The organism is Streptomyces sp. Act143 (assembly GCF_003143935.1).
Classification (GTDB): domain Bacteria; phylum Actinomycetota; class Actinomycetes; order Streptomycetales; family Streptomycetaceae; genus Streptomyces.
Genome location: NZ_QFRX01000001.1, coordinates 1,483,379 through 1,539,643 on the forward strand (window position 1 = coordinate 1,483,379; position 56,265 = coordinate 1,539,643).

Here is a 56,265-nt window from a genome sequence, read left to right on the forward strand (position 1 = left end):
GCGAGATGCGGGGCCCGGCTCTGCGGCACGGCGGCCCACAGCGACACCGAGACCGGCCAGCCGGACAGCGTACGGGCGACCTCGCACCGGTAGACGAGGGCGTGCTCGGCGTCGAGCCGGTCGAGGCGGCGCCGGACGGTGGTGGGGCTGAGTCCGGTGCGCTCGGCGAGCCGGGCGGCAGACTGCCGGGGGTCGTCGCTGAGTGCCTGGACGAGCTCCAGGTCGCGCCCCTCCAGCAGCTTGCCCGCCTGCGGCCGGACCCCGGCGGCCGTCACCGGCGCGAGCCGTCGGCGCTGCTCCTCGGTGAGCCGGTCCAGGCGCCAGCGGCTGCCCTCGGTGTGGAGCGTGGTGGCGACCTGGGTCCGGGAGGCGGCCACGCCGTCGAGGGCCCCGAGCCGGAAGCCCACGTACCGGGCGAGCTCGGCCTGATCGCTGAAGACGGCGGTGACCAGCAGGTCGCGGCCCCCGCTGACGTGCTCCAGGTTGAACACGTGCGGGTCCTCGGCGATCGCGGCGGCGACCGTGTGGAGCCGCCCGGCCGCGCAGTCGACCTCGATGAAGGCGACGACCGAGGGCGCGTGCGCGTGCGCCGCCGGATGCACGCTGATCCAGGCGTGACCGGCCCGGGTCAGCCGGGCCCACCGGCGGGCGACGGTCGAGGCGTCGAGGCCGAGGACGTCGCCGATCGTCTGCCAGTCCGCGCGCGGCGCGATCTGGAGGGCGGTGACGGGAGGTAGTCGAGTTCGTCGAGCACGGGTCACTCCTCGACCTGGATGATGCGGCTGTTTCCTGCAAATGATCTGCGGACCACGGTGGATTCCTGCACACGTGCGACGTTGATCGGAGGCATCGGCACTATACCGGCCATGTTCAAGCACAGCGACGCCCTCGTCCTCGAAGACTCCCTGATCCGGCTCCGCCATGCGCTGCACCGCGAGCCCGAGCTGGGGCTCGACCTGCCGCTGACCCAGCGCAAGGTCCTCGACGCGCTCGCCGGTCTGCCGCTGGAGATCACCCTGGGCAAGCGGCTCACTTCGGTCACCGCGGTGCTGCGCGGCGGCCGTCCCGGTCCCGCGGTCCTGCTGCGCGGCGACATGGACGCCCTGCCCGTCCAGGAGGACAGCGGCGTCCCGTACGCCTCGCAGGTGCCCGGCCGGATGCACGCGTGCGGGCACGATCTGCACACCGCGGGACTGGTCGGGGCGGCGCGGCTGCTGGCGGCCCGGCGGGAGGAACTCGCGGGCGACGTCGTGTTCATGTTCCAGCCGGGCGAGGAAGGCATGCGGGGCGCCGCCCTGATGATCGAGGAGGGGGTCCTCGACGCGGCCGGCAGCCGGGTGGTGGCAGCGTACGCGCTGCACGTCACCTCGACGCTGCTGCCCACCGGCTTCGCGGCCGTCCGGCCGGGCCCGATGCTGGCGGCCTCCGACACGGTCACGGTCCGGGTCGCCGGCGCGGGCGGCCACGGCTCGACCCCGCACTCCGCGAAGGACCCGGTCCCGGCCGTGTGCGAGATGGTCACGGCCCTGCAGACGATGGTCACCCGCACCGTCGACGTCTTCGACCCCGCGGTGGTGACGGTCGGCTCGCTGCACGCCGGTTCCGCGGGCAACGTGATCCCCGAGCACGCCGAGTTCGAGGCGACCGTACGGTCCTTCTCCGCGGCGACACAGGCCAAGGTCAGGGCCGGGATCGAGCAGACGGTCCGCGGGGTCGCCGCCGCGCACGGCGTGGCCGCCGACGTCGACTACCGGGAGAACTACCCGGTTACCGTCAACGACCCCGAAGAGGCGGCGTTCGCGCTGCGCACCGCCCAAGACCTCCTCGGCGCGGACCACGCCTTCGAGGCGCCGCGCCCGCTGACCGGCTCGGAGGACTTCTCCTTCGTGCTGCGCGAGGTGCCGGGGGCGTACGTCGGACTCGGCGCCTGCCCGCCGGACCGCGACCCGGCGACCGCCGCCATGAACCACTCGCCCCGTGCCGTCTTCGACGACCGCGCCGTCCTCGACGCGGCCGTGTTGCTCGCCGAACTCGCCGCCCGCCGCCTCGGGCGCACCGCCGAGGAGGCCGTGTGAGATCCCCCGATGCGACCCCCTCCCCCGCCGCCGCCCCCGGCGTGGCGGCGGAGCGGCCCGCGTCCGTGCGTGCCGTCGTCGGCCTGCTGGTCCTCTTCGAGCTGACGAGCGGTTTCCTCCAGGGCGGCATCACACCGCTGCTCCCGGAGATCGGCAGCGAGCTCGGCATCCCCGACGCCGAGCTGGCCTGGGTGATCTCCGCCCAGCTCCTCGCCGCCGCGGTGTCCGTGCCGGTCCTCGGCCGGCTGGGCGACCTGTACGGTCACCGGCGGCTGCTGCGCATCGCCCTCGGCTGCGTCGCCGTCGGCACGCTGCTCGTGGCGTTCGCCGATTCCTGGCCGGTGCTGCTCGCGGGCCGGGTGCTGATGGGTCCGCTGGCCGCGCTGCTGCCCCTGGAGATCGCGCTGGTCCGCGACCGGCTCCCGGTGGACCTGGCCCGCTCCGCGATCGCCCGCCTGGTCGGGGCGCTGGCCCTCGGCACCCTGCTCGGCGGGGTCGTCCTGGGCGCCGCCCAGGAGGCCACCGGAGACGTACGGACCACGCTCCTCGTCCCCGCGGTCCTCGCCGTGGCCTGTGTGCCCGTGTCCTTCCTGGCCGTGCCGGAGTCCCGGCGGGCCAGCGGCGGCAGACTCGACTGGCCGGGCGCGGTGCTGCTGAGCGCGGCCATGGTGCTGCTCCTGTCCGGGGTGTCCGCCGCGCAGGACGAGGGGCTGCTGTCCGGCACGGTGCTCGGCCGGCTGCTGCTCGCGGTGCTGCTCGGCGGGGTGTGGGCGGCGGTAGAACTGCGCACCGCGGAGCCGCTGGTGGACCTGCGGGCCCTGGCCGACCGCAGGGTGGCCCCCTTCTTCGTGGGCGCGTTCGCCTTCGGCGTCGTGTACTTCGGCAGTCAGACGCCGGAGGCCACGTTCCTCGCCGCCGACCCGGAGCGGACGGGGTACGGCTTCGGGCTCTCGGCCCTGTCGATCTCCCTGGTGGCCCTGCCGGCGGCGGTGACGGCGGTCGTCACCTCCTCGCTCACCGCCCGCATCGCGGGCCGTGTCGGCTACGTCCCGGCGGTGACCGGCGCGTTCGTCCTGATCGGCGCGAGTTTCATGGTCACGGCCGTCCTGCACACGGCGGTCTGGCAGCTGGTGGCGGCGAAGGTGCTCGCCGGGCTGGGTACGGGGGTGGCGCTCGGCGCGATCCCGACGGTGATCGCGGAGGGCAGCGACCCGTCCCGTACCGGCGTGACGACCGCCCTGTACAACAACGTCAAGACGCTCGGCGGAGCGATGGCGGGCGGCGTGACGGTCTCCCTGCTGGCCGCGGCCACGAGCCGGGGGCCCGGCGACGCCACTCCCGCCGAGTCGGGTTACGTGGCGGTCTGGCTGCTGTGCGCGCTCCTCGCCCTCGGCGCGGCGGCGGTGACGGCGACGGCCCGGCGGGCGGGACGCGACGGCGGTTAGGAAACCGTCTCCTCCGGCTCTCCCTCCCCCCGCTTCTTTTCCTTCCGCCCCTTCGAGGCGCGCAGGCTGGTGAGGGTGGTGACCGCGAGGACGAGCACGATGAAGCCGAGCGAGAAGGGGATGCTGATCTCGGGGACGTGCACGCCGGACTCGTGCAGCGCGTGCAGCAGCAGCTTGACGCCGATGAAGCCGAGGATGATCGACAGGCCGTAGCTGAGGTGGACGAGCCGCTTGAGGAGGCCGCCGATGAGGAAATACAGCTGGCGCAGGCCCATCAGGGCGAAGGCGTTGGCCGTGAAGACGATGTACGGCTCCTCGGTGAGCCCGTAGATGGCGGGGATGGAGTCGAGGGCGAAGAGGAGGTCCGTGGAGCCGATCGCCAGCATCACCACCAGCATCGGGGTCATGACCCGCTTGCCGTTCTCCTCGATCCACAGCTTGGTGCCGTGGTAGCGGTCGGCCACGCCGAAGCGCTCCTCGACCGTCCTCAGCAGCTTGTTCTCCTCGTACTCCTCCTCGTGGCCCCCCTTGCGGGCGTCCTGGACGAGCTTCCAGGCGGTCCAGATCAGGAAGGCGCCGAACAGGTAGAACACCCAGGAGAACGCGGAGATGATGGCCGCGCCGGCCGCGATGAACCCGGCGCGCAGCACCAGGGCGATCAGGACGCCGACCATGAGCACCCGCTGCTGGTACTGCGAGGGCACCGCGAACCTGGACATGATCAGCACGAAGACGAAGAGGTTGTCGACGCTCAGCGACTTCTCGGTGATGAAGCCCGCGAAGAACTCCCCGGCCGGTTCGCCGCCACTGAACACGAGCAGACCGATCCCGAAGAGACAGGCGAGCGCGACCCACACGGCCGTCCAGACGCCGGCTTCCTTGAGGGACACGTCGTGCGGCTTGCGGCCGATGAAGAAGTCGACGGCGATGAGCGCGCACAGGGCGGCGACGGTCACCAGCCAGGCGGTGAGGGAGACGTTCACGTGCTTACTCCTGGTGCGGGTGGGGCCGCGGGGTGGGGCCTTGACAGCGTTGTCTCAGGTTCCGATCCCTTCCACCACCGGAAGGTGAACAACGGGTCACGACCCGGCAAGGCCGGTGTTCACACCGGTGCCACCCGCCGTTCGGCGGGCAGGTTCCACCGGACGGGGCATCCGGGTGGCGAACGCGGGGCGAAGGGGCACTCGTGCCGCCGCAGCCCCGTATGACGTCCCGCCCCGTGTGAGGAGAAGCCATGAGTCTGGTCCCGCCACCGTTCGATCCCGAGCTGGCCGCCGCCCTGGAGCCGCTCCAGGACGTGATCGCCTCCGGCCTCACGCTCGACCGGATCGACGAGATTCGGCAGGGGCCGTGGATCGCGCTGCTGGACGAGCTGGACCTCACCCTCGACGGCTTCTTCCAGACCGAGGACCGTACGGTGCCGGGGCCCGCGGGCGCCCCGGAGATCTCGCTCCTGATCTGCCGCCCCGCCGCTGCGCCGGCCAAGGGTGCGCGGCCCGTCGTCTACCACGTGCACGGCGGCGGCATGGTCGTCGGCAACAACCGGGTCGGCGTGGACGCTCCGCTGGCGTGGGCGAGGGAGGTGGACGCGGTCGTGGTGTCGGTCGAGTACCGGCTGGCGCCCGAGCATCCGTATCCCGCGCCGGTGGAGGACGTGTACGCCGGGCTGGTCTGGACGGCGGAGCACGCGGCGGAACTGGGCGCCGATCCGGAGCGGATCGTCATCGCGGGCGCCAGCGCGGGCGGCGGCCTGTGCGCCGCGCTGGCCCTGCTCGCCCGGGACCGCAGGGGGCCGCAGGTGATCGGGCAGATCCTGATGGGCCCGATGCTGGACGACCGCGGCGACACCCCGTCCGCGCACCAGATGGCGGGCGTCGGCCTCTGGGACCGTACGGCCAACGAGACCGGCTGGACGGCTCTGCTGGGCGAGCTGCCAGGCGGCCCGGACGTCCCGGCCTATGCCGCGCCGGCCCGCGCCGAGGACCTGTCCGGCCTGCCCCCGGCCTTCCTCGACGTGGGCTCCGCGGAGACCTTCCGGGACGAGGTCGTCGCCTACGCCTCCCGCATCTGGCAGGCGGGCGGGGTGGCGGAGCTGCACGTGTGGCCGGGCGGCTTCCACGGCTTCGACGCCTTCGCCCCGCAGGCGGCCCTGTCCCAGGGGGCGCGGTCGGCTCGACTGCGCTGGCTGCGCCGGTTGTTGGCGGAGCCGAAGGGTACTGCGTGACACGGCCCGTGGCCGCACGTCCAGGATCGGTCAGCGGAACTCGTGGACGACCTCGATCTCGCCCACGATGTGGGCGTTGAACGCGTCGAGCTCCTCCGCCGGCACCCACAGCTCCAGGATCGTCCGTCCGCCCGCCTGCTGGACGGGGTATCTGCGCAGGAAGTCCGAGTCGACCTCGAAGCGGGTCACGAACCCGGCGCCGCTGTGCTTGACGTTCCAGTCCCGGGCGATCTTCACGGCGTAGTCCTCGTTCAGGACGGGATAGAAGATCGGCTGCTCGGGCAGCCGGGGCGGCCAGGCCCGCCAGTTCAGCTCGCGCACCAGCTCCAGCTCCTCAGGGCCGGTGGGACGCCAGAGGGTCGTCGTGGGGCGGGGGCTGGTCATGGGGTCACTTCCCGGTCGGATCGGATGGGCGCCTGTCGGCGTGGAGACGGTATCCGCTGCTCAGGACCCGGCACACAGCATTTTCACCGCCCTATACCCGCGTTTGCAATTAACCCGCGCCTGCAACTACAGTCGCCCGCATGAGTACGACCTTCCCCACCGTGACCCTCAACAACGGCATCGAGATCCCGCAGCTCGGCTTCGGCGTCTTCCAGGTCCCCGACCCGGAGACGGCCGCGGCGGTCACCTCGGCCCTGGAGGCCGGCTACCGGAGCATTGACACAGCGGCGATCTACGGCAACGAGGCCGGCGTCGGCCAGGCGATCGCCGCGTCCGGCATCGCCCGGGACGAACTGTTCGTCACCACCAAGCTGTGGAACGCGGACCAGGGCTACGACGCCACCCTCAAGGCCTTCGACGCGAGCCTCGCGAAGCTCGGCCTGGACTTCGTCGACCTGTACCTGATCCACTGGCCCGTCCCGGACCGTGACCTGTACCGCGAGTCGTGGCGGGCCATCGAGAAGCTGGCCGGCGAGGGGCGGGTCCGCGCCGCGGGCGTCTCCAACTTCCAGCCCGCACATCTGCGCCGGCTGCTCGACGACAGCCCGCTCGTCCCGGCCGTCAACCAGATCGAACTCCATCCCGGCCTCCAGCAACGCGAACTGCGCTCACTGCACTCCGAGTCGGGGATCGCCACGGAGGCGTGGAGCCCGCTGGCGCAGGGAGCGGTGCTGGCGGAGCCGGTGCTGACCGCCATCGCGGAGCGGTACGGCAAGTCGCCCGCCCAGGTGGTGCTGCGCTGGCACCTCCAGCTCGGGAACATCGTGATCCCGAAGTCCGTCACCCCGGCCCGTGTCCGCGAGAACGCCGCCGTGTTCGACTTCGCCCTCACCGACGAGGAGATGACGTCGATCGCCGGACTGGACCGGGGCCTGCGCACCGGCCCGGACCCCGACACCTTCGCCTGAGGTCCCCGGCGAGGCGGCCGATCCGGGCGGCCGACCGTGAGCCGTGTGGTGCGTGCCTCACCGGGGACGGGTTGGCAGGGGCGGAAACCGGGCCGTACAAAGGGGCCTCATGAGCGCTCCGAAGCTTCCCCTCGACGGGATCACGGTCGTCAGCCTGGAGCAGGCGGTGGCCGCCCCCTACGCCACCCGGCAACTGGCCGACCTCGGCGCCCGGGTCATCAAGGTGGAGCGCCCGGGCGACGGTGACTTCGCCCGCCGGTACGACACGACGGTGCACGGCCACTCCAGCTATTTCGTCTGGCTCAACCGCTCCAAGGAATCCCTCACCCTGAACCTCAAGGACCCCCGGGGACTGGAGATCCTGCACCGGCTCCTCGACGGCGCCGACGTCCTCGTACAGAATCTCGCACCCGGCGCGGCCGACCGGCTCGGCCTCGGTACCGACGCGCTCGCCGAGCGGTACCCACGGCTGATCCCGTGCACCATCTCCGGTTACGGCACCGACGGCCCCTGGGCGGACCGCAAGTCGTACGACCTGCTGGTGCAGTGCCAGACCGGGCTGGTGTCGCTGACCGGGACGCCCGAGGAGTCAGCGCGGGTCGGCATCTCCGTCGCCGACATCGCCGCCGGGATGTACGCCTACACCGGGGTCCTCACCGCCCTCTACACCCGCGCCACCACCGGGAAGGCGCACGCGGTGGAGGTGTCCCTCTTCGAGGCACTGGCCGAGTGGATGGGCCAGCCGGCCAACTACACCCGCTACGGCGGCTTCCAGCCCCCGCGCCTGGGCACCCAGCACGCCACCATCGCCCCGTACGGCACCTTCACCGCCGCCGACGGCAGGGACGTGCTGTTCTCCATCCAGAACGAGCGCGAATGGGCCGTCCTCTGTGCGGAGTTCCTCGGCGACCCCGCGCTGACCGAGGACCCCCGCTTCGCCACCGGTTCCGACCGGGTCGCCCACCGCGACGAGATCAACGCCGTCGTCGCCGCACGCTGTGCGCGGTCCGGCGCCGAGGAGATCCTCAAGGACCTGGAGGACCTCGGGATCGCGTGCGCCGGCGTCAACGACGTGGCGGCGTTCCTCGACCACCCGGTGCTGGCGGCCCGCGGCCGCTGGCACGAGGTGGGTGTCCCGGGCGCCACCGTCCAGGCACTGCTGCCGCCGGCCGACCTGGCGGGACTGCCGGCCCGCATGGACCCCGTACCGGCCGTGGGCGAGCACACGGAGGCGATCCTCAGCGGCTTGGGCCTCCCCCACGACACCGTCGAGGCGCTGCGCGCCGACGGCGTGGTCTGAGGGCGGGGCCGGGCCGGTGCGGGGGAAGTGAGGTCCTGGCTCACGGGCAGAAGTGCCCCGCGTTCTCCACCCCGACGCTGTGGAGGATGCTGTTCAGGTCGCCCCCTTCATACTTGCCGTCGAGGGAGGTGCACAGTGCCGTCACCAGGTCCGCACCGTGCAGCGGGACACGCACCGTCTCGTAGCCGACCATGTAGTCCATGGTGTCGCCGTGCACGACGACGTCGCCGGGCTCGGCGATTGGCACGATCCTCCCGGGGGCTGTGTCACTCACCTTCAGCGGGCGGTACTTCACCGTCTCCGTCGCTCTCAGGTAGAACACACCGGAATCCACGAACGCGCCCCGCAGATCGGCGTCCTGGACGGAGACGGACCACTCGGGTCGGTCGCTGTCGAACTTCCACAGGGAGATCCAGCCGAAGGACATGACCACCAGTCCGTCGCCGTGCTCCGTGAACGCCACCGGGAACCCCGAATACATGTACCCGACAAGGCTGTTGACGTCGACGGCTGCCTCGACAGTGCCCAGCCGGCGTGTGCCGCCCTCGCGCAGCGTCCACAGTTCCACCCGCCCGTCGCCGAACAGCACCGCCACCTGGCCCGGATGGTCCGGGCGCGCCACCAGCCCCACGCAGGTCTCGCTCGCGCGCGAGGTCCGTCCCCGGGCGACACACGGCGCCCCGGCGACGCGTTCGGGCGGCCGGGCGGGGGTGGCGAAGGAGTACCGGCTCAGCCCGTCCTGGGTGAGCACCGCGACCTCGGTCCGGTTCAGCGCCGCGGCCCCGTGCACGGCGTGGTCCGGACCCTGAGCCGGCATGGGGCGGAAGGCGGGAGGGGAGTCGTCGAGGCGGAGGTAGCTGAGCCCTTGCTCGTCCCAGTAGCCGAAGAAGGAGTCGTCCGTCGTCAGCGGGTTGTAGCCGTTCCACCCCCACGGCCCACCGGAGGGGGTCAGCCTGACGGCCTTGCCGCCACCGTGCCTCGGCGCGACCGTGACCGTCGCGTCGTCCGTCTGCTCGTTCAGGTAGACGGCGTGATCCGTCGTCAGCAGCGCGGGGTTGTCGACATATTCCCAGATCCGTTTCCCTGTGGCGGGGGCGACGGCCCGGGCCTCGGAACGGACCAGGTCGTCACCGATGTTCTGGACCACCCAGGGAACCCGGTCGGCGGGCGCCACTACGGAGAGCAGGGCGGTGGTCGTGTAGAACTGGGCGGGTGAACGCACCTGGTAGATCTTGTGCGTACGCAGGTCCAAGAGCATCGTCCAGCCGCCCACGATCGATACCCCCACCGCGAATCGCCCGGTGAGGTCGAAGGTCATCTCGAGGTCCGGGGCGTACACCTCTGCGTCGGAGCCGCCGGTGCCCGTCACGGTGCGCTTCGACAGCCGTCCGGCCCCGTCGATGAGATAGGCGGCGATCATGTAGTAGCGGTCCTCGCGAAAAACGGAGATCCCTCGGCCGCTCGCGGCGAACGCCGCGGACGGGACGTCGGCCAGTGCCCAGTGGGGCGGTGCGGCGGAGTGGGCCTCCACGACCACGGAGGACAGGCCCTTGCGGGGTCCGTCGCGGACGACCGCCACATCGCCGCCGTTCGTCACGATCGCCGCGTCGGTCACGCAGTCGCCGCCCCGGGGACGTCCGACCACGCTGTCGACGCGCTCGGGGTGCCTGGACACCGTCCACACCGCGCGCCAGCCCGTGGTGGTCGGGCACGACCTGCCCGAATTGCCCGTCAGGTGCAGCAACCGGCGCCCGTCGGGCGAGAAGTCGAGACGCAAGGTCGCCAGCCCGTCGGTCTTCCGCACCGGCGTCCAGCGCTTCGCCGACAGCAGGTCCCACCGCCCGTCCGTCATGCCCCAGACAGCGAGACCGCCGTCCGGGCCGGCAACGGCCACCCGCGTGCCCGCGTCGTCGACGTCCACCGCGTCCGCTTCCTGCGGGACCCCGCTCAGCGGTGTCATCCGTGCGGTCCCCGAGTCCAGGGCGGTGACGACCGACGCGGTCTTCCGCCGGCCGCGCTGGGTCAGCAGAATGATCACCCGGCCGTCGGCCGAGGCCGCGTACTGGGTCACCCCGCTCTTGACGGCCCCGACTCTGAGGACCTTGGTGCTGGACAGCGACACGTACTGGTTGAGCAACGCGGCCCGCGCCTGCGCGGTGTGCGACCGCCGCCAGGCCTCCAGCGCCAGGGCGATCGACTGCGACGGCGAGGACCCCAGCCGGGTGTCCGCCTCCGCCGCCAGCACCTGGGAGGCGATCCGGTCGTTGGCCGCCCGCTGCTGTGCCGCCTTTTGGAAGGCGAACACCGCCAGCAGCCCCGCCGCGAGCGCCAGCAGCGCGATGCAGGCCGTCGTCACCCGCAGCACCCGTACGCCCCGCCGACGCCGCCAGTCGCTCTGCTCGATGTAGGCCAGTTCCTCCTTCCCGATGTCCGCGGACCGCCGGGTCCGCCATTCCAGGGCCCGTTCCAGGACCGCTCCCCGCATCAACGCCCCGGGGTCCCGTGCGTTCTGCTGCCATACGGCGGTGGCGGCGCGCACCTGTTCCTGCCAGGCACGGAACTCCCGGCTCTCCTCCAGCCAGGCGTGCGCCCGCGGCCACTGACGGATGAGCGACTCGTGCGCCAGGTCAACGATGTCCTCGCCCTCGGCGGTCTGGTTGAGGATCACCAGCCGGGTCTGGCTCAAGGCGTGGGCGGCGTGCCGGAGTTGGGGGTCCAGGCCGTCGAGGCGGGCCGGGATGCGGACGAAGTCGGCCTTCTCATCGGGGCGGGCCAGCTGGGCGAGCAGCCGGCGCAGGGTGTCCTCGCCGAGGTCCGCCATGGCGGGCGCGACGGAGTGTTCGGCGTAGGCCGTCAGGGCGCCGCCCACGCGGCCGAGGGATTCGTAGGCGGCGTGGGTCAACAGGGTGTGCCGGCGCTTCTCCCACAGGCGGGTCAGGGCGAACTGGACGAGGGGCAGACAGCCGGGCTCGGCCTCCGCGTCGTCCACGATGCGCTCGGCCAGCCCGGGTTCGAAGGCCAGGCCCGGGACCCGGCCCGCCGAGCCGGTGATCGCCCTGAGCAGGGCCGGGCGGTCGAGCGGCGCGATGATCTGCGTGCCGTCGCTCAGCAGCCCCGCCATGCCGGGCTCGACGAGGCCGTCCAGAGAGCCGTGCCGCAGGGTGGCGACGACACGCAGGACGCGTCCGGAGACGGGGCGTACGGCGCGGGTCATGGCGACGGTGAGCGCCAGCAGTCGACGGGCCTCGTCGGGTTCAGTGGCGGCGACCTCCTCGAACTGGTCGAGGAACAGGACGTGTCCGTGGTCGCCGCTGCGTTCGAGGAGTTCCTCCGTGAGCAGGGCGGCGGTCTCGGTCACATCCCCCTCGGCGGCGCCCGGCTCGATCTCCAGGGCCTTCGCCAGGGCGCGCACGGGACGGGCGCCGCGGATGGGCCGGAACACGGTCACCGAGTGGCCGCGGGCGCGCAGTTCGGGCAGGACACCGGCCCGGACGAGGGAGGACTTGCCGCTGCCCGACGCTCCGACCACGGTGACCACCGGATGGCGCAGGACGGCGTCGGTCACCCGGCGGACATCGACCTCCCGGCCGTAGAAGAACTCCGCGTCCTCCTCCCGGAACGGCTCCAGCCCCCGGTAGGGGCAGCGACGCAGTCCGGGCTGCATGTCGACCAGCGCGGCTGAAGGCACGAGATACGCGGTGTCCTCGCGTTCGCCGCGCGCGGTGGCGACCACCATGCCGATGACGCCGCCGAGTTCCTCGTCCCAGACGGGGCTGCCGCTGAAGCCGGGGGAGATGCGCCGCAGCCGGTCGAACTCCTCGGACAGCGCGATCCAGCCGGCGCCGACCCGGTCACGAACCCGGCCCTGGGCCCACTGGCCGTGCTCGCTGCCGGCGGGGAAGCCGAGGGCGCGGAATCGGTGGCCCCACAACTCGGTGCCGCTGACCAGCGGGACGGGGCGGACGACCTCCGGGAGTTCCTCGGGCAGCCGCAGCAGGGCGATGTCGCCTCCGCCGTCCTCGACGACCGGTTCCCAGGCGCTCGTCCGCGTCGGGTAGCCGCGCCGACCGTGCGGGGTGTCGCGGAGCAGCGGGAAGTCGAGGGTGACCGCGCCTTCGGGCACGTCACGGGAGCGCACGACCTCCTCCCTGCCCAGTGCGTGGGCGACGACATGGGCGCAGGTGCACACGGTGTCCGGCGCGATGAGGAATCCGGCGCCGACCACGCCGCCGTCCGGCCCCAGCACTCTGGCGACCGCCGGTGCCAGGCGGTCCGCGGCGCTGGTCATGGCCGTACGGCCCCGCCCTCGGCGCCGTCCCAGGTCGCGGTCACCGTGAAGCTGGCCTCGGTGGCCGCCCTGGCCACCACGACGCCCGCCCCCGCGACGACCTTGATGCCGAACTCCACCGTCACCGACCGCGGCGCCAGCCCCGCCAGCGTGTCGACGACCGATTGCAGGGCCGGCCGCACGCTCGACAGAGCCGCGTCCAGCGACTGTGCGCCCTGACGCACTCCGTCGGCCAGCCTGCCCACCCGGTCGACGCCCGGTGCGGCGTCGCCCTGCACCTCGACCAGCAGCACGCTGCCGTCGGCCAGAGGCAACTCCCCGACGTAGGACATGGGCCCCCCTTGACTTTCCGTCACCCGAGTCCGAGTTTTCATTACAGCGAGTAACGGTCATGAGCGCAAGGGTGAAAGCGCACACGGCTCAGTACGCCAACACGGCGACCCGAAGCGGTACTCGGTGATCTCTCGCGGCGCGGTGCCGGAGAGGTGACAGCGGTTCAGCCGCGGCGGGCGATGGCGGTTCGCTGGTCGAGGCGGGCGAGGACGCCCTCGGCCCACCGGAGGTTCCCGCGCTCGAAGGCCATGCCGCCGAGGAGGGTGAGGTAGGGGCCGATGCGCTCGGCGCCGGCGAAGTACTCGTCCTCGGTACGGCCGCCCAGCATGCGGGCCTGCATGCGCTCGTACCGGGCCAGCTTGGCGGCGGAGCGCTCCTTGCGCTCGGCGACCGCCTCCCGTACCGCACGGATGTCGTCGGCGTCGCCGATGTCGACGCACTGGACCTTGACCATGAGTTCGTCGCGGATGGCCGTCGGCTTGGCCGGCGTGTCGGCGACGTAGGACCGCAGGACGTCGAGCCCGGCCTCGGTGAGCGAGAAGAGGCGCTTGTTGGGGCGGCGTTCCTGCTGCACCACGCGCGCCGAGACCAGTCCTTCGCGCTCCATGCGCTCCAACTCGCGGTAGAGCTGCTGCGGTGTGGCCATCCAGAAGTTGGCGACGGAGGCCTCGAAGCCCTTGGCGAGGTCGTATCCGGAGGCCTCGCCCTCCAAGAGGGCCGCCATCACCGCGTTGCGCAGAGCCATGCGGTCAACCTAACAGCCGGTTCGATCAGTCGACGGCGACGACCGGGAGCAACTGAGGGCGCTTGGCCCGCCGCCCGTCACCGGAGGACCGGCCCCGCACCCGCCGTACCAGCCAGGGCCCCAGGAAGGAACCGAGCCACCGCAGCTCACCGCCGACGGCCCGCAGCCCCGAGACCGCGCGCGGGTCGGCGGGCAGGGCCCGGGTCCAGGTGTCGTCACTGCCCGGCAGGGCGAGCGCGTGCGCGACCGCGGCGGCGATGCGGGCGTGCCCGAGGGGGCTGGCGTGCAGCCGGTCCGGGCTCCACAGACGGGGATCGGTCACCACCGGGTGGTCGGCGGTCTCGGCGACCAGGACGCCGTGCCGGGCCGCCGCCTGCCGGATGCGGGCGTTGAGGGCGACGACCCGGGGGCCGACGGGGCGGGCCAGCGGGGTGATCCGGGAGGCGTCGGGGAAGGTCAGCGTCACCACGCGGGCGCCCCGGCCGGTCAGCGCCGCGAACATCGTCTCCAGGTGTCCGGCCACCTCGTCGGCGTCGAAGCGGGGGCGCAGCAGATCGTTGACCCCCGCGACCACCGTGGCGAGGTCCGGCTCCAAAGCCAGGGCGGGCGCGAGCTGTTGGGCCCGCACCTGTCCGGCGAGGCGTCCGCGGACGGCGAGGTTGGCGTACAGCAGTCCCGGCGAGGAACGTACGAGCTGCTCGGCCAGCCGGTCCGCCCACCCGCGCAGTCCCCGTACGTCGTCGCCGTCGCCGAGCCCTTCGGTCTGGCTGTCGCCGAGGGCGACGTACCGCGCGTACCCGCTGTCCACCATGGCCACCCCGCGTCACCATCGGTCAGTCACTGCATCGCATCGGTCAGTCACTGAACTACGCACCTATTCGTATTGTTGACTATAGCCGCCTGGCCCGCTCACGGAATCACCCCTTCCGGGCGCGGTCGCGTTGCGGGGTGACCTGTGCTGTGCTGGAAGCAGTCGCAGGAGAGCACACCGATGCGTCACAGCCGGACTTCCACCGTCGCGTCCGCCCAGCCGGTCACCCCGACCGGAGCGGGCGGCGGGCTGCTGCCGGCCCGGGATCTCGCGGCCGCCTGGTTCCTCGTCGTGGCGATCGCGGTGCCCGCCTGGGTGCTGACCATCGGGCAGGCCGGGGACATGGGGGTCGAGCCCGGCACGATGGGGCTGGCGCTGCCGCTGTTCCTGGTGCTGTGGCTGACGATGATGGCGGCCATGATGCTGCCGTCCATGGCCCCGGTGGCCCTCACCTGGGTCCGGGGCATCGGGCGGCAGTCCTCCGGGTGGGCCAGGACCGCCCGCACCGCCGAGTTCATCGCCGGGTACCTGCTGGTGTGGACGGCGTTCGGACTGCTCGCCTACGCCGCCCTTGATCTCACCGGCAGCCTCGTCGGCGACCACGCCGACGCCGGCCGCTGGATCGGCTCGGTCGCCTTCCTGCTGGCGGGGCTGTACCAGCTCGGCCCCCTGAAGTACGTCTGCCTGCGGCACTGCCGCGACCCGCTGAGCCACCTGGTCCACTACTCCGGCTTCCAGGGCCGGGTCCGCGACCTGCGGGTCGGCCTGCACCACGGTGCCTACTGCGTCGGCTGCTGCGCCGGGCTGATGTTCGTCCTCGTTCCGCTGGGCGTGATGAACGTGGCGGCGATGGCCGGGCTGGCCGTGGTGATCTTCGTGGAGAAGCTGTCGTCCCTGGGTGTGCTGCTGGGCCGTGTCGTGGGCGTGGCGTTCCTCGTCCTCGCCGTGCTCGCGCCCTTCCAGGACTGGCTGCTGCCGGGCCTCCAGGACTCGATGCCGCCGATGGACGGCATGTGATCTCCGAGTGAGCTCCGCGGAGCTCGGGAGGAGGGAGAGGAGGGAAGCGAGATGACGGAACAAACCACCACCACCGCGACCCGCTGGCATCTGGCCGGCGACTGGTTCGACGTGTGCAAATGCGCCATCCCCTGCCCGTGCACGTTCGCGCAGCCGCCGACCTACGGGGACTGCGAGGGCGTCCTGGTCTGGCACATCCGGGAGGGCCGCTACGGCGACGTCCGGCTGGACGGCCTCAACGTGCTGATGCTCGGCTCGTTCACGGGCAACGTCTGGGCGGGCGAGCACAGCGCCCCGTACGCCGCGGTGTTCCTCGACGAACGCGCCGACGAACAGCAGCGGGGTGCCCTCGGCGCCGTCTTCGGCGGTGAGGCGGGCGGCTGGCCGGCCCGGTTCGGGGAGATGTTCCACCCCGAGATGCGCGGCATGGACGTCGCTCCCGTCCACGTCGAGATCGACGAGGACCTCGCGACCTGGCGGGCCGAGGTGCCCGGCCGGGTGACGGCGGCCGCCGAGGCGCTCACCGGACCGACCACCGCCGAGGGCGGTCGCGTCCAGGTCCACAACGCTCCGGGTGCCGAGGTCGGACCGGGTCAGATCGCGACGTGGGGCCGGGCCACCGTGGACCGCGCCAACGCGTTCGGCTTCTCCTGGGACCGCTCCGGCAAGTCGAGCAAGCACTTCCCCTTCGACTGGAGCGGCCCCGACTGAGTCGCCTGCGCGGTCCCGGGGGCGGGTTCCGCCGAGCCACGCCCTCCCCCCTCCCGCCGTCGCCTCTCCGGGGCCCCGCATGCCCAGCCTGCCCCGTGCGCCCCGTCCTCCCCTCCCCTGAGACCCCGAGGGGCGGGGAGTGGCGGGCGCGGAATGACCACGCGTGCGGGACGGCGGACCGGAGCCGCGGTGCTGGGCCTGGTGGTGGCCCTGGCCACGCCGAGCTGCACGATCTGGTGGCCGAGGTGGTACGCATCTCCCGGAGGCACCCGGACGACTATCTGCGGCGTCGGATCGAGGTCCGGGTCGGGGAGTAGGGAGCATCCCGGTGCAGCCCCCACTCCGTGAGCATCCCGGCGCGACCCCCACTCCGTGAGCATCCCGGTGCAGCCCCCGCTCAGGCCCGGCAGCGCAGCATCACCAGCGGCGGGTGGGCGAGCAGGTCCGCCCAGAACTCCTCGCCGAACTCACTGATGCCGGCCTCCGACACGCTCAGCGGCACCCATTCGATCTCGCCGAACCCGGCCGCCCGCAGCGACTCCTCGTAGACCTCGCGGCGCGGGACCGTGCCAAGGATGCTGATCGGCTGCGGTTCGAGGAGCGCGGTGACCCGGCATCGCGGACCGGCCTCCGCCGCCTCGCCGGTCGGCTCGCAGCGGAAGCCGTACGTGTCGAGGGACTCGCAGTCGAACCGGTAGTCGGGCCGCTGGCAGAGCACGAAGAACTCGCCGCCCGGTACCAGGTGCCGGTGGACGTTGCGGCACATCTGCTCCAACTCCGCAATGCTCTCGGCATAGTTGAGGCATTGGACGCCCAGCGCGACGTCGAACCGCCGCCCCAGGGGCCGTAGTCGGGCCACGTCACCGACCTCGTAGCGCACGCCGAGCGGCTCGCGGCGCTCCCTGTCCTCGGCGACGGCGATCATCTCGCCGGAGATGTCGACACCGAGGACGTCCGTGGCACCGCGCCGCTTGAACTCCCTGCTGTAGAAGCCGGTGCCGCACGCCAGATCCAGAACGGACCTGCCGCGCACGTCCCCGACCAGCCCCAGGAAGCTGGGCACTTCGCCGAACCGGATCAGGGGCAGCGCCTTGAACCCCTCGAACGCCTCGCCGATCACGTCGTACTGCTGAACACCCATGCGTCTCCCCCATCCGTTGCGTTCGTCCGTACGCGGCAGCGAGTCTCCCCTCGCCCGGCTCGGTGTCCGTACTGGCAGATGCCACGAAGAAGTCGACCGGTCACGCTCGTATCAACCAACCCGTCCGGGAACAGAACGCCCCCTGGGCGCAGTTGAAGGCGAGGTCCTGCCCGAACTCCGAAGTGCGGTGGTCAAGCGATGAAGGCGGTACGGTTCCACGAGTACGGCGAGATCGACGTGCTCCGGGTCGAGGACGTGCCGCGCCCGTCACCCGGCCCCGGTCAGGTGCTCGTCGAGGTGCGCGCGGCCGGCATCCAGCCCGGTGAGGTGATGATCCGCAGGGGCGCGCGGCACGGCCGCTGGCCGGCGACGTTCCCTTCCGGGCAGGGCAGCGATCTGGCCGGCGTCGTGGTGGACCTGGGTCCCGAGGTGCGGGGTTTCGCGATCGGTGACGAGGTGCTGGGGTTCACCCACAACCGCGCGAGCCACGCGGAGTTCGTGGTGGTCGACGACGTGAACCTGGTCTCCCGTCCGCAGGGACTGCCCTGGGAGGTCGCCGGTTCGCTGTATGTGGCGGGTACGACCGCGTACGCCACCGTGTTCGCGGTGGACCCCGGCCCCGGGGACACGGTCGTGGTGTCCGGCGCGGCCGGCGGCGTCGGCTCCTTGGCTGTGCAGCTCGCGCGGCGGCGCGGCGCGACGGTGATCGGACTCGCGAGCGAGCGCAACCACGGCTGGCTCAAGGAGCGCGGGATCGTCCCGGTCGGGTACGGCGACGGTGTGGCCGAGCGGATCCGGCGGGCCGCCGACGGGTCCGTCGACGCCTTCATCGACACGTTCGGCGACGGATATGTGGACCTGGCGGTGGAGTTGGGGGTGCGACCCGAGCGGATCAACACGATCCGCGACTGGCGGGCCGCGGCCGAGGTCGGTGCGCGGACCTATGGTGAGGGCTCTGCGGCCTGCGCGGTCGTCATCGGTGAACTGGCCCGTCTCGCCGCCCGCGGCGAGCTGGAGGTGCCGATCGCCCGCACCTACCCGTTGGAGCAGGTGCGGGACGCGTTCCGGGAGCTGGAACGGGGGCACACGCACGGCAAGATCGTGCTGCGGCCGTAGCCGCCGCACCGCCGTCGGCGATCAGGCCCAGGCGGTGACCGGGGTGAAGGAGCTGTCCTGGCGGAAGAGCGCGGTGCCGTCCGAACGCTCCACCCGGAGCTGGTAGTTGTAGTGGCGCAGGTAGTAGCCGGGGTAGTTGTACGACTCGAAGCGGATCGAGCCGGTCGCCGTGCCCGTGCGGGCGATGAACGTGGCGTCCTTGGCGAAGGTGGAGGTGCCGTCGTTGGCGTCGAAGCGGCCGCGGAAGTCCCAGTGGCGCAGGTAGTTGCCGGAGGAGTCACGGAAGGAGCAGCCGCTCGCGTCGGCCAGCCCCGCGACGACGGTGAAGGTGGACGCCGTCTTCTCGGCCGAGGTGCTGGAGCTGGTCACCACCGGCAGGTTGAGCAGGGAGGACTGCGTCTGCCAGTAGCGGGTGGTGTAGTTGGCCGACTGGAAGGAGCGCGTGACGTTCTTCGCGAGTGCCGGGCCGCCCGAGACGGTCTCCTTGATGACCGTGAAGTGCCGTGCGGTGCCGGAGATCGCGGGCAGGGCCGTGGGCGCGGACCAGGTGGCGAAGGTGTCGTAGCTGTCGCTGTAGTAGTAGTTGCCGTCGCCGTAGCCGTCGAAGAACAGGCGCCAGGCGCCGTTGTCGAGCTGTACCAGCGCCGGGCCCTCGCGGTAGCTGCCCCAGCCCGCCCAGTCGCCGGTCCTGGAGATCGTGTAGGGCCCGGCCGGCGACGAAGCGGTGCCGTACTCGATGTACTTGGTCGTCTCGTTCTTGGTGAAGGCGTGGTAGGTCGAGCCGATCCGCACGATGAACGTGTCGATGTGGTTGGCACCGATACCAGACAGGGCCACCGGTGAACTCCACGCCGTGAGGGCGGAGTTGGTCGCCTTCAGCAGATACGGCGTGAAGATCCACTCGTCGCTGGTGAGCGAGCAGGACACGATGACGTAGACGCTGCCGTCGCTGTCGACGAACCACTCCGGCGCCCAGGCCCGGGAGAGGTTGGCGATCGGGACCGTGTAGTCGTACAGGAAGGTCCAGTTGACCCGGTCGGAACTGCGGGCGAAGCCGATCGTGGTGCTGACGTCCTGCCAGGTGTGCGTGGTGTAGGTGATGTAGTAGTAGCCGTCGGTGTGCTTGAAGACGCTGGCGTCGCGGATTCTGTTGCTGGGCGGTGTGTACGCGGACGCCTTGACGAGCCGGAAGTCGGTGGCGTCGTCGGACTGGTAGACGTTCACCGTCCCGTCGTTGCTGTTGAGGAACGGCACGATCGTGTAGCGGGTGGCGGAGCCGCTCGGCGGGGCGGCGGCGAGGGCCGTGCCGGGCAACTCGCCCAGCAGGACGGCCGAGGCGGGCAGGGCCGCCATGGCGCGCAGCAGGGTACGGCGTGACGGCATGGGGGGATGAGTGGTCACGGGCGGCTCTCTCCAGGACAGGAACGCGGCTCAGGCGTCCGGGATACCGAACAAGGTTCGGAAAGTCGATCAGAAGGTAGGGGTGAGGCCTTGGCGCGTCAATGGTTTGCGCAAGACCTGACGAGCCCTGTGGGGCAGCTGTGGCGCCGGCCGAACCGCCGCCCGGGTCCGGGCCGTTCCGTAGAAGCGCTTTCCGACGTTACCGTTCGGTAGGCAACGTCCCGGAAGGCGCCCGGAGGTGTCCCGTATGACGCACGACCGTTCCGCGGGCCTGCGGGAGACCGCCCGCGCGCTGGCCGACGGCAGCCTCACCTCACGCGCGCTCGTCGAACGGACCCTGGCACGGATCGAGGCGGCCCAGGGCACCCTCAACGCCTTCCGGATCGTCCGCGCCGAGGCGGCGCTCGCCGAGGCCGACGCCGCCGACGAGGCGCTCGCGGCCGGGGTGCGCAAGCCGCTGCTCGGGGTGCCGGTGGCCGTGAAGGACGACATGGACGTGGCGGGCGAGCCCACCGCGTTCGGCTGCCGCGGCGAGTTCCCGCCGGCCGCCGAGGACGGCGAGGCCGTACGGCGGCTGCGGGCCGCCGGGGCCGTGGTCGTCGGCAAGACCAACACCTGCGAGTTCGGGCAATGGCCCTTCACCGAGGGGCCCGCCTTCGGGGCGACGCGCAACCCGTGGAGCGCGGACCACACACCGGGCGGCTCGTCGGGCGGCTCGGCCGCCGCCGTCGCCGCGGGCCTCGTACCGGCCGCGCTCGGCTCCGACGGCGCCGGGTCGGTGCGCATCCCGGCCTCCTGGACCCACCTGGTCGGCATCAAGCCGCAGCGGGGCCGCATCTCCACCTGGCCGCGCGGCGAGTCCTTCCAGGGCATCACCGTCAACGGCACCCTGGCCCGCACCGTCGCCGACGCCGCTCTCCTGCTGGACGCGGCGAGCGGCAACCACGCCCTCGACCCGCACCGCCCGCCGTCCGTGAACGCCTCCGAGGCCGCCGGACGCGACCCCGGCCGGCTGCGCATCGCCCTCGCCCTGAAGCCGCCGTTCACCGCGCTGCCCGCCCGGCTCCACCCGGCGGTACGGGCGAAGGTCGTCCAACTGGCCGAGCGGCTGGCCGCGTTGGGGCACACGGTGGAGGAGGCCGACCTCCCGTACGGCCAGATCGGCCTCACCTTCATCCCGCGCGCCACGGTCGGCCTGGCGGAGCACGTCGGCGAGGCACCCTTCCCCGCCCTGCTCGACCGGCGCACCCGGGACGCCGCCCGGCTGGGCCGGCTGCTCGGCGGGGCGCCGCTGCGGGTGGCACGGCGCGCGGAGGCGGTCCTGCACCGCCGTATCGGCGCGTTCTTCACCTCGTACGACGTCGTCCTCGCGCCCACCACGGCGGCTCCCCCGCCCCGCGTCGGCTCGATGCTCGACCTCGGCGGCCTCGCCACCGACCGCGCGATGATCGCCGCCTGCCCCTACGCCTGGCCCTGGAACGTGCTCGGCTGGCCCGGCGTCAACGTCCCGGCGGGCTTCGTGGCCGGCGGTCTGCCGGTGGGGGCGCAGTTGCTCGGGCCCGCGCACAGCGAACCGCTGCTCATCTCCCTCGCGGCGCAGTTGGAGGCGGAGCTGCGCTGGCACGAGGCATGGCCGCCGCTGCGCGCCGCCTCCGATTCACCGGCCGCCTGACCGGGCCGGGACCGTACCCTGTGACCATGGACGATGCGTCGATGGTCGGGCTCATGGGGCGGGTCACCGGAACGGTCGGGCCCGGGCTCGTGGGTGAGGTGATCGTCCGCGTGCGCGGCGGCGCCGAGCACTTCCTCGCCTATCCGGCCACCGGCAGCGACCGCATCGAGCGGGGCACGGTCGTCATGGTGGTGGAGTACCAGGCGCCGAGAACGGTCTACGTGCAGGCGGCGTACGACAGTTGAGCAGGCCTTGCCGCAGGTGAGAGCCGTTTGCGTCAAGGTTGCGACAAGAAGGCGTCAGGGTCTGTACCAGGGCTGCGCCGAGGCGCACACTCCCTTCGTTCGGTGCCGAGAGGGCACCATGCAAAGGGGGCGAATGCCGATGGTCATCGGCGTCGTTGCGGGGATCGCGGTAGGTGCCGTCCTCGTGGTGATCGGTGTGTTCAAGATGATGTGGCGGGTGGCCGAGCCCAACGAGGCGCTCATCATCTCGGGTTCCAAGCACAAGACCGAAGGCCTTGAGGAGGGCATGGGGTTCCGTATCGTCACGGGGCGCGGCACGCTGGTGCTGCCCGGGGTGCAGGCGGTGCGCAAGCTGTCCCTCGACCTCAACGAGACCGAGCTGCACGTGGATTGCGTGACCCACCAGGGCATCCCGCTCAAGGTGCGCGGTGTCGTCATCTTCAAGGTGGGCGACGACTTCGTGTCGATCGCGAACGCGGGGCGCCGCTTCCTCGACCAGCAGAAGCTGATGTCGGAGCGGGTGCACAACGTCTTCGCCGGTCATCTGCGGTCCATCGTGGGCGGGTTGACGGTCGAGGACATGATCCGGGACCGGGAGAAGCTCACCGGGCAGACGCGGGCCGCGTGCGGCACCGAGATGGAGAAGCTGGGGCTGATCGTGGACTCGCTGCAGATCCACGAGATCGAGGACCCGACCGGGTACATCCAGAACCTGGCCGCCCCGCACGCGGCGGCCGTCCAGCGGGACGCGCGGATCGCGCAGGCCGAGGCGAACCGGCTGGCCACCGAGGCCGAGCAGCAGTCGTTCGCGCGGATGGCCGAGGCCACCCGGGACAGCGAGATCCTCCAGGCCGGATACCAGGCCGAGCGCGACAAGGCCGCCGCCAAGGCCCAGCAGGCCGGACCGCTCGCCGACGCCGCCGCCCGGCAGGAGGTCGTCGTGCAGATGACCCGGGTCGCCGAACTGGAGGCGCAACGGACCGAGCAGCAGCTCCAGGCGGACGTGCGCAAACCGGCGGACGCGAAGGCGTACGAGAAGCGCACGCTGGCCGAGGCCGAGCGTGACGCCCGCATCTCGGCGGCCCAGGCGAAGGCCAAGGAGACCGAGCTGGCCGCGGCGGCCGAGGCCACCCGGGTCAAGACGGCCGCGGGCGCCGAGGCGGAGGCGACCAAGGCGCGCGGTACGGCAACGGCCGCCGCGACCCGGGCCACCGGTGAGGCCGAGGCCGCCGCGGCCCAGGCCAAGGGTCTGGCGCAGGCCGAGGCGACCAAGGCCAAGGGGCTCGCCGAGGCGGAGGCCATCAAGGCCCGCGCCGCCGCCCTCGCCGAGAACCAGGAGGCCGTGGTCGCCCAGCAACTCGCCGAGAACTGGCCGGAGATCGTGCAGGCGGGCGCGTCCGCGTTCGGGAACGTCGACAACATGGTGGTGCTCAACGGCGCCGACGGCATGGCGGACATGTTCGCCAAGGCGCTCACGATGGGCGGCACCGGTCTGGGCCTGGCCCGCCAGCTGCTCGCGTCGATGAACCAGAACGGCCAGACACCGCCCGGCACTTCCCCGAACGGCCTCACGCCACAGCCACCGGCGCAGAAGGTGCCCGTGGAGGAGAACTAGGTCCGTTCGTTCGGCGGATCAGGTCGCGGGAAAGCCGCGGTGGCCGATGTGCCCCGCGTACGCGGCCTGTTCCGCCGCTCAGCCGACGGGGCCGCTGCGGAGCAGACGAGTGACCAGGGGGCGAGGGTCACGCAAGCGGCGGAGCGTGTTGCGGCATCTGTCCAGGGCGCAGGGCAGGGGGAGGATCGGCAGGTGCTCGACCGGTTCCGAGGAGGCACTCCGCCGTATGTCCGCGCGGTTCGCCATGGATCTCGACCGGACGGCTGGACCCAGGTACCGCCGACGCTGTTCACCCGCGAGGAACTGCGCGGGCTCAGTGTCCAGTACCTGCGGGAACAGGAGTCGGGTGCCGCACACCTGCCGGTGGGCCTCGTGAGGCCGCACCCTACGCTGAGACGCGTGACTGATCTCACCGCTGACGTCCCCGGCCGCTTCGGCCCCACCGCGACCACCGAGGCCGACCCCCGCGAGGTGGGCCGGGTCCGCACCGAGTACTCGCCCGCGCACGACGGCGACCCCGACCCCGGGGAGATCGTGTGGACCTGGGTGCCCTTCGAGGAGAACGACGGCCGCGGCAAGGACCGCCCCGTCCTGGTGGTGGCGAGGGAGGCCGCCGGGACGTTCCTCGCCGTGCAGCTGTCCAGCAAGCGGCATGACGGGGACCGCGAATGGGTCGCGATCGGCAGCGGCCCCTGGGACGCGTCGGGCCGCGACTCCTGGGTGGACGTGGACCGCATCCTGCGCCTGCACGAGGACGGCATGCGCCGCGAGGCCTGCGCCCTGGACCGCGGCCGGTTCAACCTGGTCAGGCAGCGGCTGCACGAGCGCTACGGCTGGACCTGAAAGACCTTCTCGAACGCGCCTCGCACGGCGCCGGCGGGTGTCCGGTCGAGGACCCCGAAGACGATGTGCTCGAAGGCCGTGCCGAACCGGCCTCCGGGGCGCAGCAGGGCGTCGAAGGCACCCGCCACCTGCGCCGGGTCGTTCTGGAACACCCCGCACCCCCAAGCCCCGAGCACCAACCGCCGGTACCCCTCGGCCGCCGCCACCTCCAGCACCCGTTCGGCGCGCGCGGCCAGGGCCCGCGGCAGCTCGCCGGCCCGCTCCGGCGTCGTACGGCGTACGACGCCCGCGTTGGGTGCGGCGGCCGTCAGGAAGCCGCACAGGTACGGCTCGTCCAGCAGCCGGCCGCGGTCGTCGCGGAAGACGGGGACACCCGGTGAGTGGATGACCCGGTCCGTGTAGAACGGGTCGCGGTGGGCCCGGTGATGGCCGTAGAAGTCCGGGGCCTCCCGCACGCAGGTGTACAGCGCCGAGGCCCGGCACAGGGCCTCCTCCTGGGCCTGGGCGCCGTTGAGATAGCCGCCGCCGGGGTTGCGGGCCGAGGCGAAGTTCAGGACGGCCGGGTTCCCGCCCAGTCGGCGCGCGGCCTCCAGACTGCTCTCGCCGGTGACCTCCACGACCGTGCGCGCCGGTTCCCAGGGCGGCACGGCGACCGGCTCCGGGCCGAACATCCGCGTCCCGGCCCGCGCGGCGCTGGTCGGCGCCGCGACGGACACCTCGCGACCGTCGGGGAGGCGGTAGAAACCCGCCGCGACGATCTGCTCGGTCTGCTGGGCGATCCCCCGCAGGCGCGCGCTCAAGGCGCCACCCCCGTGGACGCCTCGATCGCGCGCCGCGCGCGCTCCCCCGTCGTGCTCATGAAGGCATCCTGGGCGATGCTGGTCATACGGTGCAACGGAGTTTCCCGGCCTCGAGAACACCCAGGAAACACTCAGGAAACGGAGATCGTCGGACCCGATTGCGGCAAAGTGCACCCTTGTGCGAATCGCTTCGAGGGTTTTGGGTGGGACGAGCGATGCCGGTCCGGCCAACATCATCCGGGCCGGCGGCATGGTGGAATCTCAGGAGGATCCCGACATGTCCGATTCAGTGACCGACTGCGGCGACTGTACGGAGCCCCGCACCGCTCTGTCCGCCGCCGAGGTGGAGGCCCTGGTCAGGGGCATCTGCTTCAAGACCGGGCCGCCCCGCACCGTGGGGGTCGAGGTGGAATGGCTCGTCCACGAGCTGCGGACACCGCAGCTCCCCGTCACACCCGAACGACTCGAAGCGGCCTATGCCGCACTGCGGACCGTGCCCCTGAACTCGGCGCTCACCGTCGAGCCCGGCGGCCAGCTGGAGCTCAGCTCGCCGCCCGCCGCCTCCCTCATGGAGTGCGTAGGCACCGTCTCCGCCGACCTCGACGCCGTCCGCGCGACGCTCGCCGGGCACGGTCTCGGCCTCGTCGGCGTCGGCCACGATCCCTGGCACTCGCCCCGCAGGTATCTCCACGAACCCCGCTACGACGCCATGGAGACGTGCCTGGACCGCACCGGTCCGGCCGGCCGCGCCATGATGTGCACCTCCGCGTCCGTGCAGGTCTGCCTGGACGCCGGGCACGAGGAACCGGGCCCGCTCGGGCACGGCCGGCGCTGGTGGCTGGCGCACCACCTGGGCGCGGTCCTGGTCGCCGCGTTCGCCAACTCCCCGCTGGCCGGCCGCGAACCCACCGGCTGGCTCTCCACCCGGCAGCTGCTGTGGACGGAGATCGGCGCGGGCCGGGCGGGCGCGCCCCCGCTGGACGGCGACCCCCGCACCACCTGGGCGCGGCATGTGCTCGACGCCCCGGTGATGTGCATACGGCAGGACGAGGGGGCCTGGGACGTCCCGGACGGCATGACCTTCCGGGAGTGGACCCGCTCCGGCGTCCCGAGGCCGCCCACCCGCGCGGACCTCGACTACCACCTGACCACCCTCTTCCCGCCGGTCAGACCGCGCGGCCACCTCGAGATGCGCATGATGGACGCGCAGCCCGGCGAGGACGGCTGGATCGTGCCGCTCGCGGTGACGACGGCACTGTTCGACGACCCCGAGGCCGCCGAGACCGCCTACCGCGCTGTGAAGCCGCTGGCGGAGCGGACGATGGGGCTGCCCGCCCCGCACAACCCGCTGTGGCTGGACGCGGCGCGCACCGGGCTCGCCGACCCTGAGCTGCACGAGGTGGCCGTCCAGTGCTTCACGGCCGCCGCGGACGCCCTGCCGAGGCTCGGCGCCGCCGCCGAGGTGACGGGCGCCGTCGCGGCGTACCTGGAGCGGTACGTCCTCAGGGGCCGCTGCCCCGCCGACGATCTGCTGGACCGGCTGCGCGCCGGGGACCTGGTGCATGGTGCGGGCCTGCCGCACGGGAAGGAAGCCCGCTGATGACCGACGAGACCCTCGACGCCGAGACGCTGCGGACCCGGGCGCTGACCACGCTCACCACCGCCCGCGACCGCACGACGCTGCTGACCAGCTGCGTGGACGACCCCGACCTGACCGCCCAGCACTCCCCGCTGATGTCCCCGCTGGTGTGGGACCTCGCCCACATCGGTAACCAGGAGGAGCTGTGGCTGCTGCGGGCGGTCGCGGGCCGGGAGGCGATGCGCCCGGAGATCGACGGCCTGTACGACGCCTTCGAGCACCCGCGCTCCGAGCGGCCCAAGCTGCCGCTGCTGCCGCCCGCCGAGGCCCGGCAGTACGCGGCGGAGGTGCGCGGCAGGGTGCTGGACCTGCTGGAGTCGACCGCCTTCCACGGCACCCGGCTCACCGAGGCGGGTTTCGCCTTCGGGATGATCGCCCAGCACGAACAGCAGCACGACGAGACGATGCTGATCACCCATCAGCTCCGCAAGGGCCCGCAGGCCCTGACCGCCCCCGACCCGGACCCGGCGCCGCTGTTCACCGGCCCGGCCGAAGTCCTGGTCCCCGGCGGCCCGTTCATGATGGGCACCTCCACCGAGCCGTGGGCGCTGGACAACGAACGCCCGGCGCACCGGCGCGAGGTGGCGCCGTTCTGGATCGACACCGCTCCGGTCACCAACGAGGCGTACCAGGAGTTCATCGAGGACGGCGGCTACCGGGTCGACCGGTGGTGGTCACCGGCCGGCTGGGCGCACATCCGGGAGCACTCGATCGACGCCCCGCTGTTCTGGCGCCGGGACGGCGACCAGTGGCTGCGCCGGCGCTTCGGTGTCACCGAGGTCGTGCCGCCGGACGAGCCGGTGGTGCACGTGAGTTGGTACGAGGCCGACGCCTACGCCCGCTGGGCCGGGCGCCGGCTGCCCACGGAGGCCGAGTGGGAGAAGGCCGCCCGCCACGACCCCACCACGGACCGTTCGATGCGCTACCCGTGGGGCGACGCCGACCCGGGCCCCGAGCACGCCAACCTCGGCCAGCGGCATCTGCGCCCGGCCCCGGCGGGCAGCTACCCGGAGGGCGAGTCCCCGCTGGGCGTGCGCCAGTTGATCGGCGACGTGTGGGAGTGGACGGCGAGCGACTTCCTGCCCTACCCCGGGTTCCGGGCGTTCCCGTACAAGGAGTACTCGGAGGTGTTCTTCGGCCCCGAATACAAGGTGCTGCGCGGCGGTTCGTTCGCCGTGGACGAGGTGGCCTGCCGGGGCACGTTCCGCAACTGGGACTACCCGATCCGGCGGCAGATCTTCTCCGGCTTCCGCACCGCCCGGTCCGCGGAGGGCGTCTGATGTGCCGTCACCTGGCCTATCTGGGCCCCGAGGAGCCGCTCGGCAGACTCCTGGTGGCGCCCCCGCACAGTCTGTACCGGCAGTCGTGGGCGCCCCGGCGCCAGCGGCACGGCACCGTCAACGCCGATGGTTTCGGGGTCGGTTGGTACGCGCCGGGCGACCCGGTTCCGGCCCGTTACCGCCGGGCGGGGCCGATCTGGGCGGACCAGTCCTTCGCCGACCTGGCGAGAGTGGTCCGCACCGGCGCCCTCCTCGCCGCCGTCCGGGACGCGACGCTGTCCGGCGCGGACGCCGAGGCCGCGGCGGCACCCTTCGCAAGCGGGCCGTGGCTGTTCAGCCACAACGGCGCCGTCCAGGGCTGGCCCCGCTCGCTGGCACCGTTGACGGAGACTCTTCCGGCAGCGGATCTGCTGGCGATGGAGGCCCGCAACGACTCGGCGTTCGTGTGGGCGCTGGTCCTCGCCCGGCTCCGGGCCGGCGACGAGGAGGGACAGGCGCTGGCCGACACGGTCCTGGAGGTCGCCGAGGCGGCCCCCGGGTCCCGGCTGAACCTGCTGCTCACCAACGGCGAGTCCATCGCCGCGACCGCCTGGGGCGACACCCTCTGGTACCTGGCCAGCCCCGGCCGCAGCACGGTCGTGGCCTCCGAGCCCTACGACGACGATCCGCACTGGCAGGAGGTCCCCGACCGCACCCTGCTCGCGGCCAGCGGCACGGACGTGCTGCTCACCCCGCTCAAGGAACCGTCCACGGAACCACCGAAGGAGCCCCGCACGTGAGCCCGTTCCTTCTCACCCGCACCCTGCCCGAGGACGCCACCGAGGCCGCCCTGCGCGCCGACGTCCTGCACGGCCTGACCCGCACCCCGAAGACGCTGCCGCCGAAGTGGTTCTACGACGCCCACGGCAGCGAACTCTTCGACCGGATCACCGAGTTGGAGGAGTACTACCCCACCCGCGCCGAACGCGAGATCCTCGTCGCCCGCGCCCCCGAGATCGCCGCGGCGACCGGCGCCCGCACCCTGGTCGAGCTGGGCTCGGGCTCCTCGGAGAAGACGCGGTACATCATCGACGCGCTCACGGAGCTGCACACGTACGTCCCGGTCGACGTCAGCGAGAGCGCGCTCACCCAGGCCGGTCAGGCGCTCATCGCCGAGCGGCCGTCCCTGAGCGTGCACGCCCTGATCGCCGACTTCACCGCCGAGCTGACGCTGCCCGAGACGCCGGGCCCGCGGCTGCTGGCCTTCCTCGGCGGCACGATCGGCAACCTGCTGCCGGCCGAGCGGGCGGCGTTCCTGGCCTCGGTGCGCGCCCTGCTCTCCCCCGGCGACGCCCTGCTGCTCGGCACGGACCTCGTCAAGGACGAGAAGGTGCTGGTCAGGGCGTACGACGACGAGGCCGGTGTGACGGCCGCGTTCAACAAGAACGTCCTGGCCGTCGTCGACCGGGAGCTCGGCGCCGACTTCGATCCCGCCGCCTTCGACCACGTGGCGCTGTGGGACGCGGAGCACGAGTGGATCGAGATGCGGCTGCGTTCGCGTGTCGCGCAGACGGTGAAGATCCCCGCCCTGGACCTCGCCGTGGACTTCGCGGCGGGCGAGGAGCTGCGCACGGAGATCTCGGCGAAGTTCCGGAAGGAGGGAGTGCGGGCCGAACTGTCCGCCGTGGGCCTTGAATTGTCCCACTGGTGGACGGACGAGGCGGGCCGTTTCGCGCTGTCGCTGAGCCGGGTGCGGTGACGGACGGCTCGCGCGCGGCCGTCGCCTGAGGCACGGTGGTTCCATGACGAATCACACCTATCGGGTGACCGAGATCGTCGGCACCTCGCCCGACGGCGTCGACCAGGCGATCCGCAACGGTATCGACCGCGCCTCGCAGACCCTGCGCAATCTCGACTGGTTCGAGGTGACGCAGGTGCGGGGCCAGATCGAGGACGGTCAGGTCGCGCACTGGCAGGTGGGCCTGAAGGTCGGCTTCCGCCTGGAGGAGTCGGACTGACCGTCCGCCCTCAGGTCCGCCCCTCCCGTTCCTGCGCGTTCTCCAGCGCGGCGGAGGGGGCGGCCCAGCGGGCCCGTACGACCGTGAAACCGGCCTGCTCGGCGTCCTCGCAGACGAGTTCGTCGTCGTCCACCAGCACCCTGATCTCGCGGGTGCGGGCGAGGCGGCGGAGGATCTCCAGCTTGGTGCGCCGGGCGGGCCTGCGGTCGTTGTCCCGCCGCATGTGGACGGCCCCCTCGGGCAGCCCCTGCGCGGCGAGCCAGTCCAGGGTGGCCGGCCGGCAGCGCTCGGGCCGGCCGGTGAGGTAGACGACGTCGCACTCCTCGGCGTTCCGCAGGACCAGGGCGATGCCCTGCGGGATCGGCGGGTCGGCGGGCGCGGCGGCGAAGAAGCCGTCCCAGTCACGTGGCTTCCGCTCCAGGAAGTGCTGCCGGTGGGCGGTGTCCGCGAGGGTGTTGTCGAGGTCGAACACGGCGAGCGGGCGGGTGCGGGGATCGGTCACCCCTCCACCTTAGCCAGCCAGACAATTGCTCATGGGAACCATTTTCATATAGCGTCCTCGGTGCCCACCGCTCCACCGAGGAGGTTCTGTCATGGCTGTCCCCAAGCGGAAGATGTCCCGCAGCAACACCCGCCACCGCCGCGCGCAGTGGAAGGCGGCCACGCCGTCGCTGGTGCCCGTCACCATCGACGGGGTGCGTCACCTCGTACCCCAGAACCTGGTCAAGGCGTACGAGCGCGGCCTGCTGCGCCCGGAGGGCTGAGCCCGCATGCCGTCGCACGACCGTCTGCCGGTCACCGTGCTCTCCGGGTTTCTCGGCGCGGGCAAGACCACGCTGCTCAACCACGTCCTGGCCAACCGCGAGGGCCTGCGGGTCGCCGTGATCGTCAACGACATGAGCGAGGTCAACATCGACGCCGCGCTGGTGCGGGGCGGCCAGGCCGCGCTGTCGCGCACCGAGGAACGCCTGGTCGAGATGACCAACGGCTGCATCTGCTGCACGCTCCGCGACGACCTGCTGGAGGAGGTCGACCGGCTGGCCCGGGAGGGCCGGTTCGACCACCTGCTCATCGAGTCGTCGGGCATCTCCGAACCGCTGCCCGTCGCGGCCACCTTCGCCTTTGCCCGCGACGACGGGGCCACGCTCGGGGACGTCGCCCGGCTGGACACCATGGTCACGGTCGTGGACGCGGTCAACTTCCTGCCCGAGCTGGACAGCGGCGACGAACTCGCCGCGCGCGGACTGGCCCCGTTCGAGGACGACGAGCGCACGGTCAGCGATCTGCTCGTCGACCAGGTCGAGTTCGCGGACGTCATCGTGCTCAACAAGCTCGACCTGGTGGACGGGGACGCCGCGGACCGGCTGCGGGCGGCGCTGCGCCGCCTCAACCCCGTCGCCCGGATCGTCGACGCCCGCCAAGCACGGGTGGACCTCCGCCAGGTCCTGGGCACCGGCCTGTTCGACCTCGACCGCGCGCAGCAGGCGCCGGGCTGGGTCCAGGAACTCAACGGCGAGCACGTCCCCGAGACCGAGGAGTACGGCGTCTCCTCCACCGTCTTCCGTGCCGAACTGCCCTTCCACCCGCAGCGGTTGTGGACGTTCGTCACCCGGGACCTGGACGGCGGCGGGTACGGGCGGATCCTGCGCTCGAAGGGCTTCTTCACCCTCGCGACCCGTCCGCTGGTGACGGGCCTGTGGTCCCAGGCCGGCTCGGTGGCCCGGTTCGAGCCGTCGGCGGCACGTGACGACGAGGCGCCGTACGCGCAGGAGCTGGTCTTCATCGGAACACGGCTGGAGCCGGAGCGGTTGCGCGAGGCGCTCACGGCCTGCCTGATGGCGCCGGGCGAGCGCCTGCCTGCCGAGGACCCCTTCCCGGCCTGGGACACCTACGGCCTCGACGAGGCGTGCGACCACGAGGAACACGCCGTGGCCGTCCACTGACGCCGGGTGACACCGGGAATACCGGGCCGGGCGGGGCGTTGCACTCCGTGTGAGCTCCGTGATCGCCGCGACCCGCTTCTCCGTCCTCGACCGTTCCCGCACCCGCGAGGGGCACTCGAACGCCGAGGCGCTGCGCGACACCGTGCGCTTCGCGCAGCAGTTGGAGGAGCTGGGCTATCACCGGTTCTGGGTGTCGGAACACCATGGCGTCCCCGGTGTCGCCGGTTCCGCGCCGACGGTCCTGGCGGCCGCCGTCGCGGGCGCGACCCGGCGCATCCGGGTCGGCACGGGCGGTGTGATGCTGCCCAACCACCGCCCCCTGGTCGTGGCCGAGCAGTTCGGCGTGCTGGAGTCCCTCTTCCCGGGGCGCATCGACATGGGGCTCGGCCGCTCGGTCGGCTTCACCGACGGCGTGCGCAAGGCGCTGGGCCGCGGCAAGGACGACGCCGACGACTTCGCCGCCCAGCTCGACGAACTGCTCGGCTGGTTCGCCGGCACGTCCCCCACGGGGGTCCACGCCCGCCCCGCCGAGGGTCTGACCGTCCCGCCCTTCGTCCTCGCGCTGGGCGAGGGCGCCGCCATCGCCGCCCGAGCGGGCCTGCCGATGGTCATCGGCGACCTCAGGAACCGCGAGAAGATGCGCCACGGCATCGACCACTACCGCGCCCACTTCCGCCCCTCCCCCTGGGCGAGTGAGCCGTACGTCGTCATCTCCGGGACGATCGCCGTGGCCGCGACCCCCGAGGAGGCCCGCCGCCTCCTGGTCCCGGAGGCCTGGTCGATGGCCCACTCCCGCACCCGCGGCACCTTCCCCCCGCTGCCGCCCGCCGACCGCGTCGTCTCCCTCCCGATGACCCCGAAGGAGCGCGGCTTCTACGAGTCCGGGCTCACCGGCCACATCGCGGGCACCGAGGACCAGGTCGCACACGAACTGGAGACGGTCCTGAAGGAGACGGGCGCTCAGGAGGTCCTGGTCACGACCAGCACGTACGACCGTGACGCGCTGCTGGACTCCTACCGACGGCTGGCCTCGATCACCTCGGACTAGAGTTCCCCCTCATGCACACCCCACATGACCCGTATGTCCGTGTCCGTGGCGCCCGGGAGCACAACCTCAAGAACGTCGACGTCGACATCCCCCGGGACGTGCTCGCCGTGTTCACCGGGGTGTCCGGGTCCGGGAAGTCGTCGCTGGCGTTCGGGACCGTGTACGCGGAGGCGCAGCGCCGGTACTTCGAGTCGGTGGCACCCTACGCGCGCCGCCTGATCCACCAGGTCGGGGCGCCGAAGGTCGGGGAGATCACCGGGTTGCCGCCCGCCGTCTCGCTGGAGCAGCGGCGGGCCGCGCCGACCTCCCGGTCGTCGGTCGGGACGGTCACCAGTCTTTCGAACTCGCTGCGGATGCTGTTCTCGCGGGCCGGGACCTACCCGCCGGGGGCGGCGCGGCTCGATTCGGACGCCTTCTCGCCCAACACCGCCGCCGGGGCCTGTCCGGAGTGCCACGGGCTGGGGCAAGTGCACCGCACCAGCGAGGAGTTGCTGGTGCCGGATGCCTCGCTGTCGATCCGGGACGGTGCGATCGCCGCGTGGCCCGGGGCCTGGCAGGGCAAGAACCTGCGCGACATCCTCGACGCCCTCGGGTACGACGTGGACCGGCCCTGGCGCGAACTCCCCGCCGAGCAGCGGGAGTGGATCCTGTTCACGGACGAGCAGCCGGTCGTCACCGTGCACCCGGTACGGGACGCCGACCGCATCCAACGGCCCTACCAGGGCACGTACATGAGCGCGCACCGGTATGTCATGAAGACCTTCTCGGACTCCAGGAGCCCGGCCCTGCGGGCGAAGGCCGAGCGGTTCCTGAGCAGTGCGCCCTGTCCGGCGTGCGGCGGCAGCCGGCTGCGTCCGGAGGCCCTGGCGGTGACCTTCGCGGGGCACACCATCGCCGAGCTGGCCGGGCTCCCGTTGGCCGACCTGGCCGGACACCTCGTCGCGGACGGCGAGACCGCCCGCGTCCTCACCGACGACCTCGGGTCCCGGATCGCGCCCGTCCTCGAACTCGGCCTCGGCTACCTCAGCCTCGACCGGCCCACCCCCACCCTCTCGGCGGGCGAGCTGCAACGCCTGCGCCTGGCCACCCAGTTGCGCTCGGGCCTGTTCGGTGTGGTGTACGTCCTCGACGAACCCTCCGCCGGACTGCACCCCGCCGACACGGAGGCCCTGCTCACCGTCCTGGACCGGCTGAAGGCCGCGGGCAACTCGGTGTTCGTGGTGGAGCACCACCTCGATGTCGTGCGGGGCGCCGACTGGCTGGTGGACGTGGGGCCGCTCGCCGGTGAGCACGGCGGCCGGGTGCTGCACAGCGGCCCGGTGGCGGAGCTGGCCTCGGTCGAGGAGTCGGCCACCGCCCGGTACCTCTTCGACCGCTCCCCCGCCCCCGCCCGCGATGTGCGCGCCCCCAGGGGGCAGTTGAAGGTCGGCCCGGTCACCCGGCACAACCTGCGGGCCGTGACGGCGGAGTTCCCGCTCGGCGTTCTCACCGCCGTGACCGGTGTGTCGGGTTCGGGGAAGTCCACGCTCATCGGCGAGATCACGGAGGACCTCGCCGGGGTGGGCCGGCTGGTCGCGGTCGACCAGCGGCCGATCGGCCGCACCCCGCGCTCCAACCTCGCCACCTACACCGGCCTCTTCGACGTCGTCCGCAAGGAGTTCGCGGGCACCGAGGACGCCCGTCGGCGCGGCTTCGGCGTGGGCCGGTTCTCCTTCAACGTCAGCGGCGGGCGCTGCGAGACCTGCCAGGGTGAGGGGTTCGTCAGCGTGGAGCTGCTGTTCCTGCCGAGCACCTACGCCCCGTGCCCGGACTGCGGCGGCGCCCGCTACAACCCGCAGACCCTCGAAGTGACGTACCGGGGACGGAACGTCGCGCAGGTGCTGGACCTCACGGTGGAGTCCGCGGCGGACTTCTTCGCGGACACCCCGGCCGTGGCGCGCAGCCTGCGGACGCTGCTCGACGTGGGCCTGGGCTATCTGCGCCTCGGCCAGCCCGCCACCGAACTCTCCGGTGGCGAGGCACAGCGCATCAAGCTCGCGAGCGAACTCCAGCGCGGTCGCCGCGGCCACACCCTCTACCTCCTCGACGAGCCCACCACCGGCCTCCACCCCGCCGATGTCGAGGTCCTGATGCGCCAGTTGCACGGTCTCGTGGACGGCGGGCACACGGTCGTCGTGGTCGAGCACGACATGGCGGTGGTGGCGGGCGCCGACTGGGTGATCGACCTGGGGCCGGGCGGCGGCGACCAGGGCGGGCGGATCGTCGCGGCCGGGCCTCCGGCCGAGGTGGCACGCGCGGAGGGCGGCGCCACGGCGGCCCATCTGGCGCGCGTCCTGGGCTGAACTCCCCTCTCGGGTGTCAGGGTTGGGTGCCCGGCTGCTCCGTCAGCACCGCGTACGCCTCGCCGCCGGCCTGGTACAGCTCCCAGAGCCGGTCGGCGACCCGGTCCGGCTCGTGGCGGCCGACGACCACGAGGTGGGCGACGCGCAGCGGGGTGCCGGCGAGGGCCCGCGACAGCGCGGCGTACGTCCGCCGGGCGGGCCCGGCGATCGCGGTCGCCGCACGATCGGGGTGCGGGTGCTCCACTGCGTCGCCGGAGAGGAACAGCAGGGTGCCGCGGCCGGCGGCCCGCATGGCGGGCAGCACGGTCGCTGCGGCGGCCTCGGCACCGGCGACGTCGAGGGCCGGCGCCCGGTCCGGATCGGCGGCGCCGGTCCCCGGCAGCGGCTTGATCAGGCCGACGTCAGGCAACGCGCTGAAGCACAACACCTCTGCGGGGCCCTGCCGTTCGGCGAGCACCGCCAGGGCCCGCGCGAGGTCGGCGGGGTCGCTCGCGTCGGCCGGGTACGACTCCGTCGCGATGCCCTCCGCGGCCAGGTCCAGGGTGAGCGCGGCGAGCCGGGCGGGGTCGGGGGCGACGAGTCCTACGGGATGCCCGGCGCGGGCGAAGCGCCGGGCCACCGCGGCGCCGACCCCGGGACCGGCGCCGACGACATGGACCGGTCCGGGGCGTGCACTTCTCATGTCCCCTCCCTCGGCGGCGGGGTCGCCTGCCAGGCCCGCCGGCACAGGCGTGGTTGCGGAGGAAGGGTCTCAGGGTGGTCCGCCGGTGTCGACCGGTCGGCGATGCTCACCCGTCCTACGCCAGAGGATGGGTCTCAGGGTGGTCCGCCGGTGTCGACCGGTCGGCGATGCTCACCCGTCCTACGCCAGAGGATGGGTCTCAGGGCGGTTCGCGGGTGTCGACCGGTCGGCGATGCCCCCGCTCCTACGCCACCGGCGTCGGGTGGGCCCGTCCCGGTGGGTGCGTCGCGCCGGGCTGCGCGGCCCGGGCGAGCGAGCGCCGGTCGGGATGGCTGCCGTACGGTATGGCCTCCCGTATCTCCACCTCCGCCACCAGCCCGCGCGCCGACACCACCCGCCACAGCGAGGCGAACAGCGTGTCCTCGCCGACGAACGCGGGCGCGGTACTGGCCGCACCGCCGTCCGAGCGGTAGCGCAGGTGCACCGGTTGGACCGGCACCCCCGCATCCAGGGCGGCCTGGAAGGCGGCCCGGCGGAAAGTGCCCTGGGCGCGCCCGCACCACGTGCTGCCCTCGGGGAAGACGCCGACCGCCTGTCCGGCGCGCAGCGCGCGGGCGATGCGGTCGACCGTGTCCGGGAGGGCGCGCAGCCGGTCGCGGTCGAGGAACAGCACCCCTCCCCTGGCGGCGAGGGTGCCCGCCACCGGCCACTGCCGGATCTCGGCCTTGGCGACCATGCGGGCCGGACGCACCGCCCCGAGCAGCGGGATGTCCAGCCAGGAGATGTGGTTGGCGACCAGCAGGGTGCCGCCGGTCGGCGCGGCGGCACCGGTGACCCGCACCCGCACCCCCGCGGCCCGCACGATCCACCGGCACCACCGCCGCACCACCTCGGCGGGGAGTCTTCCGCCGAGCGGCAGCAGCGCGACCCCGGCGAGCACCAGGACGACGACCGCCGTCAGCCGCAGCACGGCACGAGGTACCGCCGTGCCGGACCCGGAAGGCTCCACGCACGACCCTGGGGTGCAGGGCGCGCTGGGCAGCCAGACGCTCATCAGGCCGGTACGAGGGAGAGGAAGTGCCGCAGATAGCGCGGGTTGACCCGGCGCATCGACAGCAGCACGTACAGGTCGGCGACGCCGAAGTCCGGGTCGTGGGCGGGTTCCCCGCAGACCCAGGCGCCGAGCCGGAGGTAGCCGCGCAGGAGGGCGGGGAGTTCGGTGCGGGCGCCGCCCACCGCTCCCGGGAGCCACGGCAGCAGCGGTCGTACCCGGTACTCCTCCGGCGCCAGGTGCTTGGCCCGCACCCGGTCCCAGGTCGCGGCGGCCAGCGTGCCGCCGTCGGCGAGCGGGATGGAGCAGCAGCCGGCCAGCCACTCGTGGCCGCGGTCGGTCATGTAGCGGGCGATGCCGGCCCAGATGAGGCCGATGACGGCGCCGTCCCGGTGGTCGGGGTGCACGCAGGAGCGGCCGACCTCGACGAGTCCGGGGCGCAGGGAGTCGAGCGGGGTGAGGTCGAACTCGCCCTCCGAGTACAGACGTCCGGCGACCGCGGCCCGCTCGGGCGGCAGCAGCCGGTAGGTGCCGACGACCTGTCCGGTCGCGGTGTCGGTGACGAGCAGGTGGTCGCAGAAGGCGTCGAAGGCGTCGACGTCGTGTCCCGGCTGCGGGCTCGCGAGCAGGGCGCCCATCTCGCCGGCGAACACGTCGTGCCGCAGCCGTTGGGCGGCGCGCACGTCGGCCTCGTCGCGAGCGAGGGTGACGGTGTAGCGAGCGGGGGCGGCGGCGAGGGGCGGGGAGGCCGGAGCGGATACGGCGGTCATGGCTCACTCCAGGTCACGGGCCGGTTCGGCCTGAGGGGGAAGAACAGGCCGGGCGGGTGCGGCCTGCGCGTACCTGTTCTTCCGATGCCGTCTGGCCGGGGCGTGACCGGGGGCGGTTGCCGGGATGTGCGGTTGTTGAACGCCGTGGTCCGTGTCCGTCACGTGGCCGGGACGCAACCTCCCAGCCAGTAGCGCGTCTCCGCCTCGTCGAGGACGCGCTCCAGGACGAGGTCCCCGGTCATGTTCGGGAAGAACCGGCCCGAGGGCCAGCTGCGTTCGTAGGCCGGCGGGTCCAGGACGAGCAGGCGTACGCCGTCGACGAGCGGGATGTCGGCGGGGGTGCCCTCGTTCCACACCCATTCCCCGCCGGGCGTCATGAGGTTGAAGGAGCCGACGGTGTGCACCTGACCGGGGGCGTCCCGGCAGACCGCGGCCTCCTGCGGGGACGGGGCCCGGCCGGGCACGTGACCGCCGCCGACCAGGATGTCCGCGAGAAGGGTGTGCAGCTGGAAGTTGTCGCCTATGCCGCGCAGGCGCATCCGGTAGCCGGTGCCCGACGGGCGGTGCAGGACGACCAGCGGTTCGTCGTCGAGGACGAGCAGCGCGTACTTCAGGCCCTTGAACTGGTGCCCGGTCGTCTCCTCCACGGCCGTGACCGCCCGCACCAACCGGGCGCGCAGGGAGGCGTCCAGCGCGGTGCGCACGGCGGGGTCGTTGAGCAGGGCGAGGCAGGCCATCTCGAACTGGGGCAACGACAGCCAGGCCAGGGCCGCTTCGGGGCCCACCCGTTCGAAGATCGCCGGGTGCGCGTCGCTGTCGTCGGGGTGGGGGTGGTCGCCGCCGCCGGTCTCCTGCCAGCGTTCGCAGAACTCCCCGATCTCGGCGAGGGTTTCGGCCAGCTCCACGAAGACGTGCGGTGCGCAGGGCCGTGGGTCGGCGCCGCGCTCCACGCACGCGCCGACGATCACCGCCACGATGCCGCGCGGTCCGGGCGGCACCTCGGGCAGCAGCGCGGCGAGCCGCGGGGCGGCCTGCGCGATCTCGTGCGGGCCCGCCTCGCCGAGGCTGCGGTGCATGTCCTGGAACGCGCGCTCGGCCCCGTCCGGGTCCTGGCCGCGCACCGCGGTCTCGAATCCGGTGACGGCGTCGAGGAACCGCTCCCCCGTCTGACTTCCGAAGATCATGCGCACAGGCTATCGAGGCCGGGAGAGCGAGACGGGGCCGGGGAGCACCACTCCCGGCCCCGCCCGTCCGCACCCTGTCGGCGAACGTCCTTGTGCCGCCTGTCTCTTGGCGACCTTCCGCGGGCTCCGCAGGTCTCCCTCTTGGCGACCTTCCGCGGGCTCCGCAGGTCTCCCTCTTGGCGACCTTGCGCCGGCTCCGCAGGTCTCCCTCTTGGCGACCTTGCGCCGGCTCCGCAGGTCTACCTCTTGGCGACCTTGCGCGTGGCCCGCAGCCACTCCTTGTTCATGCTCGTGATGGACACCAGCGAAATGCCCTTCGGGCAGGCCGTCGCGCACTCGCCCGTCAACGTGCAGCCGCCGAAGCCCTCTTCGTCCATCTGCGCCACCATGTCCAGCACCCGCGTCTCCCGCTCGGGCGCCCCCTGCGGCAGCACGTTGAGGTGGTTGACCTTGGCCGAGGTGAACAACATCGCCGCGCCGTTGGGGCAGGCCGCGACGCACGCCCCGCACCCGATGCACTCGGCGTGCTCGAAGGCGAGGTCGGCGTCCGGCTTGGGCACGGGCGTGGCATGCGCCTCCGGCGCGGCGCCGGTCGGCGCGGTGATGTAGCCGCCGGCCTGGATGATCCGGTCGAAGGCCGACCGGTCCACGACCAGGTCCTTGATCACGGGGAACGCGGCGGCCCGCCACGGCTCGATGTCGATGGTGTCGCCGTCCTCGAAGGACCGCATGTGCAGCTGGCAGGTGGTGGTGCGCTCGGGTCCGTGCGCGTCGCCGTTGATGACCAGGCTGCACGCGCCGCAGATGCCCTCGCGGCAGTCGTGGTCGAAGGCCACGGGGTCCTCACCGCGCAGGATGAGTTCCTCGTTGAGCGTGTCGAGCATCTCCAGGAAGGACATGTCGGAGGAGATGCCGTCCACCTCGTACGTGGACATGGCGCCGTCGGCGTCGGCGTTCTTCTGCCGCCAGACGCGCAGGGTGAGCTTCATGCGTAGCTCCGCTGGGTGGGGTGGACGTACTCGAAGACCAGGTCTTCCTTGTGCAGGGTGGGGGCGGCGCCGGTGCCGGTGAACTCCCAGGCGGCCGCGTAGGCGAACTCGTCGTCCCTGCGGGCCGCTTCGCCGTCCGGGGTCTGGGACTCCTCGCGGAAGTGGCCGCCGCAGGACTCGGCGCGGTGCAGCGCGTCGAGGCACATGAGCTCGGCGAGCTCCAGGTAGTCGACGATCCGGTTGGCCTTCTCCAGCGACTGGTTGAACTCCTCGCCGGTGCCGGGGACCTTGATGCGCCGCCAGAACTCCTCGCGGATCTGCGGGATGCGTTCCAGGGCCTTGCGCAGTCCGGAGTCGGTGCGGGCCATGCCGCAGAACTCCCACATCAGTTCGCCGACTTCGCGGTGGAAGGAGTCGGGCGTGCGGTCGCCGTCGACGGAGAGGAGCCGGTTGATCCGGTCCTCGGTCTCCGCCAGCACCTCCTGGACGGCGGGGTGTTCGCGGGTCACCTCGCCCTGGTTCGGGTTGCGGGCGAGATAGTCGTTGATGGTGGCCGGGAGGACGAAGTAGCCGTCGGCGAGGCCCTGCATCAGCGCCGAGGCGCCCAGCCGGTTCGCGCCGTGGTCGGAGAAGTTGGCCTCGCCGATCGCGAACAGGCCGGGGACGGTGGTCTGGAGGTCGTAGTCGACCCAGAGCCCGCCCATCGTGTAGTGGACGGCCGGGTAGATCCGCATCGGGACCGTGTACGGGTCCTCGTCGGTGATCCGGGCGTACATGTCGAAGAGGTTGCCGTACTTGGCCTCGACCGCCTTGCGGCCCATGCGCTTGATGGCGTCGGCGAAGTCGAGGTAGACGCCCTGCCCGCCGGGGCCGACCCCGCGTCCCTCGTCGCAGACGTTCTTCGCGGCGCGGGAGGCGATGTCGCGGGGGACGAGGTTGCCGAAGGAGGGGTAGATGCGCTCCAGGTAGTAGTCGCGCTCGTCCTCGGGGATCTTGTTCGGCGGCCGGTCGTCGCCCTTGGCCTTCGGCACCCAGATGCGGCCGTCGTTGCGCAGCGACTCGCTCATCAGCGTCAGCTTGGACTGGTGGTCGCCGGTGCGCGGGATGCAGGTGGGGTGGATCTGGGTGAAGCAGGGGTTGGCGAACCAGGCGCCGCGCCGGTGGGCCCGCCAGATGGCGGTGGCATTGGAGTTCATGGCGTTCGTCGACAGGTAGAAGACGTTGCCGTAGCCGCCGCTCGCCAGGACGACGGCGTCCGCGAAGTAGGTGGAGATCTTCCCGGTGATCAGGTCCCGCGCCACGATCCCGCGCGCCCGCCCGTCGACGACGATCAGGTCGAGCATCTCGGTCCGCGGGTGCATCTCCACGTTGCCCGCGGCGATCTGCCGGCTGAGGGCCTGGTAAGCGCCGAGCAGCAGCTGCTGACCCGTCTGGCCGCGGGCGTAGAAGGTCCGTGAGACCTGCACACCGCCGAAGGAGCGGGTGTCGAGCAGTCCGCCGTACTCCCGGGCGAACGGCACGCCCTGGGCGACGCACTGGTCGATGATCTCGACGGAGATCTGCGCGAGCCGGTGCACGTTGGACTCCCGGGCCCGGAAGTCGCCGCCCTTGACGGTGTCGTAGAACAGCCGGTGGACGGAGTCGCCGTCGTTGCGGTAGTTCTTCGCCGCGTTGATGCCTCCTTGCGCGGCGATGGAGTGGGCGCGTCGCGGGGAGTCCTGGTAGCAGAACTGGACGACGTGGTAGCCCTGTTCGGCGAGGGTGGCTCCGGCGGAGCCGCCGGCGAGTCCCGTGCCGACCACGATCACGGTGTGCTTGCGCCGGTTGGCGGGGTTGACCAGCTTGGCCTCGAAACGGCGCTTGTCCCAGCGCTCGTTGACGGGGCCGGACGGGGCCTTGGTGTCGACGACCGGCTCACCGGTCGCGTAATCGGCGTATGCAGCGCTCATGTTCAGCTCACCACTCCGGTCATGACGCCCACGGGCACGGCAATGAAACCGGCCGTGAGCAGCAGTGCGAGGACGTTGGCCGTGGCCTTCAGGGCGCGGTCGCGGGTGCGGTTGCCGGCGCCGAGGGTCTGGGCCGCGCTCCAGAAGCCGTGCCGGACGTGCAGGCCGAGGGCGAGCATCGCGGCGATGTAGATGACGTTGCCGTACCAGGTGGAGAAGGTGTCCACGACGTTCTGGTAGGGGTGCCCCTCCTGGAAGCCGCCGGAGTGCACGGTGCCGGTCGTCAGGTCGAGGAGGTGCCAGACGATGAAGAGGCCGAGGATGATGCCGCCCCAGCGCATGGTGCGGGTCGCGTAGGAGGCGCGCGGCTTCTTGTGCACGTACTTGTTCGGGCGCGCCTTGATGTCGCGGCGGCTGAGCTGGTAGGCGGAGACGGCGTGCGCGACGACCGCGACCACGAGGACGACGCGGATGACCCACAGCGTCCACTCGTAGTGCATGAAGGGCTCGCCGATGGTGCGCAGCCAGTGCGCGTAATGGTTGAACTCGCCCGCCCCGAAGAAGATCTTCAGGTTTCCGATCATGTGGACGACCAGGTACGACAGCATGATCAGACCGCTGACGGCCATCACCGTCTTCTTGCCGACGGAGCTGTCCCACACGGTGCGTGCCATGGACGGCCGTCGGTCCGTCCGCGTTGCCAGAGCCATGGTCATGAACGCTAGGGCCGTTCGGCCCCATCGGTCCAAGACATGGTCCGGCTTGATTCGATAGGCAGCGACTATCGTACGAGGATGCAGTTCACGCAGCTCCAGTACTTCGTGGCGGTGGCCGAGACCAGGCACTTCACCCGGGCCGCGGACCTGGTCCATGTCGCCCAGCCGTCGCTGTCCCAGCAGATCAAGGCGCTGGAGCGGGAGCTCGGGGCGGATCTGTTCCTCCGGGCCCGCGGCAACATCACCCTCACCGACGCGGGCGAGGCCCTGCTGCCCCTGGCCCGCCGCATCCTGGCCGACGCGGACACGGCCCGGCACGAGGTGCAGGAGCTGGCGCAATTGCGGAGCGGGCGCGTCCGGCTCGGCGCCACCCCGAGCTTGTGCACCGGCCTGCTGCCGGACGTGCTCCGCGCCTTCCACGACCGCTACCCCGGCATCCACCTGCTCATCGAGGAGAGCGGCTCGCACGACCTGGTGCGCGAGCTCGCGCGCGGCGCCCTCGACCTGGCCCTGGTGGTCCTGCCGCTCCCGACCCCCTCCCCGGCGCTGACCACGGTCGAGCTGCTGAAGGAGGACCTGGTCGTGGTGTCGTCACCGGAGGCCCCCAAGCCGGGCGGCGGTGGCCGCACCGTACGCATCGCCGACCTGGAGGGCGAGCGTCTGGTGATGTTCCGGCACGGCTACGACCTGCGGGAACTGACGGTCGCCGCGTGCCGCGCCGAAGGCTTCGAGCCGGACTTCGCGGTGGAGGGCGGCGAGATGGACGCGGTGCTGGGGTTCGTGCGGGCGGGGCTGGGCGTGGCCGTGGTGCCGAGGATGGTGGCGGCCCGTTCGGGACGCGGGCTGCGGGTCACTCCGCTCGCCCGGCCCGGATTGCACCGCACGATCGCCCTGGCCCACCGCAGCGACGTGGCCCCGCCTCGGGCGGCGCGGGAGTTGCAGCGGATGCTGCTCGAAAGGTGACGGCCCGCTGCCTGGCGAGCCCTGTGCACCGCCTCGGCCCCGCGGTGGACCTCGAGGAGACGGCGCATGGTCGTGACGTTCCTGTCCGCGCTCCCTCCGCTCAGGGTGCCGGTGCCCTCTCTTCGATCGCAGGAAGGAGGGCACCGGGCAGCCACCGCTCAGCGCACCGGGCAGCCACCGCTCAGCGCACCGGGCAGCCACCGCTCAGCGCACCGCCGCGCGGCCGGCGCTCACCCCGTCGCGTCGACCAGCGCCAGCTCGTGCAGCCGCTCCGGCGGGCCCGGACGGGCGTAGTACCAGCCCTGGGCCGTGTCGCAGCCCAGTATCCGCAGTTGCTCGGCCTGGGCGCCGGTCTCCACGCCCTCGACGGTGACCGCGAGGTCCAGGCTGTGGGCGAGGGAGACGATGCCCTCGACGATCTTGAGGTCGACGGGGTCGGCCGGGAACTGCTGCATGCTCTGGGTGAAGGAGCGGTCCAGCTTGAGGACGCTCACCGGGAGACGGCGCAGATTCGCCAGGTTCGAGTAACCGGTGCCGAAGTCGTCCAGGGCGATGTCGACGCCCATCTCGGCCAGCCGGCGCAAGGGCTTGAGCAGATCGTCGTCGGCGCCGATCAACGCCGACTCCGTGACCTCCAGGCACAGCGCGTCCGGGTCGACGCCGGTGCGCTCCAGGATGTCCACCGTGTCCTGCACCAGACCGGGGTGGGTGAGCTGGCAGGGCGAGAGGTTGACGTTGATGCGCAGCGGGCCGGCGTCCGCGTGGCGCTCCCGCCACGCGCGGGCCTGCCGGACGGACTGCTCCAGGACCCAGCGGCCCAGCGGGACGATCAGACCGGTGTGCTCGGCGAGCGGGATGAAGCGGTCGGGGCCGAGGACGCCGTGCTGCGGGTGCAGCCAGCGCACCAGGGCCTCGGCGCCGCGGACGCTGCCGTCGCCGAGGTGGACCAGCGGCTGGTACTCGATGAAGAACTCACCGCGTTCCAGGGCGGTCGGCAGCGCGGTGGTCAGGCCGTGCCGGGTGATGGCGCGGGCGTCCGCCTCCGCGTCGGCCAGCTCGAAGCGGTTGCCGCCCGAGGCCTTGGCCCGGTACATCGTGATGTCCGCGCTGCGCAGGACCTCCGCCGCGCTGCGCTCGCCCGCCGGGCCCTCGACGATGCCGATGCTGCCGCGCACGGTCAGCTCACGGCCGTCGACGCTGACCGGGGCGACCAGCGCGTTCATGATCCGTGACGCGAGCTCGTCGACCTCGCGCTCGGTGTCGGGCCCGGTCGTCAGCGCGACGAACTCGTCACCGCCCAAACGAGCGACCATCTCACCGGGCGCGGTGGTGCACGACTGGAGCCGGTCGGCCACCTCCACCAGCAGCCGGTCGCCGGCCGCGTGGCCGAGGCTGTCGTTGATGGTCTTGAAGCCGTCGAGGTCGAGGTAGCACAGGCCGAACCGCTGCCCCTCCCCCGCGCCCAGCGCCTTCTCCAGGCGTTCGAAGAAGAAGGTGCGGTTGGGCAGGCCGGTGAGGGCGTCGTGCGTGGCCTCGTAGCGCAGCCGGAGGTTGAGGAGCCGGCGCTCGGTGGTGTCCTCCATCAGCGCCAGCTGGTACTGCGGGTTGCCGTCCGCGTCGCGCAGCAGGGAGACCGTGAGATTGGTCCACAGGACCGTTCCGTCGGGGCGGGAGAACGCCTTCTCCACGTGGTAGTGCTCGCGGTCGCCGCGGACCAGCTCGTCGTAGAGCGTCCAGGTCTGCGGCGCGTCCTCGGGGTGGGTCCACTCCGCCACGTTGCGGCCGAGCATCGTCTTCTCGGTGATGCCGAACATCCGCAGCAGCGCCTCGTTGACCTGGAGGATGTTGCCGTCGAGGTCGGCCATGCCGATCCCTATGGCGGCGCCCTCGAAGACCGCGCGGAAGCGGGCCTCGCTCGCGTGCAGCGCCGCCGCGACCACGCCCTGCGCCTTCAGGGCGGCCGCGGAGATCGCCTCCTGCTCGACCAGCGTCCGCTCGCGCAGCGCCTGCGCGAAACCGGCGGCCATGGCGTGCTGGAGCCGGGAGGCGCGCACCCGCAGGTCCTGCTGGTCGCCTTCGCCGCCGCAGTACAGCACCAGGTAGGCGTCGACGCAGTCCAGCGTCCGGCTCAGCGCCTCCGGGTCGGTGCAGTGCACCGTGACGAGCGCGGCGCCGACGGCCCTGCCCTCGTCGGCGTCGAAGGTCCTGGCCCGCAGCGCCTCGCTCAACCGGCGGGCCAGCGGCAGCAGTTGCGCCTCGAACTCGGGCCTGGTCGAGGACGTCGTGGTCACCGGGAACACCGCCCGGCTCCAGATCGTCGCGAACCGGCGCAGTCTGTCCTCCGGCCCGTCCGGCTCGCCGATCACGCGGTACGCCCCACGCCGGCGAACCCGGAGAACGCCCAGGGATCGTCGTCCTCGGGCGCCGTGTCCGGCCGCCAGTGCGGCATCGGCACCAGTCCCGGTTCCACCATGTCGTACCCCTCGAAGAACCGCGCGATCTCGTCGCGCGAGCGCATGATCAGCGGGTTGCGAATGTCCTTGTACACGTCCACCGCACCCCCGGCCCGCTCCGGCGGCAGCGGGATTCCCTCGTACGAGGCATGCGTGAGCACCAGCAGGCTGCCGGGCGCGAGCGCGTCGCGCAGCTCGGCCACCGCTCCGTACGGGTCGTCCTCGTCTTCCACGAAGTGCAGTATGGCAACGAGAAGCAGGGCCACCGGCCGCTTCAGGTCGATCAGTTGCTGGACCTCGGCGCTCGCGAGGATCTCCTGGGGCTTGCGCAGATCCGCCGCGACGACGTCCGTCCGCGGGTTTTCGGCGAGGACGGCCTGACTGTGCGCAACGGCCACCGGGTCGTGGTCGACGTAGACGACATGCGCGTCGGCCCTGGCGGCCTGGGCCACCTCGTGGACGTTGCCGAAGGTCGGGATGCCCGAACCGACGTCCAGGAACTGGGAGATGCCCTGCTCGGCGGCGAACCGGACGGCGCGCCGCATGAACGCCCGGTTCGCCTGCATGATCTTGGGCAGCCCCGGCATGAACTCCATCGCCTTACGAGCGGCTTCCCGGTCGACCTCGAAGTTGTGCGAGCCGCCCAGGTAGTAGTCGTAGATCCGCGACACACTGGGCACCGAGATGTCGATGCTCCGTGGGGCCCAGGCGGGACGCTCCATCTAGCTCTCCAAGGCTTCAGGCGATCCGGTGTTCGAGCTGAGGCTACTGATCGCCTGCCAAAGGAGCGAGCCGAAACGGAAATTGACCGTCCGTTCCCGGTCACTGCCTGCGGCACGTGCCGAGTTGACCTTGCCACAGAAGAGGTGATTCACGGCAAACCGGTCCGCCCCCTGCGTGCGGTGCGCAGGGGGCGGACCGGTGGGTCGCGCACGCCGGCCGTTCGTCCGGCACTCTCGCTGGGACCTCGTGCCTCCCTTCCGCGATACGTCACTGACGGGACATGGGGCGGTCAGCCCTGGGGAGATGACCTGCAAGGGCCGGCCGGGAGGCGGCGACCCCTGCTGCTGCTACTTCTTCGGCGCGCCGACCGGCTTCCCGTCGGGCGCGACGGCGTACCACGTGCCGCCGACGCCCTGACCGTTGGTGTCGCCCGGCTCCTTGTCCTGGGCGAAGGTGTAGATGGGCCAGCAGTCGATGGTCTGCTGCTTGACCCCGTCGGGCCGGGTGAAGCTCATCAGGCCCTTCTTCTCGATGCCCTTGGTGTCGTTCGCCCCGACGGGACCGACGGCCGGCCACTTCTCCAGGCAGGCTCCGGTGCACCGGGAGATCGGGTCGGGCCAGGCCGTGTCCTTCAGGAAGCGGTAGACCGTCATGCCGTTCTTGTCGACGACGATCTCGCCCAGGTTGGGGTCCTCACGGGTGGACAGTCCGGGCAGCGAGGCCAGCGAGGCCTTCTTGCCGGTGGGGGCGAGCGCGTACCACTTGCCGCCCACGCCCTGGCCGTTGACGTCGCCCGCGTTGACGTCCTTCGCGTAGCGGTACGCCGGCCAGCCGCCGATCGTCAGCTGCTTGCTGCCGTCGGTGCGGGTGACCTCGCCGAGCAGCGCCTTGTCGATGCCCTCGCCGGCCGAGGCGTCGTCGGCCGGCACCGGGGGCCAGGTCGTCGCGCAGTCGCCGTCGCAGTTGGACTTCGGCGGCTCGGCGGTGTCGGTGTCGAAGCGGTAGAGGGTGAGACCGGCGTTGTCCGTCAGCACCTTGCCGAGCTCCGGGTTGGTGACGACGGCCAGCTTGCCCGCGGACTTGGCCGGCGCCCCGGCACTGCTCGCCGAGGGGCTCGCCCCGGCGTTGCCGATCCCGGAACCGATACCGGCCCCCGCGCCCGCGTTTCCGTAGTCTCCGGCCGCGGCCGTCGCGCCCACGTTCTGGCTGCTCGCGGACGGGGCCGCTTCCTGGCCGCACGCCGTCGTCAGCGCCAGCACCGCCGCAGCGCTCGCCACGAGCGATGCACTCCGCCAGGAGGTCTTCATCGTCAACTCCCCATATTGGTACGGGTGTTGCAGCGCCCTGCTGCGCCGCCGCACGGCCATGGGTACGGACGGAAGTGGCTGTTGTGTTCAACCGGGGCACATTTTTCTTTCCGCAAGCTGTGACACGGGCCCCCGCGAGGCACGCCGGGCCGCTTCTCAAACCCCTGCGCGGCCCCCTCACTCCTTCGGGGCAATCACCCGCCACCAGAGCGCACGGGGAGGCGTTCTGGGTTCATGATCTCCGTCGTGCCTCGACCCGAACCGACCCAATACGCCCCTGTCATAAGGGTGTTGACCGCCCTGGCGCTGGCCTGGCTGTGCGTCGGCGTTCCGGCGGGCCCGGCACGGGCTGACGCCTGCGCGTCCGCGTCGACCGGTCCGGACGGCACGGTCGCGGTGGCGGTCGCCGGAAGCGGCCTGACCTGGCCCACGCCTCCGGGGTGCTCCACGCCCCCTCCCCCACCGCCCCCACCGTGCCCCACACCCACACCCACACCCACCCCTACCCCCACCTCGAAGCCGACACCTACGCCGACCAAGGCGAGCCCCACCCCGAAGCCCACGCCGAAACCGACCCCGCCGCCCCCGCCACCCCCGGCCCCGCGGCCCGCGGCCCCCGCACCTCGCCCGACGACACCCACACCCACCCCCACGCCGACCCCGACCCCGCCCCCACCGCCCAAGCCGTCACCGAAGCCCACCCCGTCGCCGGTGAGCTACCCGGCCTACCACGCACCGGCCCCGCACCGGACCCCGCACCACGGCACCTCGCCGCTCACCTTCGTCCTGCTCATCGCCGCGCCCGCGATCGCCGCCGTCGCCGCGCTGCGTCCGCGCTGATCCCTGGAGGCATCTCTTGCCGGAATGGCTTGTTCTCACCCTCGCGATGGTGGCCGCCTGTGCCGTGGTGGTCGTCATCACCGTCATCCGCCACGGCGCGGCGGGCGACGACGAGGACCCCGACGAGACCCCGGACGTCATCGAGTACATGACGATGTGGATCGGCGTGGTGTACGCCATCGTCCTGGGCCTGGCCATCGCCGGGGTGTGGGAGGGGCGCAGCGCGGCCCAGGACCACGTCCAGGCGGAGGCCGTCGCCCTGCACGAGGTCTCGGAGCGGGTCCGGGTCTACCCGGCCGACGTCCGTGACCGCATTCGGGACGATGTCAACGCCTATGTCGGACACGTCGTGCACACCGAGTGGAAGACGATGGCCGACGACGGCGAGGTCACCGTGCGCGGCACCCAGCTGCTGGAGCAGGTCCGCCGGGACGTCACCGACTACGAACCGGCCACGGACTTCGAGGCGCAGGCCTATCAGCCGCTCGTCGACCAGGTCGCCGCGGCCGACGCGGCGCGCACCGCCCGGACGAACGCGATGGGGGCGACGATGCCGGGGGTGGTGTGGTTCGGACTGATCGTCGGGGCCGTGATCACCATCGGCATGGTCCTGGCCCTGCAGATCCGCAGAACGCCGCGCGAGCTGATCCTCGCCGGGCTGTTCTCCGCGCTGATCGCCTTCCTGCTCTTCCTGATCTGGGACTTCGACGCGCCTTACAGCCGGGGCATCACGGCGTCGGCGGAACCGTTCCTGAACCTCTTCCCCGGCATCAAGGGCTGACAGGCCCTCACCTGACGGACACCCCGGGGGACGCCGCCACGCCGTCGGCGTCCCCCGTGCGGCCCACAACCGTGCCCCATTCGCCCGACAGCGTTCGCGCAGGTGTGCGCACCTTCCTAGCGTTCCGATCATCGAGGTGCATTTCCGGCACAACGCGGAAAAGGTCCGCGGCTGCTCCTCGGGGACCCGGAGGACTCACCATGCGCGCGATACGCGTAGCTTCGGCCGCACTGCTGGGCGTAGGCGCCCTCACCCTCGCCGCTCCGGCCGCCATGGCGGCGGACGGCAGCAACATCACGCCGTTCGGCTTCAGCGTCATGCCCTCCACGATCGCCGCCGGCGGCCAGGTCACCCTGCAACTGGACCGGGACAGCGGCGGGTGTACGGGGTCCGCGACCGTCAGTTCGGGGGTGTTCGACACGATCACCATCCCGGGCAACCGGTCGTCGGCGACGGCGGTGGTCGACTGGGACGCCAAACCGGGCGCGGCCTACAAGGTGACGTTCTCCTGCAACGGCGTGAGCGGATCGACGGACCTGACCATCGCCACCGGCCGTACCACCCCGACCAGCCCGACGCCGTACCCCTACCGGGGTGTGCACGCCGGCGAGGGCGGCAGTGTCGCCGGTTTCGACCTCAAGGAGATCGGACTGGGCGCGGCGCTGATCGCCGGTTCGGTCGGGGCGGCGTACCACTTCTCACGGCGCCGCACCGGCGAGGACGGCGCCTGACCGCGCCGCGCGCCCACCGCACAGGCCTTCGCCCCGGACCTTGGAAGAGGTTCCGGGGCGAAGGCCTGTCACGTGCGATCGGTGTCACCCGAGGAGAGCGGGCAGAGGGGAACGGATCAGATCCGCTTCTCGGCCCGGCGGCGCATCCAGAACAGCCCGCCGCCGATGACGGCCGCGGCGACGAGCCCGCCGCCGATCGCCACGTCGGTCGGGGTCGCACCGGTGGAGCTGCTGCCGCCGAGACCGCCGCGGACGCCGCCGATGACGGTGAAGACGCCGTTGAACGTCTTCGTCTGGCCCTCGCAGGTGGTGGTGACGGTGTACGAGCCCGGGTTGGCGCTCGCATTGACGGTCACCGTCGCGGTCGACGTGCTGCTGTTGCCGCCCTGCGAGATGAGCTGCGTGGTCGGGAAGGCGCTGGAGCTGATGGTGCTGCCCGCCATCTGGCAGGCGGACCCGTTGACAGTGAGCACCAGCTGACCGCCCCGGGCGATGACGCTGGGCGCTGCGCTGACGCTGGTGGGCTGGCTCCAGGCCGAGGCCGTGGGGGCGGCGAGCCCGACGGCGGCGATCGCGGCGCCGGCGGCCGCCAGGGCACGGGTAGTACGCATGTGATCCTCCGCGGAAGACGCCCCGGGAACCGTCCCCGGTGGATCGGCGAGAAAGCGCCTCCCAGAAAGACCCTCAGATGCCGTGCACGCGGGCGCATTTCGGCGATGGTCCGTCCTGGTGAGAGGACACGCCGACCGAAAAGCGCACAATCGGATATTGCCGCAGGTCACGGACCGTCAGAAAATTCCTGTGAGCGTCAACTCGGATGGCGCACCCACACCTCTGGCGGCCACCCGTTCGCCTTTGCCCCGTCGCCGGTTCCGTGCCCGGCACTTAGCGTGCTCGTATGCGCGAATGACGTGGCGACGGCCGCGTCGAGAGGGGAATGCGAATGTCTGCGTCCGAGCTGGCCGATCTGGCCGAAGAGGAGGAGCAGCGGAAGAGGCGCGCTCCTTGGGGCGTGATAGCGCTTGTTCTGCTGACCGGCCTCGCGCTCATTCGGAATGGTTCGGGAGAGTTCGACGTGGGTCCGCCGCAGCCGGCGACGGCGGCTGCGGCGGACAGCCGTGTGCCCGGCACCTTCTCCGGGTCGGCGGCACCGCTGTCGTTCTCCGAGCCGCAGCGGGTGCGGATTCCCGCGATCCAGGTGGACGCGCCGGTCATGCCCGTGGGCCTGGACACCGAGGGCTGGGTGGGCGCGCCGCCGCCGGAGGACCCGAACCTGGCCGGCTGGTTCACCGGCGCCGTGTCGCCGGGCGAGAAGGGCACCGCCGTGGTGGTGGGCCATGTCGACAACAAGTCGGGGCCCGCCGTGTTCTACGGACTCGGTGCCCTGAAGAAGGGAAACCGCGTCGAGGTGCGGCGCAAGGACGGCAAGACGGCCGTGTTCGAGATCTACGGCATCGAGGTCTTCGAGAAGCAGAATTTCCCGGGCGACCGCGTCTACGGCTCCAAAGGCACCCCGGAATTGCGGGTCATCACCTGTGGCGGCGGTTTCTCGAAGCAGAACGGTTATGCCGGGAACGTCGTCGCCTTCGCCCGCCTGGTCGAGGTCCGCTGAGCGTTCCCCGACCGGGCGGCGAATCCGGCGGCTAGGCGTAATGCCGTCGCGGGACGGTGACGTGATATCCGGAGTCCAGGAGTTGCGGCAGGTATGCACGCAGCGCCCGGACACTCTGCGAGCGGTCGCCCCCGGCGTCGTGGGAGAGCACCACGACGCCGGGGGCGGCGCCGTTCTCGACCCGCCGCTCGATGGTGCGGGCGCCGGGGGTGGTCCAGTCGAGGGTGTCGACGGTCCAGGCGAGGGGTTCCATGCCGAGTTCCGAGCCGAGCTGGAAGGCGGCGCGGTTCCAGGCTCCGTAGGGCGCGCGGAACCACTGGGGGCGTTCGCCGTAGGCCTCCTCGATGACGTCGCAGGTGCGTTCCATCTCGGAGCGGATGCGACCGCGGCTGAGGCGGGTCAGCAGGGGGTGGGACCAGGTGTGGTTGCCGACGACGTGGCCCTCGTCGGCCATGCGTTCCAGCAGGTCCTTGTTGTCGACGGCCATCTCGCCGCACACGAAGAACATGGCGCGCACGTCGTACTCGGCGAGGGTGTCCAGGATGGCGGGGGTGTAGCGGGGGTCCGGGCCGTCGTCGAAGGTCAGCACCATGGTGTGGCCGCGCCCCTTCATCCGCAGCAGCGGTTCGCGGCGTACCGGGGTCCGGCCGGGGGCGGTGCGGGGCGGGCCGTATCCGGTCAGGGGCTGGAGCCGGTAGGCGGAGGGCTTGAGCGGGCGGCGGGCCGGGGCGCCCGCGGCGGGGCGGACGGGCGCGACCGGGTCCTCGCCGCCGAGCGCCGCGAACAGCCCGGCGGTGCCGGCCGCCCCGACAGCGGCGGCACCGGCGAGCAGGGCGCGGCGTCGCGTGAGCAGCCGGGTGAGCAACTGATCCTTCGTCATGACTCATCAGTCGCCCGAACCATGGCCGACGCACCAGGACAACACCGGTGCGGCGGCGGGAAAGCACCCGCTCGGCCTATGGCGGGCCGTCAGTGGCGGCGCACGAGAGGGAACGGGAGCGTCTCTCGGATCGTCAGGCCGGTGAGGAACATGACGAGCCGGTCGACGCCGATGCCGAGCCCGCCGGTGGGCGGCATCGCGTATTCGAGGGCGTCGAGGAAGTCCTCGTCGAGTTCCATGGCCTCCGGGTCTCCCCCGGCGGCGAGCAGCGACTGCGCGGTGAGGCGGCGGCGCTGCTCGACGGGGTCGGTGAGCTCGGAGTAGGCGGTGCCGAGTTCGGTGCCGAAGGCGACGAGGTCCCAGCGCTCGGCGAGCCGCGGGTCCTCGCGGTGCCGGCGGGTGAGCGGGGAGACGTCGGTCGGGAAGTCCTTGTAGAAGGTGGGCAGCTGGGTCCTCTCCTCGACGAGGCGTTCGTACATCTCGAGGACGACGTCGCCGTGGCCGTCGTCGGCGGTGTACGGCACTTCGGCGCGGTCGCACAGCCGGTGCAGGCGGGCGAGTTCGGTGTCGGCGGTGATCTCGTCCCCCAGTGCCTCGGAGATCGCGCCGTACACGGTCCTGACCGGCCAGGTCCCCGAGATGTCGTACTCCTGCCCGTCCTTGCGGGCGACGGGCGCGCCGAAGGCGGCCGTGGCGGCGCCCTGGATCAGTTCGCGGGTGAGGTCGAGCATGACGTCGTAGTCGGCGAGGGCCTGGTATGCCTCCAGCATCGTGAACTCGGGGTTGTGCTTGTAGGAGACGCCCTCGTTGCGGAAGGTGCGGCCCATCTCGAAGACCTTCTCCAGGCCGCCGACGCAGAGCCGTTTCAGGTAGAGCTCGGGGGCGATGCGCAGGTGGAGGTCGAGGTCGTAGGCGTTGATGTGGGTGGTGAAGGGGCGGGCGTTGGCGCCGCCGTGGATCTGCTGGAGCATCGGGGTCTCGACCTCCAGGTAGCCGCGTTCCAGCAGGCCCTGGCGCAGGGCCTGTACGGCGGTGGAGCGGGCGCGGACGACGTCGCGGGCGGCGGGGCTGGCGACGAGGTCGAGGTAGCGCATGCGGACCTTGGTCTCGGGGTCGGTGAGGCCGCGGCGTTTGTCGGGCAGGGGGCGCAGGCACTTGCCGATCAGCTGCCAGGAGGTCACGAAGACGGTGGGTTCGCCCTTGTCGCTGACGCCGGCCGTGCCGGTGGCGGTGATGTGGTCGCCGATGTCGGTGTCGGCGCGGAAGCGGTCGAGGCCGCCGCGGTCGCGGGTGAGGGCGAGTTGGTGGTCGCCGGACCAGTCGCGCAGCCGGACGAAGACGATGCCGCCGAAGTCGCGGACGAGCATGACGCGTCCGGCGACGGTCACCTGGTCGCCCGCGCGGACGTCGGCGAGGGCGTGGGTGCGGGGCGGGATGCCGACGGGGTAGGGGTCGGTGCCGTCGGCGCGCAGGCGGGCCAGTTTGCGGTGCCGGACGCGGGCCTGTTCGGGCAGGCCCGCGTCCGGTCCGGCGGCCCCGGTCTCGTCCCCTCCGGCGAGGCCGAGCGCCGACAGCGACGGCAGGCCTTCGGTGGTGGCCGGCCGCGGCCCGGCCTTCGGGTGCCCCTTTCCGAGGAGTTTGCGCAGCGACGGTACGGAGACGAAGCCCTCGGCGATCCCGGAGGCGAGGCCGATGCGGGCGAGGGCGCCGGTCTCGCCGTAGCAGATGAAGCGGGGGTACCACTCGGGCTTGTACTTGGCGTTGGAGCGGTACAGGGCCTCCAGTTGCCACCACTTGGAGAAGAACAGCAGCAGGCGGCGCCAGAGGCGGAGCACGGGTCCGGCGCCGATGCGGGCGCCTTCCTCGAAGACCGAGCGGAAGACGGCGAAGTTGAGGGAGATCCGGCGGACGCCCAGTTTCGGTGCCGCCGCGCAGAGTTCGGCGACCATGAACTCCATGACGCCGTTGGGGGCGCTGCGGTCACGGCGCATCAGGTCCAGGGAGACGCCGTCGCGGCCCCAGGGCACGAAGGAGAGCAGGGCGAGGAGTGCGCCGTCCTCGCCGAGCGCCTCCACCAGGAGGCAGTCGCCGTCGGCCGGGTCGCCGAGGCGGTCCAGGGCCATGGAGAAGCCGCGTTCGGTCTCGGTGTCGCGCCAGGCGTCGGCCTTGTCGACGACCTCTTCCATCTCGGCTTCGGTGAGGGTGGAGTGGCGGCGGATGCGGCAGTGGGCGCCGGTGCGGCGCACCCGGTGCACGGCCTGGCGGGTGACGCGCATGTCGCGGCCGTTCAGGTCGAAGCCGGCGACGTGGAGGATCGCCTCGTCGCCGAGTTGGAGGGCGCCGAGTCCGGCGCGGGCGAAGGCCTTGGCGCCGTCCTCGGAGGCGCCCATGGCGGCGGGTGCCCAGCCGTGCCGGCGGGCCGCGTCGAGCCAGGCGGCGATGGCGTGCGGCCAGGCCTCGCGGTCGCCGACGGGGTCGCCGCTGGCGAGGCAGACGCCGGCTTCGACGCGGTAGGTGACGGCGGCCTTGCCACTGGCGGAGAAGACGACGGCCTTGTCGCGGCGGGTGGCGAAGTAGCCGAGGGAGTCCCGGTCGCCGTATGCCGTGAGCAGGGCGCGGATGCGGGCCTCCTCGTCGTCGTGCAGGGCGGCTTCCATGCGCTGGGAGCGGAACAGGGTGGCGGCGGCGTTGAGCAGCGCGAGGGCGCCGAAGAGGCCGAGCAGGAAGAACAGGGCGCGGGGCGGGGAGCCGTCGAAGGAGCGGCCGGAGACCAGGCCGCCGCAGACCCGGTTGGCGGCCCAGAGCAGCCGTTGGCCGCGGGGCAGCGTGCCCGGGAACAGCTCGACCAGCCCCCAGCCCACCAGGATGCCGAGCAGGAGGCCGACGAGCAGCACGCCGACGGCCCGCCGTACCGCACCGCGGCGGGAGGCGGCGTAGAACTCGCCCCGGGCGACGACGAGCAGGGTGAGGGCCAGGGAGCAGACCACCAGGGACGGGACGGAGTCGGCGTAGAGACCGACGGCCACGCCCAGCGCGTCGACGAGGACGAGCAGGCCGAGGTAGACCACGACCAGCCACCAGGCGACCCGTTTGCGGGCGGCGGTGGCACCGGCGAGGAGGAAGAGGAAGACGGCGTAGGCGAGGTTGGCGCTGACCGGGACGATGAGGACGTCGAGGAAGCGCACGACGGGACGCAGTGGTCCGCGCAGCGGCGGGATGAAGGCCAGCAGCAGGCAGAGCAGTCCGAGGGC

Annotated in this window: 50 protein-coding genes (2 of these 50 only partly in view); 26 read left to right on the forward strand and 24 right to left on the reverse strand. The window is 72.2% G+C overall.

All coding sequences use genetic code 11. The features are described 5' to 3' along the window. Positions 1–761: the 5' portion of an Lrp/AsnC family transcriptional regulator gene (locus DI272_RS06590; protein ID WP_258314480.1), read on the reverse strand. 313 nt of this gene lie to the left of the window's left edge; 761 of the gene's 1,074 nt are visible here — the first part of the coding sequence; the start codon lies at positions 759–761; the stop codon falls past the left edge of the window. 105 nt (positions 762–866) lie between these two features. On the opposite strand from DI272_RS06590, the gene DI272_RS06595 reads away from it, so the two are divergent. Together DI272_RS06595 and DI272_RS06600 are read left to right on the forward strand one after the other, a co-directional pair. Then, a complete protein-coding gene (locus DI272_RS06595; protein ID WP_109494305.1) occupies positions 867–2,075 on the forward strand; it encodes a M20 family metallopeptidase in 1,209 nt (402 codons plus the stop codon). Continuing rightward, a complete protein-coding gene (locus DI272_RS06600; protein ID WP_181387107.1) occupies positions 2,072–3,520 on the forward strand; it encodes an MFS transporter in 1,449 nt (482 codons plus the stop codon). Before DI272_RS06595 ends, DI272_RS06600 begins: the two co-directional genes overlap by 4 nt. Here the strand turns inward: DI272_RS06600 and DI272_RS06605 are convergent. Beyond that, entirely contained in the window at positions 3,517–4,503 is a 987-nt protein-coding gene (locus DI272_RS06605) for a TerC family protein (RefSeq protein ID WP_109494307.1), read from the reverse strand. The genes DI272_RS06600 and DI272_RS06605 overlap by 4 nt on opposite strands. A gap of 251 nt (positions 4,504–4,754) precedes the next feature. Here DI272_RS06605 and DI272_RS06610 point away from each other — a divergent pair, with 251 nt between their 5' ends. Further along, positions 4,755–5,744 carry an alpha/beta hydrolase gene (locus DI272_RS06610; RefSeq protein ID WP_109494309.1) on the forward strand — a complete coding sequence of 330 codons (990 nt, stop codon included), beginning with the start codon at positions 4,755–4,757 and terminating at the stop codon, positions 5,742–5,744. 30 nt (positions 5,745–5,774) lie between these two features. Here DI272_RS06610 and DI272_RS06615 read toward each other — a convergent pair whose 3' ends face one another. Further along, positions 5,775–6,128 (reverse strand): hypothetical protein, encoded by a 354-nt coding sequence (locus tag DI272_RS06615; RefSeq protein ID WP_109494311.1) that lies wholly within the window; start codon positions 6,126–6,128, stop codon positions 5,775–5,777. A 140-nt stretch (positions 6,129–6,268) separates the two neighbouring features. On the opposite strand from DI272_RS06615, the gene DI272_RS06620 reads away from it, so the two are divergent. Next, the gene (locus DI272_RS06620; protein ID WP_109494313.1) at positions 6,269–7,096 is read left to right on the forward strand and encodes an aldo/keto reductase; all 828 of its coding nucleotides are present in this window, start codon (positions 6,269–6,271) and stop codon (positions 7,094–7,096) included. Positions 7,097–7,205: 109 nt separating this feature from the next. Next, positions 7,206–8,396 carry a CaiB/BaiF CoA-transferase family protein gene (locus tag DI272_RS06625; protein WP_109494315.1) on the forward strand — a complete coding sequence of 397 codons (1,191 nt, stop codon included), beginning with the start codon at positions 7,206–7,208 and terminating at the stop codon, positions 8,394–8,396. A 40-nt stretch (positions 8,397–8,436) separates the two neighbouring features. Here the strand turns inward: DI272_RS06625 and DI272_RS06630 are convergent, their stop codons facing one another. The 4 genes from DI272_RS06630 to DI272_RS06645 form a co-directional block, all read right to left on the reverse strand. Continuing rightward, positions 8,437–12,684 carry a serine protease gene (locus tag DI272_RS06630; protein ID WP_109494317.1) on the reverse strand — a complete coding sequence of 1,416 codons (4,248 nt, stop codon included), beginning with the start codon at positions 12,682–12,684 and terminating at the stop codon, positions 8,437–8,439. Beyond that, complete coding sequence (locus DI272_RS06635; protein WP_109494319.1) at positions 12,681–13,016, reverse strand: CU044_2847 family protein; 336 nt, start codon at positions 13,014–13,016, stop codon at positions 12,681–12,683. Before DI272_RS06635 ends, DI272_RS06630 begins: the two co-directional genes overlap by 4 nt. A gap of 164 nt (positions 13,017–13,180) precedes the next feature. Continuing rightward, a complete protein-coding gene (locus DI272_RS06640; protein ID WP_109494321.1) occupies positions 13,181–13,762 on the reverse strand; it encodes a PadR family transcriptional regulator in 582 nt (193 codons plus the stop codon). Between the two features lie 25 nt (positions 13,763–13,787). Beyond that, the gene (locus DI272_RS06645; RefSeq protein WP_109500716.1) at positions 13,788–14,573 is read right to left on the reverse strand and encodes an SGNH/GDSL hydrolase family protein; all 786 of its coding nucleotides are present in this window, start codon (positions 14,571–14,573) and stop codon (positions 13,788–13,790) included. Between the two features lie 180 nt (positions 14,574–14,753). Here DI272_RS06645 and DI272_RS06650 point away from each other — a divergent pair, with 180 nt between their 5' ends. Then, positions 14,754–15,590, forward strand: a complete 837-nt coding sequence (locus tag DI272_RS06650) for a DUF2182 domain-containing protein (protein WP_109494322.1) — start codon at positions 14,754–14,756, stop codon at positions 15,588–15,590. A gap of 51 nt (positions 15,591–15,641) precedes the next feature. Then, positions 15,642–16,301 (forward strand): DUF1326 domain-containing protein, encoded by a 660-nt coding sequence (locus DI272_RS06655; protein ID WP_109494324.1) that lies wholly within the window; start codon positions 15,642–15,644, stop codon positions 16,299–16,301. Between the two features lie 397 nt (positions 16,302–16,698). Here the strand turns inward: DI272_RS06655 and DI272_RS06660 are convergent, their stop codons facing one another. Continuing rightward, positions 16,699–17,442: a class I SAM-dependent methyltransferase gene (locus DI272_RS06660; protein ID WP_109494326.1), complete on the reverse strand. Its 744-nt coding sequence runs from the start codon at positions 17,440–17,442 to the stop codon at positions 16,699–16,701. Positions 17,443–17,640: 198 nt separating this feature from the next. On the opposite strand from DI272_RS06660, the gene DI272_RS06665 reads away from it, so the two are divergent. Beyond that, on the forward strand, positions 17,641–18,558 hold the full coding sequence (locus DI272_RS06665) for an NADP-dependent oxidoreductase (protein WP_109494328.1): 918 nt from the start codon (positions 17,641–17,643) through the stop codon (positions 18,556–18,558). A gap of 21 nt (positions 18,559–18,579) precedes the next feature. Here the strand turns inward: DI272_RS06665 and DI272_RS06670 are convergent, their stop codons facing one another. Then, positions 18,580–19,959, reverse strand: coding sequence for a glycoside hydrolase family 43 protein (locus tag DI272_RS06670; RefSeq protein ID WP_109494330.1), 1,380 nt, complete (start codon positions 19,957–19,959; stop codon positions 18,580–18,582). A 247-nt stretch (positions 19,960–20,206) separates the two neighbouring features. Here DI272_RS06670 and DI272_RS06675 point away from each other — a divergent pair, with 247 nt between their 5' ends. The 4 genes from DI272_RS06675 to DI272_RS06690 all read left to right on the forward strand — a co-directional run bounded on the left by DI272_RS06675 (position 20,207) and on the right by DI272_RS06690 (position 24,334). Further along, on the forward strand, positions 20,207–21,631 hold the full coding sequence (locus DI272_RS06675) for an amidase (RefSeq protein WP_109494332.1): 1,425 nt from the start codon (positions 20,207–20,209) through the stop codon (positions 21,629–21,631). A 26-nt stretch (positions 21,632–21,657) separates the two neighbouring features. Next, the gene (locus DI272_RS06680) at positions 21,658–21,876 is read left to right on the forward strand and encodes a hypothetical protein (RefSeq protein WP_258314481.1); all 219 of its coding nucleotides are present in this window, start codon (positions 21,658–21,660) and stop codon (positions 21,874–21,876) included. A 133-nt stretch (positions 21,877–22,009) separates the two neighbouring features. Beyond that, on the forward strand, positions 22,010–23,491 hold the full coding sequence (locus DI272_RS06685) for a flotillin family protein (RefSeq protein WP_109494333.1): 1,482 nt from the start codon (positions 22,010–22,012) through the stop codon (positions 23,489–23,491). 399 nt (positions 23,492–23,890) lie between these two features. Further along, positions 23,891–24,334, forward strand: coding sequence for a type II toxin-antitoxin system PemK/MazF family toxin (locus DI272_RS06690; protein WP_109494335.1), 444 nt, complete (start codon positions 23,891–23,893; stop codon positions 24,332–24,334). Here the strand turns inward: DI272_RS06690 and DI272_RS06695 are convergent. Continuing rightward, positions 24,319–25,134 (reverse strand): TIGR02452 family protein, encoded by an 816-nt coding sequence (locus DI272_RS06695; RefSeq protein ID WP_181387108.1) that lies wholly within the window; start codon positions 25,132–25,134, stop codon positions 24,319–24,321. The two genes, DI272_RS06690 and DI272_RS06695, sit on opposite strands and share 16 nt — an antisense overlap. A 277-nt stretch (positions 25,135–25,411) precedes the next feature. Here DI272_RS06695 and egtA point away from each other — a divergent pair, with 277 nt between their 5' ends. The 5 genes from egtA to DI272_RS06720 are packed head-to-tail and all read left to right on the forward strand — an operon-like array spanning position 25,412 to position 30,050. Beyond that, positions 25,412–26,734, forward strand: a complete 1,323-nt coding sequence (gene egtA / locus DI272_RS06700; protein WP_109494337.1) for an ergothioneine biosynthesis glutamate--cysteine ligase EgtA — start codon at positions 25,412–25,414, stop codon at positions 26,732–26,734. Continuing rightward, positions 26,734–28,053, forward strand: a complete 1,320-nt coding sequence (gene egtB / locus DI272_RS06705) for an ergothioneine biosynthesis protein EgtB (RefSeq protein WP_109494338.1) — start codon at positions 26,734–26,736, stop codon at positions 28,051–28,053. The genes egtA and egtB overlap by 1 nt, the downstream gene beginning before the upstream one ends. Beyond that, entirely contained in the window at positions 28,053–28,832 is a 780-nt protein-coding gene (gene egtC / locus DI272_RS06710; protein ID WP_109494340.1) for an ergothioneine biosynthesis protein EgtC, read from the forward strand. The genes egtB and egtC overlap by 1 nt, the downstream gene beginning before the upstream one ends. Next, complete coding sequence (egtD, locus tag DI272_RS06715; protein ID WP_109494342.1) at positions 28,829–29,791, forward strand: L-histidine N(alpha)-methyltransferase; 963 nt, start codon at positions 28,829–28,831, stop codon at positions 29,789–29,791. Before egtC ends, egtD begins: the two co-directional genes overlap by 4 nt. A gap of 43 nt (positions 29,792–29,834) precedes the next feature. Then, the gene (locus DI272_RS06720) at positions 29,835–30,050 is read left to right on the forward strand and encodes a dodecin (RefSeq protein ID WP_109494344.1); all 216 of its coding nucleotides are present in this window, start codon (positions 29,835–29,837) and stop codon (positions 30,048–30,050) included. A gap of 10 nt (positions 30,051–30,060) precedes the next feature. Here DI272_RS06720 and DI272_RS06725 read toward each other — a convergent pair whose 3' ends face one another. Beyond that, on the reverse strand, positions 30,061–30,552 hold the full coding sequence (locus DI272_RS06725; protein ID WP_109494346.1) for a hypothetical protein: 492 nt from the start codon (positions 30,550–30,552) through the stop codon (positions 30,061–30,063). 91 nt (positions 30,553–30,643) lie between these two features. Between DI272_RS06725 and rpmF the strand changes: the two genes are divergently transcribed. From rpmF to DI272_RS06745, 4 genes are read left to right on the forward strand one after another with little or no spacing between them, the layout of a single operon-like run. Next, a complete protein-coding gene (gene rpmF, locus DI272_RS06730) occupies positions 30,644–30,814 on the forward strand; it encodes a 50S ribosomal protein L32 (protein WP_097271518.1) in 171 nt (56 codons plus the stop codon). A gap of 6 nt (positions 30,815–30,820) precedes the next feature. Then, entirely contained in the window at positions 30,821–31,993 is a 1,173-nt protein-coding gene (locus DI272_RS06735; RefSeq protein ID WP_109494348.1) for a GTP-binding protein, read from the forward strand. Between the two features lie 49 nt (positions 31,994–32,042). After that, positions 32,043–33,041: an LLM class flavin-dependent oxidoreductase gene (locus tag DI272_RS06740; protein ID WP_109494350.1), complete on the forward strand. Its 999-nt coding sequence runs from the start codon at positions 32,043–32,045 to the stop codon at positions 33,039–33,041. 11 nt (positions 33,042–33,052) lie between these two features. After that, entirely contained in the window at positions 33,053–35,383 is a 2,331-nt protein-coding gene (locus DI272_RS06745) for an excinuclease ABC subunit UvrA (RefSeq protein ID WP_109494351.1), read from the forward strand. A gap of 16 nt (positions 35,384–35,399) precedes the next feature. Here DI272_RS06745 and DI272_RS06750 read toward each other — a convergent pair whose 3' ends face one another. The 7 genes from DI272_RS06750 to DI272_RS06780 all read right to left on the reverse strand — a co-directional run bounded on the left by DI272_RS06750 (position 35,400) and on the right by DI272_RS06780 (position 42,682). Continuing rightward, positions 35,400–36,065, reverse strand: a complete 666-nt coding sequence (locus DI272_RS06750) for an SDR family NAD(P)-dependent oxidoreductase (RefSeq protein ID WP_109494353.1) — start codon at positions 36,063–36,065, stop codon at positions 35,400–35,402. A 244-nt stretch (positions 36,066–36,309) separates the two neighbouring features. Further along, positions 36,310–37,119: a 1-acyl-sn-glycerol-3-phosphate acyltransferase gene (locus DI272_RS06755; RefSeq protein WP_109494355.1), complete on the reverse strand. Its 810-nt coding sequence runs from the start codon at positions 37,117–37,119 to the stop codon at positions 36,310–36,312. Then, positions 37,119–37,886 (reverse strand): GNAT family N-acetyltransferase, encoded by a 768-nt coding sequence (locus DI272_RS06760; protein ID WP_109494357.1) that lies wholly within the window; start codon positions 37,884–37,886, stop codon positions 37,119–37,121. Before DI272_RS06760 ends, DI272_RS06755 begins: the two co-directional genes overlap by 1 nt. A 158-nt stretch (positions 37,887–38,044) precedes the next feature. Next, a complete protein-coding gene (locus DI272_RS06765) occupies positions 38,045–39,070 on the reverse strand; it encodes a hypothetical protein (protein ID WP_109494359.1) in 1,026 nt (341 codons plus the stop codon). A 239-nt stretch (positions 39,071–39,309) separates the two neighbouring features. Continuing rightward, positions 39,310–40,059, reverse strand: coding sequence for a succinate dehydrogenase/fumarate reductase iron-sulfur subunit (locus tag DI272_RS06770; protein WP_109494361.1), 750 nt, complete (start codon positions 40,057–40,059; stop codon positions 39,310–39,312). Continuing rightward, positions 40,056–42,008 (reverse strand): fumarate reductase/succinate dehydrogenase flavoprotein subunit, encoded by a 1,953-nt coding sequence (locus tag DI272_RS06775; RefSeq protein ID WP_109494363.1) that lies wholly within the window; start codon positions 42,006–42,008, stop codon positions 40,056–40,058. Before DI272_RS06775 ends, DI272_RS06770 begins: the two co-directional genes overlap by 4 nt. A gap of 2 nt (positions 42,009–42,010) precedes the next feature. Further along, positions 42,011–42,682 (reverse strand): succinate dehydrogenase, encoded by a 672-nt coding sequence (locus DI272_RS06780; protein WP_109494365.1) that lies wholly within the window; start codon positions 42,680–42,682, stop codon positions 42,011–42,013. A 120-nt stretch (positions 42,683–42,802) separates the two neighbouring features. Here DI272_RS06780 and DI272_RS06785 point away from each other — a divergent pair, with 120 nt between their 5' ends. Next, positions 42,803–43,687, forward strand: a complete 885-nt coding sequence (locus DI272_RS06785) for a LysR family transcriptional regulator (protein ID WP_109494367.1) — start codon at positions 42,803–42,805, stop codon at positions 43,685–43,687. A gap of 230 nt (positions 43,688–43,917) precedes the next feature. Here the strand turns inward: DI272_RS06785 and DI272_RS06790 are convergent, their stop codons facing one another. The 3 genes from DI272_RS06790 to DI272_RS06800 all read right to left on the reverse strand — a co-directional run bounded on the left by DI272_RS06790 (position 43,918) and on the right by DI272_RS06800 (position 48,170). Further along, positions 43,918–46,053, reverse strand: a complete 2,136-nt coding sequence (locus DI272_RS06790; protein ID WP_109494369.1) for a bifunctional diguanylate cyclase/phosphodiesterase — start codon at positions 46,051–46,053, stop codon at positions 43,918–43,920. Continuing rightward, positions 46,050–46,862, reverse strand: coding sequence for an SAM-dependent methyltransferase (locus DI272_RS06795; RefSeq protein WP_109494370.1), 813 nt, complete (start codon positions 46,860–46,862; stop codon positions 46,050–46,052). Before DI272_RS06795 ends, DI272_RS06790 begins: the two co-directional genes overlap by 4 nt. Before the next feature lie 348 nt (positions 46,863–47,210). Then, positions 47,211–48,170: an SCO0930 family lipoprotein gene (locus DI272_RS06800; RefSeq protein WP_109494372.1), complete on the reverse strand. Its 960-nt coding sequence runs from the start codon at positions 48,168–48,170 to the stop codon at positions 47,211–47,213. Positions 48,171–48,881: 711 nt separating this feature from the next. On the opposite strand from DI272_RS06800, the gene DI272_RS45145 reads away from it, so the two are divergent. From DI272_RS45145 to DI272_RS06815, 3 genes are all read left to right on the forward strand, one after another. Next, positions 48,882–49,010, forward strand: coding sequence for a hypothetical protein (locus tag DI272_RS45145; protein WP_258314482.1), 129 nt, complete (start codon positions 48,882–48,884; stop codon positions 49,008–49,010). Positions 49,011–49,026: 16 nt separating this feature from the next. Continuing rightward, a complete protein-coding gene (locus tag DI272_RS06810) occupies positions 49,027–49,791 on the forward strand; it encodes a DUF4239 domain-containing protein (RefSeq protein ID WP_109494375.1) in 765 nt (254 codons plus the stop codon). Positions 49,792–49,991: 200 nt separating this feature from the next. Then, the gene (locus DI272_RS06815) at positions 49,992–50,522 is read left to right on the forward strand and encodes a hypothetical protein (protein WP_109494377.1); all 531 of its coding nucleotides are present in this window, start codon (positions 49,992–49,994) and stop codon (positions 50,520–50,522) included. 116 nt (positions 50,523–50,638) lie between these two features. Here DI272_RS06815 and DI272_RS06820 read toward each other — a convergent pair whose 3' ends face one another. Next, positions 50,639–51,133 carry a hypothetical protein gene (locus DI272_RS06820; protein WP_109494379.1) on the reverse strand — a complete coding sequence of 165 codons (495 nt, stop codon included), beginning with the start codon at positions 51,131–51,133 and terminating at the stop codon, positions 50,639–50,641. 332 nt (positions 51,134–51,465) lie between these two features. Between DI272_RS06820 and DI272_RS06825 the strand changes: the two genes are divergently transcribed. Beyond that, complete coding sequence (locus DI272_RS06825) at positions 51,466–52,134, forward strand: class F sortase (protein WP_109494381.1); 669 nt, start codon at positions 51,466–51,468, stop codon at positions 52,132–52,134. A gap of 31 nt (positions 52,135–52,165) precedes the next feature. Here DI272_RS06825 and DI272_RS06830 read toward each other — a convergent pair whose 3' ends face one another. Then, a complete protein-coding gene (locus DI272_RS06830; RefSeq protein WP_109494383.1) occupies positions 52,166–53,014 on the reverse strand; it encodes a polysaccharide deacetylase family protein in 849 nt (282 codons plus the stop codon). 89 nt (positions 53,015–53,103) lie between these two features. Further along, positions 53,104–56,265, reverse strand: partial view of a bifunctional lysylphosphatidylglycerol synthetase/lysine--tRNA ligase LysX gene (lysX, locus tag DI272_RS06835; RefSeq protein ID WP_109494385.1) — the 3' portion only. 111 nt of this gene lie beyond the right edge of the window; 3,162 of the gene's 3,273 nt are visible here — the last part of the coding sequence; the start codon falls outside the window, past its right edge; its stop codon occupies positions 53,104–53,106.

Bases quoted from the DNA above. Each gene is read 5' to 3' on its own strand.
- DI272_RS06595 (WP_109494305.1), top strand. From the start codon at position 867: ATGTTCAAGCACAGCGACGCCCTCGTCCTCGAAGACTCCCTGATCCGG.
- DI272_RS06610 (WP_109494309.1), top strand. From the start codon at position 4,755: ATGAGTCTGGTCCCGCCACCGTTCGATCCCGAGCTGGCCGCCGCCCTG.
- DI272_RS06615 (WP_109494311.1), bottom strand. From the start codon at position 6,128: ATGACCAGCCCCCGCCCCACGACGACCCTCTGGCGTCCCACCGGCCCT.
- DI272_RS06620 (WP_109494313.1), top strand. From the start codon at position 6,269: ATGAGTACGACCTTCCCCACCGTGACCCTCAACAACGGCATCGAGATC.
- DI272_RS06625 (WP_109494315.1), top strand. From the start codon at position 7,206: ATGAGCGCTCCGAAGCTTCCCCTCGACGGGATCACGGTCGTCAGCCTG.
- DI272_RS06630 (WP_109494317.1), bottom strand. From the start codon at position 12,684: ATGACCAGCGCCGCGGACCGCCTGGCACCGGCGGTCGCCAGAGTGCTG.
- DI272_RS06635 (WP_109494319.1), bottom strand. From the start codon at position 13,016: ATGTCCTACGTCGGGGAGTTGCCTCTGGCCGACGGCAGCGTGCTGCTG.
- DI272_RS06640 (WP_109494321.1), bottom strand. From the start codon at position 13,762: ATGGCTCTGCGCAACGCGGTGATGGCGGCCCTCTTGGAGGGCGAGGCC.
- DI272_RS06645 (WP_109500716.1), bottom strand. From the start codon at position 14,573: ATGGTGGACAGCGGGTACGCGCGGTACGTCGCCCTCGGCGACAGCCAG.
- DI272_RS06650 (WP_109494322.1), top strand. From the start codon at position 14,754: ATGCGTCACAGCCGGACTTCCACCGTCGCGTCCGCCCAGCCGGTCACC.
- DI272_RS06655 (WP_109494324.1), top strand. From the start codon at position 15,642: ATGACGGAACAAACCACCACCACCGCGACCCGCTGGCATCTGGCCGGC.
- DI272_RS06660 (WP_109494326.1), bottom strand. From the start codon at position 17,442: ATGGGTGTTCAGCAGTACGACGTGATCGGCGAGGCGTTCGAGGGGTTC.
- DI272_RS06665 (WP_109494328.1), top strand. From the start codon at position 17,641: ATGAAGGCGGTACGGTTCCACGAGTACGGCGAGATCGACGTGCTCCGG.
- DI272_RS06675 (WP_109494332.1), top strand. From the start codon at position 20,207: ATGACGCACGACCGTTCCGCGGGCCTGCGGGAGACCGCCCGCGCGCTG.
- DI272_RS06680 (WP_258314481.1), top strand. From the start codon at position 21,658: ATGGACGATGCGTCGATGGTCGGGCTCATGGGGCGGGTCACCGGAACG.
- DI272_RS06685 (WP_109494333.1), top strand. From the start codon at position 22,010: ATGCCGATGGTCATCGGCGTCGTTGCGGGGATCGCGGTAGGTGCCGTC.
- egtA (WP_109494337.1), top strand. From the start codon at position 25,412: ATGTCCGATTCAGTGACCGACTGCGGCGACTGTACGGAGCCCCGCACC.
- egtB (WP_109494338.1), top strand. From the start codon at position 26,734: ATGACCGACGAGACCCTCGACGCCGAGACGCTGCGGACCCGGGCGCTG.
- egtC (WP_109494340.1), top strand. From the start codon at position 28,053: ATGTGCCGTCACCTGGCCTATCTGGGCCCCGAGGAGCCGCTCGGCAGA.
- DI272_RS06720 (WP_109494344.1), top strand. From the start codon at position 29,835: ATGACGAATCACACCTATCGGGTGACCGAGATCGTCGGCACCTCGCCC.
- rpmF (WP_097271518.1), top strand. From the start codon at position 30,644: ATGGCTGTCCCCAAGCGGAAGATGTCCCGCAGCAACACCCGCCACCGC.
- DI272_RS06735 (WP_109494348.1), top strand. From the start codon at position 30,821: ATGCCGTCGCACGACCGTCTGCCGGTCACCGTGCTCTCCGGGTTTCTC.
- DI272_RS06745 (WP_109494351.1), top strand. From the start codon at position 33,053: ATGCACACCCCACATGACCCGTATGTCCGTGTCCGTGGCGCCCGGGAG.
- DI272_RS06750 (WP_109494353.1), bottom strand. From the start codon at position 36,065: ATGAGAAGTGCACGCCCCGGACCGGTCCATGTCGTCGGCGCCGGTCCC.
- DI272_RS06755 (WP_109494355.1), bottom strand. From the start codon at position 37,119: ATGAGCGTCTGGCTGCCCAGCGCGCCCTGCACCCCAGGGTCGTGCGTG.
- DI272_RS06760 (WP_109494357.1), bottom strand. From the start codon at position 37,886: ATGACCGCCGTATCCGCTCCGGCCTCCCCGCCCCTCGCCGCCGCCCCC.
- DI272_RS06765 (WP_109494359.1), bottom strand. From the start codon at position 39,070: ATGATCTTCGGAAGTCAGACGGGGGAGCGGTTCCTCGACGCCGTCACC.
- DI272_RS06770 (WP_109494361.1), bottom strand. From the start codon at position 40,059: ATGAAGCTCACCCTGCGCGTCTGGCGGCAGAAGAACGCCGACGCCGAC.
- DI272_RS06775 (WP_109494363.1), bottom strand. From the start codon at position 42,008: ATGAGCGCTGCATACGCCGATTACGCGACCGGTGAGCCGGTCGTCGAC.
- DI272_RS06780 (WP_109494365.1), bottom strand. From the start codon at position 42,682: ATGGCACGCACCGTGTGGGACAGCTCCGTCGGCAAGAAGACGGTGATG.
- DI272_RS06785 (WP_109494367.1), top strand. From the start codon at position 42,803: ATGCAGTTCACGCAGCTCCAGTACTTCGTGGCGGTGGCCGAGACCAGG.
- DI272_RS06795 (WP_109494370.1), bottom strand. From the start codon at position 46,862: ATGGAGCGTCCCGCCTGGGCCCCACGGAGCATCGACATCTCGGTGCCC.
- DI272_RS06800 (WP_109494372.1), bottom strand. From the start codon at position 48,170: ATGAAGACCTCCTGGCGGAGTGCATCGCTCGTGGCGAGCGCTGCGGCG.
- DI272_RS06815 (WP_109494377.1), top strand. From the start codon at position 49,992: ATGCGCGCGATACGCGTAGCTTCGGCCGCACTGCTGGGCGTAGGCGCC.
- DI272_RS06820 (WP_109494379.1), bottom strand. From the start codon at position 51,133: ATGCGTACTACCCGTGCCCTGGCGGCCGCCGGCGCCGCGATCGCCGCC.
- DI272_RS06825 (WP_109494381.1), top strand. From the start codon at position 51,466: ATGTCTGCGTCCGAGCTGGCCGATCTGGCCGAAGAGGAGGAGCAGCGG.
- DI272_RS06830 (WP_109494383.1), bottom strand. From the start codon at position 53,014: ATGACGAAGGATCAGTTGCTCACCCGGCTGCTCACGCGACGCCGCGCC.